The sequence below is a fragment of the Kaistia sp. MMO-174 genome (assembly GCF_037147815.1).
Taxonomy (GTDB): Bacteria; Pseudomonadota; Alphaproteobacteria; order Rhizobiales; family Kaistiaceae; genus Kaistia; species Kaistia nematophila.
In genome coordinates this window covers 454810-508945 of the sequence record NZ_JBBCUO010000002.1, presented here as the reverse complement: position 1 = coordinate 508945, position 54136 = coordinate 454810, and the positions used below count along the sequence as shown (strand labels likewise).

Sequence of the window (54136 nt, the reverse complement as noted above, 5' to 3'; positions counted from 1 at the left end):
CGCGCTGGCGCTGGAGGACCTGCTCTCTGCCTGATCCGGCATGTGCCGCCGCGCCGCCAGCGCCCGGCCCTCGACCTGGATGCGGACGGCGAGCAACAGCAGGTTGATGGCGCCAAAGACCAGAGCCACCACCGGCAGGTCGAGGATCAGTGCCAGCAGCGGCACTTCGAGCGCGACGATCAGGTAATTGGGGTGCCGCATGAACCTGTACGGCCCCTTGCGTTGCAGGGGCGCGTCGTCGAGCGTGATGATGCGGGTCGTCCAGTAGGGACCGAGGCTTGCCAGAACCCAGATCCGCAGGGCCTGCAGCAGCGCGAACACGGCGATCAGGCCCCAGTTGACCGGCGGATCCGGCGAGGTCAGCAGGGTCAGCGCCAACAGCCAGCAGGCGTGCAGCGCCACGATCAGGGGATAGTGCTCCGCCCCGACCTCACGTCCGCCGAGCTCAAGCAGGCGGCGCGTGTTGCGGTTGGCGCGCGCCAGCTCGACGAGGCGCTGCAGCGCGACGGCGATGAGCAGCCAATAGGCCCATCCCAGCATCGTGGGTCCTTCCTATGCTTCGCCGGCTTCTCCGCCGAGCGTCACCATCTGGAACGCCGCCGTGAAGCCAGGCCCCAGCGACGAAGCCAGCATATCGCCTCGCCGACCGGTCTTCAGCAGGTCTTCCAGCACGAACAGCACCGTGGGCGCCGACATGTTGCCATAGGCCGCCAGCACGCGCCGTTCCGCGTCGAGGCCGAATTTCGGATAGTCGAACACCTTCTCCAGCTCGTCCATGACCTTGGCGCCGCCCGGATGGCAGCACGGCCGGTCGATATCGGCGCGCGTCAAGCCGTGGCGGGAGAGAAAGCCGTCGAGGGCCGCCGGATAGTGTTCGGCGATGATCTGCGGGATGCTCTGCTGGAAGATCACGTCGAAGCCGTTCGCGTCGATGTTCCAGCCCATGACGTCGAGCGTGTTCGCCCAGGAATGCTCGCCGCCTATGCCGAGCGCCGGAGAGCCGGCGTCGCGCGGGTCGCTGCTGATGACCGCCGCCGCCGCGCCGTCGCCAAACAGCGCGCTGGCGACGAGGTTGCTCTTGGTCAGCCGATCATAGCGGAAGGCGAGGCTGCTCAGCTCGACAACGATGAGCAGGCAGCGGAGCCCTGCCTGCGAGCGGGTCATCTGGGTCGCGCGGGTCAGCCCCAGTACGCCACCGGCGCAACCGAGCCCGAAGATCGGCAGCCGCATCACATCCGATCGGAAGGGGATCCTGTTCATCAGCCGCGCCTCGATGCTGGGCGTCGAGATGCCGGTCGAGGAGACGAAGACGATGACGTCTATATCCTGCGGTTGCAAGTGCGCCCGCTCGAGCGCCAGGCGGGCGGCGTCATGGGCGAGGGTGGTCGCGTGCTGCTGGTAGAGCCGGGTTTTCTCCTCGAAATCGGCCGGCCCCAGGAACCACTCGACCGGCAGGCAGCTGTAGCGCGCCTCGATGGCGGCGTTATCGAACACCTGCTCCAACTGGTCGAAGAAGGGCATGCGCGAGCCGAACACCTCGCGCGCCCGTTCCTTGGCCACGGATTGCGGGATCCGATGCGGGGGCACCACCGTCACCAGCGATCGCAGCGTCGCCGCCACCGTGGGACTGCCGGCATGCGCAGTCATGGCGGCGCTCGGAAACCGGATCAGGTTCATGCCTATCTCTCCAGGTCAGGGATTCGCATCCGGCACGCGCCGCGCGCCGCGGTAGCCAACTCGGCGGCCGGTGTCGATCGGTATCGTGTCTGGACCGCACGGCCTGCAGACCGCGACTACTGGTTCCAGTCGGTCATGGCCCGGCCGTAATTGTAGTTCGAAGCCCAGCTCGGCCCCCGTGGCCAGGCTTGCTGATCGGGCGGGCCGTGCGCGCTATAGGAAAGGCAGCGCTGGAACTGGGTGTCCCAGATCTGCTGGTTGCCGCATGGCGGCATGCGCGCATGAACCGTCCTACCATGACCGCAATAGCCGAAGGCCGGAGCCGTCGCGGCCAGGCTGAGCAGGGCGACACACGAGATCGCGAGAGGGGCACGGGCTGGTACCGAGTTCATCGGCATGTCTCCGTCGGCGTGGTGCCGACGGGAGGCTAGTCCTTGCCGACGCACTATTCGATATCCGCGACGCGCCCCTCGGGTCACGAAGTGGTGACGCGCGAACCGGCGGCATCCGAGACGGCGCCGCCGGTTTCTGTGCCGGATCCCGCCTATTCGACCGGCTTGCCCGCCAACGCGGAGGCGAGTTCCTCGTATTGCTCGCATTCCGTGTTGCCGCACAGCTTCTGCACGACGACCAACTCGGCCTGGGCCAATTCCGTGCGACCGGCGCTGGCATAGCCTTCACCCAGATATTCATGGGTATTCACATTGTTGGGATCGATCGCCAGCGCCTGCTTGTAGAAGTCGATGCCGACATCGGTATCGCCCTTCTTGCGGTGGCTGTAGCCGATATAGGTCAGCACGACGGCGTCGTGCTTGTCCTGCACGGCGTCGAGGACGTCGAGGGCGTTGTCGTAATAGCCGGCCAGCGCCAGCTGACGGCCCTGTTGCAGCAGTTGCTTGTCATCGAGGCCGCTATGCTGCGCCTTGACGCAACGCTGCAGGTTCATGTTGTAGACCATGCCGCGCTTGCAGACCTGGTTGGACGGCATGAAATGGCTGCTGCCACCGCCGCCGCTGCTGCTTCCACTGCTGCTGCCGCCACCTCCGCCTCCGCCGCTGCTACCCCCACCACCACCGCCCCCGCCGCCGCCGCCACCACCTCCGCCTCCTCCACCTCCTCCACTGGAGGCGAGGGCGGCGCCGGTCGAGGCCAGCAGGCCGATGAAGGCGAGCGTCAGCACGGAACGCGTTGTCTTTTCGAACATGGTTGTCATCGGACCCTCCGACTGGTTTCCTCTCGCCCGTGAGACGAGAGTCGCGGCAAGAACAGCAGGGGCGGGAGCCCTATTCGGTAGCCCATGTCGAGAACGGATCACGATGCTGTGAAGGCGGACCTCGCGCTTCATCTCGAAGCGCTCTGGCGCTATGGGCTCGTCCTGTCGCGCAACCGCGATACTGCCGAAGATCTGGTCCAGGCTACTTGCGTGCGCGCACTGGAGCGGTCGCACCAGTTCCTTCCCGGCACGCGGCTCGACCGCTGGCTGTTCGCCATCCAGCGTTCGATCTGGATCAATGAGCTGCGCTCCCAGCGCGTCCGCCAGGGCGCCGGGATCGTCGATGCCGAGATCGCGCTGGTCGTCGACGGTCGTCACGAGATCGAGACGAATATTCTTGCCTCCCAAGTGTTAAGGGAGATCGGAAAGCTGGCCGAGGCGCAGCGGGAGACCGTGCTGCTCGTCTATGCCGAAGGGTTCTCCTACCGCGAGGCGGCCGAATTCCTGGGTGTTCCGATCGGCACGGTGATGAGCCGGCTCGCGACGGTCCGCGAGCGGCTCGGCGGATTGTCGGACGCGACGGAGCGGCGCGAGGAGACAGAACGAGGCGGCGATGACGGACACTAGTCATCCGGACGATGCGAGGCTGATCGCCTATCTCGACGGCGCGCTGTCGGTCGAGGAGCGGGACAAGCTGGCGGCGCGGCTTGCGAGCGACCAGCCGCTCCTGGCCCGGCTGGAGCGGATCGAGCGGGGCGGGCGTTTGATCGCGCCGGCCTTTGCCGCCCTTGGCGCCGACGCCCCGCGCGCGCGGCTCGAAGCGCGGCTTGCCGCCGCGATCGCGTCCGACGAGACCCGACTCGTGCTCGAACGGCCGCGCGCCCGCAGCTGGAGCCTACCGAAATGGCAGCCTCGGCTCGTCGCGGCTGCGCTCGCCCTGTTCGTGCTCGGCGGGGTGGTCGGCATGTCGCTCAGCGGCCGGGTCGATCGAGACGCGGCCGTGACCGAGGCCGCGGCAGAGGGCTGGCGGCAGGCGGTGGCGGAATACTGGTCGTTGACGACGGCGGACACGCTGGCCCTGACGCCGACGCCCGAGCGCGCGGCGGCAGAACTCCAGGCCGCGTCGGCCAAGCTCGGCGTCGACCTGTCATCCGTGCCGGACGCGTTTCCGGGACTGTCGTTCCGCGGCGCGCAGCTCTTCGATTTCCATGGCCGCCCGCTGGTGCAGATCGCCTATCTCGATCCGCAGCACGGGCCGATCGCCTATTGCGTGATCGCCGACCCCGACCAGAGGGAGAGGGCGCCGACCACGGAGGAACTCGACGGATTCACCGTAGTTCACTGGGCTTCGGGCGGACAGGCGCGGCTCCTGATCGGCCGCGCGCCGGCGGAGCGCCTGCAGGCGCTCGCCCAGAAGGTCACCGGCTGATAGGGCGAGGGGCCCGGCGCCGCAAGGCCCCCCAGCCAATCAGACGACCACGCCGTGCAGGTCGTAGGCGTCCGCGCTCTCGACCTTGGCCGTATAGATTTCGCCGACGCGCATCGGACGGCGCGACGTCAGGTGGATCGCGCCATCGATCTCCGGCGCGTCCCAGACCGTGCGGCCCTTGGCGGTCAGGCCCGTCGTCTCGTCGATGATGACTGGGATGCGGCGGCCGACCTTCTTGGCGAGGCGCTTGGCGCTGATTTCCTGCTGCCGCTTCATGAAGCGGTGCCAGCGGATTTCCTTGACCTCTTCCGGAACCGGATTGGCCAGCTCGTTCGCCGGCGCGCCCTCGACCGGTTCGAACTTGAAGCAGCCGACGCGGTCGAGCTTCACCTCGTCCAGCCATTCGAGCAGGAATTCGAAATCCTCGTCCGTCTCGCCGGGGAAGCCGACGATGAAGGTCGAGCGCACGGCGAGGTCCGGGCAGATCTCGCGCCACTTATGGATGCGGTCGGCCGTCTTCACCTGGTTGCCCGGACGGCGCATCGCCTTCAGGACGTTCGGGCTCGCATGCTGGAACGGGATGTCGATATAGGGAAGGATCTTGCCCTCGGCCATCAGCTCGACGACCTGGTCGACATGCGGGTAGGGGTAGACATAGTGCATGCGCACCCAGGCGCCGAGCTCGCCGAGCGCCTGCGACAGGTCGAGGAACTTCGCGCGCACCTCGCGGTCGCGCCACTTGCTGGCCTCGTACTTGATGTCGACGCCATAGGCGCTCGTATCCTGCGAGATGACGAGCAGCTCCTTGACGCCGGCCTTCACCAGGCGCTCGGCCTCGCGCAGCACGTCGCCGGCCGGGCGGCTGACGAGGTCGCCGCGCAGTTTCGGGATGATGCAGAAGGAGCAGCGGTTGTTGCAGCCCTCGGAAATCTTCAGATAGGCGTAGTGGCGCGGGGTCAGCTTGATGCCCTGCGGCGGCACCAGGTCGACGAACGGGTCGTGCGCCGGCGGCACGGCGGTGTGCACCGCGCCGAGCACGCTCTCATATTGCTGCGGACCGGTGATCGCCAGCACGTTGGGGAACGCCTCGCGGATCTGCTCGGGCTCGGCGCCCATGCAGCCGGTGACGATCACCTTGCCGTTCTCCTTCATCGCCGTGCCGATCGCTTCGAGCGATTCCGCCTTGGCGCTGTCGAGGAAGCCGCAGGTGTTGACGATGACGACATCGGCGCCGTCATGATGGCGCGAGAGCTCGTAACCCTCGGCGCGCAGATGGGTCAGGATCCGCTCGGAATCGACCAGGGCCTTGGGGCAGCCGAGGCTGACAAAGGAAATGCGCGGCGCTTCGCTGTTCATGCGGGCATGTCTCGGTCGTGGTTGGTCGGTGGCTGGTCCGGTGCGACAGGCGTCAGGCGCGCCGCGCCAGGGGCGCGGACAGGGTCGACGGGACGGGCTACCTTTTCATTGTTCTATTTCTGGTCGCCTAGATGTCGGAGAGGCCCCGGTCTGTCAATTGAATCCTTGGCGGGGCCTGTGAAACCTTGGCGCGGCTTGCGGCTGCTTGTCACGCGGGGCTTGTGGGGCAGGGGGCTACCGCCTAGCTGAGAGGCATTCGGACGCAGCGGAGTGGATCATGACCGGCGAGACCAGCGGATTTGGGGTGGCCATTCCCGGCGTCGATGAAGCGTCGATCAAGACCCTCGTGCACACCTTCTACGACCGCGTCCGCCGCGACAGCTTGATCGGCCCGATCTTCGAGGCCCAGGTCGATGACTGGCCCGAGCATCTCGACAAGCTCTGCGCCTTCTGGTCGAACGTCGTGCTCAGAACCGGCCGCTACCAGGGCCGGCCGATGCAGAAGCATCTGCGCCTGCCGATCGAGGCGGCGCATTTCGACCGCTGGCTGGCGCTCTTCCGCGCCACGGCGAGCGAAATCATGCCGCCTGATGGCGCCGCCATCTTCATCGATCGCGCCAACCGCATCGCCGACAGCTTCGAGCTCGGCATTGGCAGCGTGCGGGGCGAATTCCGCGCGCCGCGCCATGCCTTCAAGATGCCGCGTCCGGGCTAGAACCCTTCCGTGTTTCATGGGGGCACGGAGGGGTTCCGGTTCTTTGTCTGGCCGCGTCTTCTTCACGCGAGCCGGTATCCACTTTGCTCGAGACGCTCTCGATCGGCGATTGCAGCCGTCGCCATACGCCCTATAGTGGTCAGGAAAACTGACAACTTGTGACGCCAAGGAATTCGTCCCGCATGTCCCTGCTTTTTGAGCCGCTTCAGGCCGGCGCGCTTCACCTGCCTAATCGCATTGTCATGGCTCCCCTGACGCGCAGCCGGGCAGGGGCCGAGCGCGTCCCGAACAAGCTGATGGCCGAATATTACGCGCAGCGCGCCAATGCCGGCCTCATCATCAGCGAGGCGACCAGCGTCAGCGCGCAGGGCGTGGGCTATCTAGGCACGCCCGGCATCTGGTCCGACGCCCAGGTTGAAGGCTGGCGGCAGGTCACCGATGCCGTTCACGCCGCCGGAGGGCGGATGGTGTCTCAGCTCTGGCATGTGGGCCGCATTTCGGATCCCGAACTGCTCGGCGGCGATCTGCCGGTCGCGCCCTCGGCCATCCGAATCCCCGGCCATGTCAGCCTGCTGCGTCCGATCCGTCCCTATGTCGTGCCGCGCGCTCTGGAGACGAGCGAGATCCCCGGCATCATCGAGGATTTCCGTCGCGGCGCCGAGAACGCCAAGCGAGCCGGCTTCGACGGCGTCGACGTGCATGGCGCCAATGGCTACCTGCTCGACCAGTTCCTGCAGGACAGCAGCAACCATCGCACCGACCAGTATGGCGGTTCGATCGAGAACCGCACCCGGCTCATGCTGGAGATCGTGGACGCGGCGATATCGGTCTGGGGACCGGATCGCGTCGCCGCCCATATCCGGCCGCGCGGCGACGACCATGCCATGGGCGACAGCAACCCGCGCGCCCTGTTCACCTATCTGGCGGAACAGCTGAAGCGGCGGGGCATCGCCTTCCTGTTCGTGATCGAGCGCGAGGAGCCGGACAGCCTCCTTGCCGAGATCAAGCGGGCCTTTGGCGGCGTCGTCATCGCCAATGAGCGGATGAGCAAGGCCGACGCCGAGCGTCTGATCCGGGAAGGCTCGGCCGACGCCGTCGCCTTCGGCCGCAAGTACATCGCGTCGCCCGACCTCGCCAAGCGCTTCGCCATCGACGCGCCGCTGAACGAACCGGATGCCTCGACCTTCTACACGCCGGGCGCCAGGGGCTACACCGACTATCCGGCGCTCGAGGCGGCCGAGTAGGGCCGGCGGGGCGCGGGACACGAACGTCCATATGCGGCGGCGAGGGCAGGGCGACGATCCGGCCCTCGCCAATCGCAGCGGGCCCTATTCCAGGACCAGCCGTTCCTCGAAATGGTTCATGTCCTCGAAGCTGCAGAAGGCCGGCGGCCGCAGTTCGAGGATCGGCGCCTCGCGCGCGAGCAGGCCGAGGCAGTCGTCGAACAGCGCTTCCCACGCCGAAAGCCGATCCTCGGCCAGCCAGTCGATCATGTAGGCGAGAGTGACGTGGAAGACGTAGTCGTCATGGTCGGGGTGGCGGTAGCCGAACGCCTCGGCGAAGGCGTCACGCCACGCCCGCATCCGTCGTTCGTCCTCGTCGGTGGCGCCGGCGACGGTCAGTCCGGTCGGAACGACGTCGATCACACGGACCTGGAACGGTCCGGCGCCGTGAAAATCCTTCAGCTTGTCCCGATAGTGAGCCGTCATGACGTCGATGTCGGTGTCGAGCGGCATGTCGGACGGCCAGAACGGCAAGCTGCGGCGATATTCGATGATGCCCTGGAACAGCGTCATGTGGAGGCTGGATACAGGCGTGAACGCCAGGCGGCCGGCATCGGGCTCAGCCTGCATGCGGCGGCGGACTTCCACGATCGCCTGCTGCGACGGCGATCCCTCGACCAGATGGCAGACGACGGTATTGCCGGGTTCGGACAGGAAGGTGCCGCTCCGGTCGTAACGACGGCCCAGATGCCGGGGCGGCTCTGTCTGCGTCGCGGCCGAATAGCGGTTGAGCCGGCTGTCTGAGAGAATCGATGTCATGATGCAGGGGACCGTGCGGTTTGCGGGAATGTGGCAGCTATCCCGGAGACGATGAAGCGCACATGACGGGGCAGGGACTTGGTCCCCGCCCGACCGAGCCGATCCGCAGCACGGCACTGCCCTGGATTGAATCTCTCCTTCGGAACGCCAGTTGAAACCGTGCGCCTGCCCTGGGACCGCGTCGCGATCCGCTGCGGGTCGATTTGGCCATTCTCCGGAAGGACCGCACCGTGAACAACAACGCTGCATCCGGCATGAAGATCACCGTCACGAAGGACGGGCCGTATCTGGTTCGTGGGCGGGTTCCGTTGAGCCGACAGGCCATCGGCGCCAACGCGGCGGGCGATTCCGTCGAGTGGGTCGAGATCGAAACGATCGAGCCGGCGACGGTGGCCTACAAGCTCTGCCGCTGCGGCCGTTCGGCGACCAAGCCGTTCTGTGACGACACCCACACGCGCATCGGCTTCGTCGGCGACGAGACGGCCGCCAGACGGTCCTACGCAGTTATGGCGCAGGAGATCGACGGACCGGCGCTGGCGCTCACCGACGCCGAGTCGCTCTGTGCTTTCGCGCGCTTCTGCGATCGCGACGGCAAAGTCTGGAACACAGTGTCAGAGGCGAGGCTAGAACCCGAGCGCGCCGCCTTCGTCCGGCAGGTCGGCCAATGTCCTTCCGGCCGGCTGGTCGCCTGGGACTACGGGACGCGCCAACCGGTCGAGCCCGAACTGCCGCCCTCAATCGTGATCGTCGAGGACCCGCAGAAGGGCGTCGCCGGGCCGCTCTGGGTGCGAGGCGGCATTCCCGTCGAAGCTGCTGACGGCACGCCTTACGAGACCCGGAACCGGATGACGTTGTGCCGCTGCGGCCAATCGGCCAACAAGCCGTTCTGCGACGGGACACATGCCTCGATTGGCTTCAAGGATCGCTGACCTGCCGCCATCGCAGCGGCAGAGGAGGGCGCAGGAACCGGGCAGGGCGCTCGCCTCCCGCCTCGCCCTGGAATATCGGAGCCAGCGTTGATCCGCCCTGCCCGATCGAATAAAACGACGTCATATCAATGATATGGAGGAGAATGCAGCATCCGCCCATGAAGCGTCTTGCTGCCGTCACAGGGCTGCCATATCCCGCGTCTCAACCAGCAGGAGGCCGGGATGGCACAGATCATTTTTCTCCACGGCGCATCCAGCTCCGGCAAGTCGACCATCGCCAAGGCGCTGCAGGACCGGATCGAGATGCCGTTCTGGCATATCTCGATCGATCATCTGCGCGACGCCGGCGTGCTGCCGACGCGACGCTTCAAGAGCGGCGAGTTTCGCTGGGCCGACGCCCGGTCGGCCTTCTTCGACGGCTTCCACGGCTCCCTGAAGGCCTATGCGGACGCCGGCAACAACCTGATCCTCGAGCACATCCTCGACAAGGAAAACTGGCTGGAGATGTTGGCGAGGCTGCTTGCGCAGCACGACGTGTTCTTCGCCGGCGTCCATTGTCCGCTGGGGCTTCTGGTCGAGAGAGAGGCGGCGCGCGGCGACCGGCCGATTGGCAGCGCCCGTCAGGATTACGAGACCATCCATGTCGGCAAGGCATACGACATCGAGCTGAACTCGACGGACAGCGTCGACGCCAATGTCGAGGCCTTGCTCACCGCCTGGCGTAGCGACCGCCGCGTATCGAGCTTCACCCGACAGCGGGGCTGACGCGGGCCTGCGGCAACACGGTCACGACGACGACGCGCTCAACGCTCCAGCCGCTCCGGTGTCACAGAGAGCGTACCGCCGTTCTGCGAAGGGCTCTATGGCGGTTGAGGGGACTTCGATGTCGTGCAACGTCCCAGCTCCACTCCAACATCCTCAATTCGCATAAGATATATTATGGAACTATATCGGATACCCGGGCTGGCTGGGGATTGAGCTGCGGCCTGACGGGTCTAGCCGATCTGCCGCCCGCAAACCTTGAGCGTGATGCGTCGCCTGCCGGCTACGGTGTCGGCGACGTCGATGGCGTTTCATCCGCCGAGGCCCAGCGCGGCGGCGTCACCAGCTTGGTCACGGTCTTGTCGCTCCAGCGCATCAGGTTGTCGACCAGCCGGCCGCTCTGCGTGACAACGCTCGTAGCCGCTGACTTGGCCAGGCCGCCGACGGTCGATGCCTCGCGCTCGATCAGCATCGGCTCATCTTGCGGAATGGTCATCGGCGGCTCTATGGCAGCCGGCATGGGCTGCGGACCAACAGCTTGCATCGTGCCGTGCGGCGGCATCACCCGCGCCTCACCAGGGCTCGCAGAGGCTGCCAGCGCCTTGTTGACGGTCGTCTCCCACGAGACGCACTCATCGGCCTCGCAGCGAGGCTTGGCCGGACCGGTCTTGGCTTCGGTGACCCTGGCTTCAGCCGGCTTGCTCAGCGGCTTGGGCGGAATGGCGGCCACCTTTGTCTCGGCCTGCGGCGTGGTGGTGTCGGGCGATACTTCGGCCGTCGGCAGCGGATCGGCGTCCAGGATCGGCGCGGCCGCCGTGTCGGATGCGCCTTCCTCGGGCAACACATACATCTGCGCGGTCGCCGGCGCGCTCGACGCCGGCAATTGCGACCGGGTCAGCATGGCGTTCGCGACGAAGCCGGCGCAAAGCACGGCGGCGAGCGAGGCCGATCCCAGCAGCACCAGACGCGGCACGCGCGGAAACGTCTTCTCGGAAAGCTCGTCGTTGATATCCATGGCGGTTCCTCTGCTCAGCGGAGCGATGGACGCATTAGGCCCCTGATTCCCGGCCTCAATGGGGCCGCTTTCGGGCGAAGCCGCGACCCCGGCGCGCTGATTTGGCGGCATTCGGCCATTTTCGCCTCGAATTTGGGCGTTTCGGCTCCCGATTTGACACCCCAATTCGTCAATCTTATCATAATACCATTGATCGAGACGGTCATCGCAGAATGGAGGAGGGCAGTCCCCTGCCCTTGGGCCAAACGGCGCCGCGTCCTGACGTTGCGCCGACGCCCGACTGCGTCTTGTCGTGCTGGAATTGGAGGAAATTCCTTGATCTACAGTACCCATCCGCGCCCGCAGATGGAGCGCAGCCAGTGGCAGCTGCTCGATGGCGCCTGGCAGTTCGCCTATGACGATGCCGCGCAATGGCAGCGGCCGGATCAGCCGGATTTCCCGCTCACGATCAACGTGCCCTACGTGCCGGAATCGCCGCGCAGCGGCATTCGGGACGAGGGTTTTCACCCGGTTGTCTGGTACCGCCGGACGGTTGAACTGCCCGAGGGCCTAGCGCCGGATGACGCGCACGACCTGATCCTGCATTTCGGCGCCATCGACTATATCAGCGACATCTGGATCGACGGCCAGCACGCCGCCTCCCATACAGGCGGCCACACGCCCGTCCCCATCGCGCTCGGCGCCCTGATCAAGGGGCGGTCGTTCGAGATCGTCGTGCGCGCCGAGGACGACCCGGCCGACATGCACAAGCCGCGCGGCAAGCAGGACTGGCTCGCGGCTCCGCATGGCATCTGGTATCCGCGTACGACCGGCATCTGGCAGAGCGTCTGGATCGAGCGCGTCGGCAAAAGCCATGTCGACCGCCTGCACTGGACGGCCGATTTCGCCCGCTTCGAGATCCGCCTCGATGCGCGCGTCGCGCGGCCGTCCGGATGCCGGCTCAAGGTCAAGCTTTCACTCGCGGGGCGGGTGCTGGTCGAGGACGAATATGCGCTGACCGGCAAGGACACCCGCCGCGTGCTCGCCCTCCCCGACCCCGGCATCGATGACGCGCGCGCCGAATATGTCTGGTCGCCGGAGCATCCGCAGTTGATCGACGCCGAAGTGGCGGTGATCGACGCCGCCGGCAATGTCGTCGATGCGGTCAAGAGCTACACGGCGATGCGCGGCGTCTCGACCGCGAATGGCCGTTTCGTCATGAACGGCCGTTCCTATTTCCTCCGCCTGGTGCTCGACCAGGGCTACTGGCGCGAAGGCATCATGACGGCCAGCGACGAGGAACTCCGCCGCGACGTCGAACTGACGAAGCAACTGGGCTTCAACGGCGCCCGCAAGCACCAGAAGATCGAGAACCCGCGCTATCTCTACTGGGCCGACGTGCTCGGTCTGCTGGTCTGGGAGGAGATGCCGAGCGCATACTCCTTCTCGACCGAGGCAATCACGCGCCTTTCGGCCGAGTGGCAGGAAGCGATCGAGCGCGACTATTCGCATCCCTGCATCGTCGCCTGGGTGCCGTTCAACGAGTCCTGGGGCATTCCCGAGCTGCCCCACGACGCGCGCCAGCGCAGCTACCAGCAGGCGCTGTACCATCTCACCAAGTCCCTCGATCCGTCGCGGCCGGTGAGCGGCAATGACGGCTGGGAGCAGATGGCGACCGACATCTTCGCCGTGCACGACTACCACCATAGCGGCGACGTACTCGATGGCCGTTATCGCTCGGAGACGGTCTTCCGCGACACGCTGACGACCTTCCGCTCGGCGGGCCGCGCCCTTGCTCTCGAGGGCCATGCCTGGGCGGGCCAGCCGGTCATGCTGACGGAGTTTGGCGGTATCGCCTTCTTCATGGGCCAGGAAGCCGGCTGGGGCTACAGCCAGGCGAAGGACGCCGACGACTTCCTCGTCCGCTATGCCGACGTGCTGCGCCCGACGACGGAATCGACCCTGCTCGCGGGCTATTGCTACACGCAGCTGACCGACACCTATCAGGAACAGAACGGAGTCCTGACGATGGAGCGCAAGCCCAAGGCCGACATCGCCCGCATCCGCGCCGCCAATCTCGGCGTTCCGGTCGAACGGCTGCCGCAGGATCCCTTGGGCTACAACGCCCGCTGGCTTGCCCGGCACGGGAAAGCCAAGGCCTGATCACCGGCCTTCGAGGTGAAAACAACGAGGCCGCGGACGAGACATCGCCGCGGCCTCAATTATTTCGGGAGCTATAAAACGGATCAGGATCCGCCAATAATTAATTGATATATATTATAAAAATGCGCTTACGAGGAATCGGAACGGCCGCACCGATCGACCCTGCGGCCGTGGAAGAGCAGGGCAGTTCACCTCCCCCGCCCTGCCCGCTACGCCTCGGAGTCCTTGCGGCCAAGCTGCGTCTTTTCGAATAGCAGCACGACGATGAGCGCGAAGCCGAATGGAATGAGCAGGTAGAGCAGCCGGAAGACGATCAGCGCGGCCAGAACGTCGTTGGGATTGAGCTCAGGGAGCGCCGCCAGGAAGGTCACCTCCAGCACGCCAAGACCGCCGGGCGCATGCGACAGAAGCGCGAGCGTGAACGAGGCGAGGAACACGCCGAGAATGACGAGATAGCCGGGATTTCCGGCTGCCGGCAGTGCGAAATAAATGATCGCGGCAGCGGCGGCGAGTTCCAGCGGCCCTGCCAGCATCTGGCGCGTGACGATCGGCAAGCGCGGATATTGCAGCGTAAAGCGCTTGAACTGCCATGGCGGGAAGTGCCGCCAGGAACCGAGGGCATAGAGCCCGACCATGGCGAGCAGGATGATGCCGGCGCTGAAGGACACCCAGTCCGGCACGTCCACCAGCCGGCGGACGATATGCGGCTCGATCGTCAGCACGAAGCCACCCATCAGCACGGTGCCGAGCGCGAAGGTGAAGGAGCAGAAGACGATGAGGAGGCCGATTTCCTGGGCCGTCAGGCCGCGCGTCGAATAGGCCCGGTAGCGCACCACGGCGCCGGAGATCACAGATGCGCCGATATTATGCGACAGCGCATAGGTCGTGAACGAGCAGAGCGAGATGAAGAGCCAGGAGACTTTCTTGCCGAGATGCTGGATGGCGATCCGGTCGTACCAGGCGAGCGCGGCATAGGCGACGAGGGTGGCGCAGATCGCCAGAGCCCAGTTTCCGAGCGTTATCGCGGCGAGACTGTCCGCCACTTCAGCGAACGAGATGCGACGAAACTCGCGGTAGAGGATGTAGATCGATACGGCGACTGCGCCGATCCCGAAGACGGACCAAGCCGCGTTTCGGCTCTTCATTAAGCAGTATCCCCTTTCCCGGGCGCCGGTTCCCGATGGTCCGCCGCTGTTATGATTCCGAGATTGGCATGTCCTTTTCGGTCGGGCCAGTGCGACGAATACGGCATCCCATGGTTAATGCCGCTCAGAGGCCGAGCGAGAATACCATTCCGTCGTAGGCCGGCTCGACGTCGCCAGGGATGCGCGCCGCAAGGGCCGCGTAGTCGAGATCGCCATGCATGTGGGTCAGGATCGTCTTGCGCGGCCGCAGGCGCTCGTGCCAGGCGAGCGTGTCGTCGACGCTGAAATGGCTCGGATGCGGCCGCCAGCGCAACGCATCGACCATCCAGAGCTGCATCTCGGCGAAATGCGGCAGGCTTTCGTCGGGGATGGCGCTGATATCGCTCGAATAGACGAAGCCGCCGATCCGGAAGCCGAGGCTGTCGATGTCGCCATGAATCTGGCGGATCGGCAGGATGTCGACCTTGCCTCCCGGACCGTCGATCGAAAAGCCCTGCCCTGCCTCGATCCGCGTCCGGCCGAGGATCGGCGGATAGCTGCCGCCGGCCGGCGTCCGGAAACAATAGCCGAACGCCTCCTCCAGCCGCTCCTGCGTGAAATCGTCGGAATAGACGGGCACCAGGCGGTGGGTATCGAGCCAGAACGACCGAAGGTCGTCGATGCCGTGCGTATGGTCGGCATGCGGATGGGTGAAGAGCACGGCGTCGACGCGATCGACGCGCGCGTCGAGCAGCTGGTTGCGCACGTCGGGGCCGGCATCGACGAGGATCCGCGTCGGATAGGGGTGATCGCCACGGAAGGCGTCGATGAGGATCGAGGATCGGGTGCGCCGGTTCTTCGGGTTGGACGGGTCGCACGCGCCCCAGTCATTGCCGATGCGCGGCACGCCGGGCGATGCGCCGCAGCCGAGCACCGTGATCCGCAGCCGATCGGCCCGGACAGCCCCTGCCCCGCCCTCAGCCATGCGGCACCGCCGTGGGGCCTGCCAGCGCGTCGCGCGGCACCTTGGTGAAGAGACGCATGAAGTTCTCCGTCGTCGCTTCGGCGATCGTCTCCGCCGACACGCCCTTGACCTCGGCCAGCACGGCGGCGGTGTCGCGCACATAGGCCGGCTCGTTGCGCTGGCCGCGATGCGGCACGGGGGCGAGATAGGGCGCGTCGGTCTCCACCAGCAGGCGGTCCATCGGCACGAAGCCGGCGACATCGCGAATCGACTGCGCGCTCTTGAAGGTCAGGATGCCGGAGAAGGAGACGTAGAGGCCGAGCTCCAGGCCGACCTTCGCCAGCTCCGCACCGGACGAGAAGCAGTGCAGGATGGCGGGGAAGGCCCCCTTCCCCATCTCGTCGCGCAGGATCGCGATCATGTCGGCGTCGGCGTCGCGGGCATGGATCACCAGCGGCAGCTGCGTGATGCGGGCGGCGGCGATATGACGGCGCAGCCCCTGCGCCTGCAGCAGCTTGTGCTCGGCGCCGTAGAAATAGTCGAGCCCGGCCTCGCCGATCGCAACCACCTTCGGATGGGCCGACAGCGCGACCAGTTCGTCGGTCGTGATGTCCGGCTCCTCATGCGCGCTGTTCGGATGGGTGCCGACCGAGCAGTAGACTTCGTCATGCGCCTCGGCGAGGGCGCGGATCCTGTCGAACTGGCGGACGCGGGTCGAGATGGTGACCATGAGGCCGATCCCGGCGTCCCGGGCGCGCTGCATCAGCGCCTCGCGATCGGTATCGAAGTCGGCGAAATCGAGATGACAGTGGCTATCGACCAGCATTCTGTTCAACGGTTCGGATGAGTGCGTCATGGATGGTGTCATGGCCGCAATATGGGGTGCTTCGTGCGCAGTCAGTAGCGGCTAACAGCCACGCTGTCGACCATTGTGGACAGTGGCGAGATCGCACCACTACAGTGCCGCAAGTGACCGCAGGCGGCCGGGGATTCGTACTTGCAACTCAGCCAACGCACTTTCTATGCGATCCTTCCAAGGCGCCTCAAGGAAGAGGCCCTCGTGCGCAAGCTGGCCGCCCGCCTGCCAGCCATGCAGGGTGCTCCCTCGTCGCTGGTGCTGACGCAGTCCGCCGAGACCGCCCGCCATCGCTACCAGATCGACTTCGAACGGATCGGGACGCAGCTGCATGTCTCGCTCGACCTCGATCTGATGGCGCGCGACCCGCACCAGTTCGAGATGGTCTGGCGGCGACTGCCGCCCCTGATCCACATCATGGCCCGCACGGCGCCTGGCGTGACGTCGGCGACAGCGAACATTTCGGACGGCGGCGGCAACATCGCCAACGAACTGGCCTATTGCTCCGACGAGCCCCAATCGCTGCTGGTGCCCGATCCCGGCTTCATGAAGCCCGAGATCTACCAGGCCTTCCGCCGGCTGGCCGAGAACCGGCCGGGCCAGTGGGCGGCGCGCAGCGACATGCTGCTCTGGCGGGGCGCCATTTCCGGCCATGGCGACACCACGACCGAAGCGATGGACATCGACGATCCCAACCTGAAGCAGCGCGTGCGGCTCTGCCTGGCGCTCAGGGGGCTCGACGACGTCGATGTGCGCCTGATCGTGCCCGAGCGCGACCGCGCCGCGCATCCGGCGCGGCAGGCGATGGAGGCGCACGGCATCCTCGGTAGCTACGTGCCTCCGGCGCGCTGGATCGACGTCAAGTTCGCGCTCGACATCGATGGCCCGACCAACAGCTGGGGCAATCTCTATACGCGGATGCTGCTCGGCTGCTGCGTGCTGAAAGTCGCGTCGCCTTCCGGCTTCCGGCAATGGTTCTACGACGAGTTCGTGCCGTGGACGCACTACATACCGGTCGCGGCGGATCTGTCCGATATCGTCGAGAAGGTCGAGTGGTGCCGGGCGCACGACCAGGCCTGCCGCGAGATCGCGGCGGCAGGACAGGACTTCGCCCTGCGGCGCACGCGTGAATCGGAAACCATCGCCACCGTGCAGCGGATCAACGACCGCCTGGCGCCGGGTTAGGTCTGGCAAAGGGACCGGCTGGAAAGAAGAAAGCCCCTCACCCCAACCCTCTCCCGCAAGCGGTAGAGGGGGCGCGCCGCACCCAGTCCTTCGAGAAGAGCGGCTCCGACATTGCAACCACTCCAGCCCAAAAGCCCTCGCCCGCTTGCGGGAGAGGGTCGGGTGAGGGTCTTCCTTGAATGTGGTGGGGTTGGAGGCCGATTCCGGAAGGAAGATCCGGGCTGAACCCTGTGGCTCGGCCCGGGAATGTTCTTACGCCGACTTTTCGGCCTCTTCCGCCTCGACATAGCGCGGGAACACGCCGGCCGGGGTGGGCAGGGTCGAACCGGGCGCGAGCCGACCGGCGGCCCCCAGAGATGGGAAACTGCGGCCGGCTTCCGGGATCGCCAGCAGGTCGAGCAGCTTCGCGGACGAACCCGGCATGGCCGGCTGCGACAGGATGGCGATCTGGCGGATCACCTCGGCCGTGACGTAGAGCACGGTCGCGGCGCGGTCCGGATCGGTCTTGCGCAGCTGCCACGGCGCCTGGTTGGCGAAATAGCGGTTCGCCTCGGCGACGACGCCCCAGACCGCGTTCAGCGCCTGATGGATCTGCTGCCCGTCCATGGCGGCGCGGCAGATCGGCAGCAGGCCATCGGCGGCGGCGAGAATTTCTTCGTCCGCGGGCGTGAAGGAACCCGGCTGCGGAACGACGCCGCCAAGGTTCTTGCCGATCATCGACAGCGAGCGCTGCGCGAGGTTGCCGAGATCGTTCGCGAGATCCGCGTTGATCCGGTTGATGATCGCCTCGTGGCTGTAGTTGCCGTCCTGGCCGAAGGGAACCTCGCGCAGGAAGAAGAAGCGGACCGGATCGACGCCGTAGTGCTCGATCAGCGCGAACGGATCGATGACGTTGCCGAGCGACTTCGACATCTTCTCGCCGCGGTTGAACAGGAACCCGTGCGCGAAGACGCGCTTGGGCGGCTGCAGGCCGGCCGAGAACAGGAACGCCGGCCAATAGACCGAGTGGAAGCGCACGATGTCCTTGCCGATGACATGCACGTCGGCCGGCCAGTAGCGCTCGAAGGACTCGCTCTTGTCGTCCGGAAAGCCGACCGCCGTGATGTAGTTGGTCAGGGCGTCGACCCAGACATACATCACGTGCTTCGGGTCGCCGGGAACCGGGATGCCCCAGTCGAAGGTCGTGCGCGAGATCGAAAGATCCTTCAGCCCGCCCTTGACGAAGCTGACCACCTCGTTGCGGCGCTCGTCGGGGCCGATGAAATCGCGATTGGCCTCGTAATGCGCGAGCAGCCGATCCTCGTAGGCGGAGAGGCGGAAGAAATAGCTCTCCTCCTCGACCCAGTCGACGACGGTTCCCTGCGGTCCGTAGCGCAGCCCATCGGCCCGAACCTCGGTCTCCGACTCGGCGTAATAGGCCTCGTCGCGCACCGAATACCAGCCGGCATAGGCATCCTTGTAGATGTCGCCATTGGCTTCCATGCGACGCCAGATCTCTTCCGAGGCGCGGTAATGGCGCGGCTCGGTGGTCCGGATGAAGTCGTCATTGGAGCAGTTCAGCGCCTCGGCCATGGCCTGGAAGCGCGGCACGTTGCGATCGGCCAACTCGCGGGCCGTGATGCCGTCGCGCGCCGCCGTCTGCACCATCTTGATGCCGTGCTCGTCCGTTCCCGTCAGGAAGAAGACGTCGTAGCCGTCCAGCCGCTTGAAACGGGCGAGCGTATCGGTCGCCAGCATCTCGTAGGCATGGCCGATATGCGGAACACCGTTCGGATAGGAAATCGCTGTCGTGATGTAGAATTTCGGCGCTGTCACCGCTGTCTCGCTTTTCTTTCAACGCAACCAATAGTCTGTGCGCCAGCTTGGGGCCGGCCGTTCGACAGCTTCACATTCGGGTCGCGCGAGCGAGGATGTTCATGGTCGTGAGCACAAACTGTTTGCGGTCGAGATTGAGCGCCTCGACCTCGGCCGAAGACTGTCGCAGCTTTTCCCACACCTCCGCCCAAGTCGCAAGCGGCGTCGCCGCAACGCTTTCGGGTATCGGAGAGCCGTCAGGCTCCGGCAGCGCGCGGGCGCGCCGGTTCAGCCAGGCGAAGACGAGATCGACGAAATTGGCGAAAGCCTCGTCGGCGCCGCGCTGGGCGACCAGGTCGCCAAGGGCATGGGCCGCCTGCCCGTCCAACTGCGGAAAGCGCGCCACGACCCGCGAGAAGGCGCGCCCGATCGCCGCCGCGTCCTCGTCCAGGAAGCCGATGGCGCGGCGCAGGCTCCCCTGCCCGGCCTCGGCGGCGAAACGCCTGATGTCGGCCTCGGCGTCGGAATGCGCCTGCAGCGCCGTCTCGATCGCCGGCACCGTCAGGAGCGGCAGGTCGAGCCGACGGCAGCGCGAGCGGATGGTCGGCAGCAGCCGGCCCGGCGCATGCGAGATCACCAGGAAGAGCGAGCGCTTCGGCGGCTCCTCCAGGATCTTCAGCAGCGCGTTGGCGGCGTTGGGGTTCATGTCGTCGGCCGAGTCGACGATGGCGATCCGCCAGCCCGCCTCGCCCGCCGTCGAGCCGAAGAACGGGATCGTGCGCCGGATCTCGTCGATCGTCAGGCTGGCCTTGAAGCGCTTGCCCTGCTCGTCCCAGGGGCGCGACAGGGTCAGGATGTTGGGATGCGAACGCGCGGCGATCTTGGCGGCCGCGGGCGAACCCGCCGGCACGGCGAGCGTGGCGGCATCCGGCGCCCGCGCGGGGTCGGGATAGGTCAGCGCGAAGCGGGCGAAACGATAGGCGAGCGTCGCCTTGCCGATGCCGCGCGGCCCGCCGATCATCCAGGCATGGTGCATGCGCCCGCCGCGATAGGCCTCGACCATCAGCCGCTCGACGGCGGGGTCGCCATGCCACTCCATCTGCTCTTCCGGCAGGGGCCAGCCCTCGATGGCATCGGGGCGCGTCATGTCCGGGACAGCCATGCGACTAGCTCACGCTTTCTTGGATTCGCTGCCGGACGCCCTGCCAGATGGCCTCGGCGACGGCGTCCTGGGTCTGGTTGGCGTCGATGACGAGGCAGCGATCCGGCTCGACGGCGGCAATCGCCAGGAACAACGCGCGCCGGCGCTCGTGCCGCTCCACCGTCTCCTTCTCGAAGCGGTCCGGCGGGCCTTCCTCGCCGCTCCGCCGCCGCGCCGCGCGCTCGAGGCCGATCTCGACCGGCAGGTCGAGCACCAGCGTCAGGTCGGGCCGCAGGCCGCCGATGGCGATCTTCTCGAGGCTGTCGAGCAATCCCGCATCGACGCCGTCGGAGCCCTGATAGGCGCGGGTCGAATCGATGAAGCGGTCGCACAGCACCCAGTCGCCGCGTTCGAGCGCGGGACGGATCAGCCGGTCGACATGATCGGCCCGCGCCGCGGCGAACAGCATCGTCTCGGCCTCGGGTCCGAGCGGCTCGGCCGCGCCGGACAGGATGAAGGCGCGGATCTGCTCGGCGAGCTCGGTGCCGCCCGGCTCGCGCGTCAGCACGACCGAATGCCCCGTATCGCGCAGGCGCTCGGCCAGGCGACGGATCTGGGTGGATTTTCCCGACCCCTCCCCGCCCTCGAATGTGATGAACCGACCCGGCAAGCGCGTCATAACTTCCCGCGTCATAACTTCCATTGTGGCAGCCACCCGATCAGCAGTTGCTGGACGGCATCGAGGGCGCGCTGATCCATCGACCCCTTGGCGACCGCGGCGGTCGTGTACAGGGGCTTCTCGAGGATCTGGGCGTCGCCGACCCAGACCCGGACAACGCCGACCTCTGTGCCCTGCTGGACGGGCGCAAGCAAGGGGCCCGTATAGACGATCCGGGCGCGAATGCGGTCGCGGTTGCCACGCATCAACAGAATGTCGAGCGGCTCGCGCGTGGCGAGCCCGACGGAGCCCGTGGCGCCGCCATAGACCCGCGCATCGCCGACCGCTTCGCCGCGGTCGAAGAAGCGCAGCCTCTCAAAGGCGGCATTGCCCCAGTCGAGCAGCTTGCGCGCCTCCTCTGCCCGCTCCTTGTCGGAGGCCAGCCCGCTGACGACGACGATCATGCGATGGCCGTCGCGAACCGCCGACGCCGTCAGGCCATAGCCCGATTCCTTGGTGAAGCCGGTCGACAGGCCATCTGCGCCGAGGCCGGCAGCGAGCAGCGGATTGCGGTTGCGCTGGTAGATCTTGTTCCAGGTGAAATCGGGCTCGGAATAGATCTTGTAGAGGTCCGGATAGGTGCGGATCAGGTAGTCGGCGATCTTGTAGAGATCCCGCGCCGTCACCTTCTGTTCGGGATCCGGCAGTCCGGAGACATTGGTGAATTGCGAACCGGTCAGGCCGATTTCCTTGGCCTTGCGGTTCATCATGTCGACGAAACTGCCTTCCGAGCCGGCGATCCCCTCCGCCAGGATGATGCAGGCGTCATTGCCCGCCTGCACGATCGCGCCGCGCAGCAGGTCGGAGACCGCGATCGACGAATTCAGCTTGGCGAACATGGTGGCGCTGCCCGATGGCGCGCCACCGGTCCGCCAGGCGTATTCGCTGACGGGAAAGCTATCCTCGAGATGGATCTTGCCGGCGTGGATGGCGTCAAACACCACGGCCATCGTCATCATCTTCGCCATGGCGGCCGGCTGGAACGGCGCGTCCGGCTCCTTGCTGTAGAGGATGGTGCCGGAATCGACGTCCACAAGCAGCGCGCTCGTCGCCTTGCCCTCATACGGGGCGGCAAACGCAGTACGCGGCAAAAGAACCGCGACCAGGGCCATCAGAATGGCCGGCACGAGGAGAAAGCGCAGCGAGGGCCGGTGAAGAGACATCACGAAACGCCGGGCGCCAAAACCACAAGGAAGGCGGCCGGCGGCCGCCCTCTTCTGGTTAACAGGCCCGACGCCTCGCGATCAATGCCGAACCTGGTCAGCGGGTGACCAGGTAGGCGCCGGGAAGACCCGCCGACCGTACCGAGCGGACGGCTTCCTCGCCATTCAAGGTGCGATCGGCGACGACGAGGCGAACCGATTGCATCGTCTTGCCACCGACCGAGATGCTGGTCGCCGTGACGCGGCCGAGATCGGCGAAACGACCGGCCAAGGCCTCGGCGTTGGACGTGTTCGAGAAGACGCCGAGCTGGATCACCGGCGCATCGGCGCCGCGATCCGCAGCGGCGCGCTGCACGGCCGCGTCGAGTGCTGCCTGAAGCTTGTCCTGGCTTCGTGCGCCGGACGCCATCTCGGCAGCCGCCAACTGCGCCGGCGAGACTGTTGCATCGGCCGCATAGGAGGAACGGGCCGAACGCGGGACCGGCGGCGCATAATCATCCGACGACCACGACGCCGGAACCGGCTCGGCATCCGAATAGCCGACCGGGCTGCTGACCGTATAGGTGCCGAGGCTGCGCTCGCCGTAATTGCTGCCGGCCGGGACCGGAGCCGGCGCAGCTTCCGCGACGACGCGGGGCGCGGGCTGGGCCTCGTAATAGGCGACGGCCGGATCGAAAGCCGTGCCGCCATAGTAATCGGGACGGGCGCGCGGGACCGGAGCCAGCGCCGCCATGACGATGGTCGGATCGGCGCTCGGCGCGCGCAGCGCCGGCTTGGGCGCCATCGCCAGCATGGTGTCGCCGGAAACGCTGCTGCCTGGGCCGCGATAGGACGCCAGCAGCATGGCCTGGTCGTGGCCTTCCATGCGGGCCGGGCCGATATATTCGACCTTCACCTTGGCGGTGCCGTGATGCTTCATGTCGAGCACTTCGGCCGTGCGAGACGACAGGTCCATCACGCGGTCGCTGGCATAGGGGCCGCGATCGTTGACGCGAACGGTGATCGAGCGGCCGTTGCGCAGATTGGTGACGCGCGCGTAGCTTGGCAGCGGCATGGTCGGATGAGCGGCGGAGAAGCCGTCCATGTCATAGACCTCGCCATTCGCGGTATAGCGCCCATGGAAGGCGGAGCCGTACCAGGAGGCGTAGCCGACGGCGGTGTAGCGCTTGTTCTCGAACGGCTTGTAGACGCGGCCCTTCACCGTATAGGCCTTGCCGACCATGTAACGCCCGCCGCCCTGCGGCACGGGCTGGCCGTATTCGACCACGCGCGGGCTGGCTTTGACGCCATATTCCTTCTCGGAGAAGTATTCCTTGCTGCGCTTGGTCGGCTTGGAGGGGGCCGTGGCGCAGGAAGCCAGGAGAGCGGCAGCGGCGACGGCGGTCGCAGCCTTCAGCATCACCCTGCCCTGCGGTGCATCCGGGCCCAAAAGACCCAGAATGTATTTCTTGGAAATCCCCATCTCACCTATCCGATAGCAGCAACTGTGGTCCTTGTCGATTGGACCGACCGTTGCCGACGCCTTTCGGGTCCAGACCGGCGCGCGTGGGCACGAGATTCCAGTCAAGACATACGAGCGCATTCAGCCGGTTTCGCCTTTCCGGCTGGTTAATCAACCGTGGCCAAATTGCGTCAATTGCGGGGTGCGGCAGCGGCGCGCGCAAGAAGGTTAAGCAATTCTCTCCAGGCCGCGGCGCGCCGGGCATCATCCACATCTCGATGGCAGGTTCCGCTTGCAATCGGCGGCCGGGTTCCGCATTGATCCCCGGCCCGGACGGGTGGCCGAGTGGTTTAAGGCAGCGGTCTTGAAAACCGCCGAGGGTGCAAGCCCTCCGTGGGTTCGAATCCCACCCCGTCCGCCAACCCCGCCGATTTCCCTCTGTGACCCGATATTGCCGCCGATCACTGCACGCCACCAGTCGGCATGCAAACCCGCCGATTCTACGCTACAGCCCGATAAATCTTGAATATCAGGCGTCAGCTTCCGACCTCATTTCAGCCGTTGAAGATGGGATATCGAAACTCCGATAGCAACTATCGCTCGCGCAATGCCGGGCGGCATCTCCAACTGTCCAAAATATTGGTTATTACTGTCTCCAGTGGCAATGTGGTGTCCACCTCGAGGTCATATCTGCAATAGTGATGTGTCTTAAGGTGGTAGCGTGCTTCGCCGATTTGACGGTTGCCTCGCTCTTTCTCGCGCCTCTCTATTTCGGCCAATGGCGCATGAACACCTACCCAGAAAACATCATAGGGGGCGAGGATAGCTTGCAACTGGGTCCACCAGGCGGCTTCCTCGACAATGTGCTCCACAAGTAGGTTATTGCCTGCTTCTGCGAACGCAGCAATCGACCGGTGGAAGCCATCAAAGAATCTCGCGCGCTCGTCAGAATGCACAAAATGCTTGTTAGCTCTGAACCCGGCATCAGCGAGTTGATCCGAAGCGTAATAGCAGAACGGATCTGTGATCGATGCGCGCAAGGCTTTTGCGAGAGTAGACTTTCCAGCGCTGGAAGTGCCGTTCAAAATGATAATTTGATTGGATGACATAGGTGTTCTTCCATTTTGGCGACATTCTCTTCCAAAATCAGTCGGTCCGTAAACCATCCTATTGCAGCCGCTCGCTCATGCCTCAATTCAGGAGGGCTATATGGGCGACGTCAGGCTCGGCAAGCCTCGAATTCCGCCAGAACGTTCATCGCCTCGACGATTCGAAGCACGTCTTCTTCGTGAAGCGCCCGCTTCGGGCCGCGCATCACAATGCCCCAATTGGCACCGTGATCGCGTGTGAGCCGCAAAGCGCCGAGAAGCGGTTTGATCGGGGCCGCCCTGGCGTTTTTCAGGTAGTCCACATCGACGCGATATGGATTGAAGTCCATCGCTTGTTCGAAGCGGTACGGCTCGTCCGAGGTGACACGACCGATTGTCGTGAATGCCTGCACCGGTACGCCTTCACCCATGCCTTCGCGCGGAGAGTAATAGACGATCCAGTCGCCTTTCTTGAGAGACTTCACGGCGATGTGCTTGCCATGCCCAAGTTGGGCAAAGCCGCCGTCACGGCCTCCGCGCGCGTGCTGCGCCGATGCGACACCCATCCAGAACGTCATGAGCAGATCCTTCCGGAGCCGGTTGGGTGAGGCTGCGCGAGGCCACGGACCGTCTGTTCAACCACCTGTCGATAACTCGCCGTCGGGCGGTCGATCAGTGCGCTGAGTTGACGATCATTGTCCTCCAACGCCCCCTTGGAAGCCGCGACATCGGAGTCCGCGATGAGTTCGGCCGTGCTCTCGGGGAGACCCATGCCGACAAGTGCATTCTTGAAGGCAGCGCCGGGCATATCCTTATAGGCGATGGGCTTGCCGGCCGACGTTGCGATCGCGTCGGCAAGATCGGCAAGGCTGTAGCTCTGATCGCCCGCCAGCTCGTAGATGCGACCCGCCTGATTCTCGGTCGAGAGAACGACGGCCGCCGCCTCGGCAAAGTCGGCGCGGGTGGCGGTCGAGAACCGACCTTCGCCCGCACTGCCGATCACTGCCCCGTACCGAAGCGCCGGGGACACCGATGCCATGTGGTTCTCCATGTACCACCCGTGCCGCAGCAGCACGACCGGAAGGCCGGACGCCTTCAGGAGCGCCTCGGTCCGTCGGTGATCTTCGCCGAGCCCGAGCACCGACGTGTCGGCGTGAAGCAGGCTCGTATAGGCGAACAAGCGGACGTCCGAGGCCTTCGCGGCCTCAATGACATTCCGGTGCTGGCCGACGCGGTCGTGATCCGCGCTCGACGATATCAGCAACAGCCTGTCGATGCCCGTGAACGCCGTCAGGAGGGTGTCGGGCCGCGAATAATCAGCGATACGGAGTTCGATCCCCTCTGCGGCGATCTGCCTGGCAACGTCATGGTCGACGGACCGAACGCCCGCAACGATGCTGCTCGCCGGAACTCTCTTGAGAAGCTCGCTGACAACGAGGCGGCCTAGCTCGCCCGTCGAGCCGGTGATGAACAGCCGGGGCGCATCGGCATTTTTCATGTCGTTTTCCTCGGTCGTCAATTCAGGACTTCACGACAGTATGGGCCGTGATGGAGTAGCCGAAGGGATCGCGGAACGCGAAGTAGCGGCCGAACGGCCCGTCTTTCGGGGCGAACTCGATTTCGACGCCTTGATTGACGAGGTGGTCGTGGAGCGCGTCGGCATCGTCGCAGCCGAACCAGATGGCAATTCCCCAACCCAGCTTGTCGGTCGCCCGCAGGTTCACAACCGGTGTGCGGACGGCGAAAGGAACCGGCTTGGTGTCGAACACGACCGCTCCCGGCGGGCTCGTTCGCGCAGGCTGGAGCCCGACAACACCGGTGTAGAAGGTGCGCGCGACTTCAATGTCTTCGACTTGAATGCCAATGAAATCGGGTCCGATCAGATGCGGCATGACGGGGCTTCCTTTGATTGCCGGATTTGATAATATCAGTGGGCTTATATTGTATAAGGGCCCTGATATGTCAATGCGAGTTTGCTGATGGACGACCCCTATGCGACGATCGGCTTCGCGCTGAAGCAGGCCCAGCAGGCGCTCCGGACGCGCATGGATGCGGAGCTGCGACAGATCGGCCTGACCACGCCGCAATACGCGGTGCTCGCCTACTTGAAGGTCGAACCTGGAGCATCCAACGCCGCGCTTGCGCGCCAGGCCCTCGTCACGCCGCAGACGATGCAGGCTATTCTCGTCACGCTCGAGAAGTCGGGTTTCATCAGGCGCACGCCCCATCCGGAGCACGGCCGCGTTCAGAAGACCGAGTTGACGCCTACGGGGGATCAGGCTCTGGAGGCGGCCTCTGCAATCGTTGCCGATGCCGAGAGGCGCCTCGTCGATGCCGCGGCGCCGCTCGATCCTGAGCTTGTCGCAACCATGCTGATGCGGCTGGCAAATGCCCTCCGATAGCGGCGGCTTTCGCGATTGGTGAGCAGGAGGACGGACGCCGCCTTGGCGACATCCTTGAACCTGGCCGCAGGGCGCCATGCCGCTCCGGGCCGGTTCAGACCTGCCCCCGGACCAGAGCGCCAGGTCGCGGAGGTCGCCCGCCTTGGGATGATCAGCCGCCCACCCCATCCGGCAGGGGAAGGCCATGCAGGTCGAAGATGCGGGCTTCCGTTCCGAAATGTCGGGGCAGCCGCTCGGCCTCGAGCGTCAGAATCGTGGCGCGAGGGTCGGAGACGCCGGGCTCAGGCGGTCGATGTCCGGCACGTCGACGCAGTCCGCGTCGACGTTGGGAAGGTTCGGCAGTATCAGGAATTCGTCTCCACGACGCTCGCCACCCTGCGGCCGCGCTCGTACCAGTTGCGGGAGCGGTTCACGATCCAGACGACGGAGAGCATGACCGGCACTTCGATCAGCACCCCGACGACGGTCGCGAGCGCCGCGCCGGACCGGAAGCCGAACAGGCTTATCGCGGCCGCCACGGCGAGCTCGAAGAAGTTGGAAGCCCCGATCAGCGCGGACGGCCCGGCCACGCAATGGCGTTCGCCGGCGACGCGGTTCAGCAGATAGGCGAGCCCGGCGTTGAAATAGACCTGGATCAGGATCGGCACGGCGAGCAGCGCGATCACCATAGGCTGCGCGATGATCTGCTCGCCCAGGAAGCCGAAAAGCAACACCAGAGTCGCCAGCAGGGCGCTGAGCGAGGCAGGTCCCAGCCGCGCCAGAAGCCGGTCGAGCGCGGCCTGGCCACCGGACGCCAGCAGGCGGCGGCGAACGACCTGGGCGAGGACGACCGGCATCACGATATAGAGCGCCACCGAGAGAGCGAGCGTTCCCCAGGGCACGGTGATGGCCGAGAGGCCGAGCAGCAGGCCGACGATCGGCGCGAAGGCCAGCACCATGATGGCGTCGTTGAGCGCAACCTGGCTCAGGGTGAAATGCGGCTCTCCCCGCGTCAGGTTCGACCAGACAAAGACCATCGCCGTACAGGGTGCCGCCGCCAGGATGATGAGGCCGGCAATATAGCTGTCGATCTGGTCCGCCGGCAGAAGAGGCCGGAACAGCCAGCCGATGAACAGCCACCCAAGCAGCGCCATGGAGAACGGCTTGACCGCCCAGTTGACGAACAGGGTCACGCCGATGCCGCGCCAGTGGCGGCCGACTTCGCCGAGCGCCGCGAAGTCGATCCGAAGCAGCATCGGTATGATCATCAGCCAGATGAGCGCCGCGACGGGAAGATTGACGTTGGCGATCTCGATCGCGCCGATGGCATGAAAGAAGCCCGGCATGACGTGGCCGAGAGCGATACCGGCCAAGATGCAGAGAGCGACCCAGATCGTGAGATAGCGTTCAAACGTGGACATGCGCCGCCCTCATGCCGTCGCTACGCGGCGACCTTCGGCGTCGATGACGCGCTCGCCGTCTTCCTTGATGAACTCGCCTTGCTGGGGCGGCAGCAGGTCGAGGACGGCTTCCGACGGACGGCAGAGCCTGACGCCTTTCGGGCTGACGACGATCGGCCGGTTGATCAGGATCGGATGCGCCATCATCGCGTCGACAAGCTGCTCGTCGGTGAGCGCCGGATCGGCCAGGCCGAACTCCGCATAAGGGGTGCCCTTCTCGCGCAGCAGCGCGCGGACGGGGATCCCCATCCGCGCGACAAGCTGAATCAGGAGCGCGCGGGATGGCGGCGTCTGCAGATATTCGATGACATGCGGCTCGACGCCCGCGTTGCGGATCATCGCCAGGGTGTTGCGCGAGGTGCCGCAGTCCGGATTGTGGTAGATGATGACGTCCATCGACTTGCCTCACAGGGAGCGGTTTGGGGAACGGGGAGCGCCCTGACCGGGCTGGCAGCAGGCCGATAACGCGGCGACCGCCGGATTGCAGACGTCGGGATGACCCTGGCAGCAATCGCGCATGAGGAATTCGACGAGGGCCGAAAGCGCGGGATAGGCGGCGCTGTAGATGATCGAGCGCCCTTCGCGCCGGGATACGGCGAGGCCGGCTTGCTCGAGATGGCCGAGGTGAAAGGACATGCGCGATGAGGATGCTCCGTCCATCGCCTCGCCGATGGCGCCCGCCGACAGCCCTTCGGGCCCGGCTGACACGAGGAGACGTACAATTCGCAACCGCGTCTCCTGTGAGAGCGCTGCAAAGGCGTCGAGGGCTCGCTGCTCGTTCATAGTAATCTCAATATCTCAAGAATCGTTGATATATTAATCTCGCAAACCCGACCGGATTGCCAGCCCCCCTCGGCTGCCAGGGCGAGCGCGCTGTGTAGAAGCCACGGGACAACTAGGCAGGTGGCTGGGTCGCCGGTACATCTCGACCGCCGGAAGCCGTTCAGGCCACTGCTCCAATTGCGTCGGATGCAAGACTTGCGGGACGGCGGTATTCGCGCATACCAAGGTGGCACCGCTATCGGTCAGTCCGTGTGCCTAGCCAGAGCCATACCGGTCGACCCAGACATCGAGGTCGATCACGATGACGCCAAACCTCTTTATCCTTGGCGCCGGCAAGTGCGGCACGACCTCGCTCTATCACCTTCTGGAACGGCACCCCGACATCAAGGTCAGCGAGATCAAGGAGCCCAGCTTCTTCTGCAGCCACTTCCAGGTGGTGAGCAATCCCGTCACTTATTTCGGGCTCTTTGCCTCCGACCGGAAATATCGCGTCGATGCCTCGCATGTCTATTTCTCGAATCCGGAGACAGCCCCTCTTCTCGCCAGTTTGTTCCCGGACGCGAAGTTCCTCCTCATACTGCGGCAACCGCAAGCCCGCGCGCACTCGCTCTACCAACACATGCGCCGGGCGCCGCATGCCGACGGCCGCTCGCAGGAGTTGGTGGAGAGCTTTCACGAGGCGCTGGAACTGGAGGCCGAGCGCTTCGCTTCCCGGGATTTCCACGCCACCTGCCGGCAATATTTCTGGAATTTCATGTATATGCGCTCGTCCCTTTATGACGGACAGCTGAAGCGCTACCTCGACCTTTATCCGCGCGAACGCTTCCTGGTAATGAGCCTCGCCGAACTCCAGCAGAATCCGAGGCGGATTCTGGGCTCGATCGGCGACTTTCTGGAGATCGACTCGGCCGGGTTCGGCGACGACATCCCCTTCGTCAATGTCGCGCCGGCCTATGACCGCTTCGCCCCGGAGAGCGCAGCGTTGATGGACTCGTTATTCGAAGGTCTGACGGATCGGGTCGACCGTCTCGTTGGTCGTCCGCTGGACTGGTCGATTTAGCCTGCCCGCCTCCCATCCTTCCTCGTTTCCAAAGCCTCCAAAATTAACCCGGGTAATATTGATCGAATAATTATACCCGGGTATAACGTGGCAAACACAGACGCCGAGCACGCCGCCGCAGGATCGGGAAAGAGCCAGATGAACACCGCCACAGCCAATGGAATCGAACTCGCCTGGGACAGCTTCGGCGAATCCGCTGACGTGCCGATCCTGCTGGTCGCGGGCCTCGGAACGCAACGGATCCGCTGGATGGAGCCGTTCTGCTCGGAACTGACATGCCTCGGCTATCGCGTCATCCGTTTCGACAATCGCGACACGGGCGGCTCGACCCATTTCGATGCCTATGCGCCTCCGGACTTCGGCAGGCTGGCGGCGGAACTGATGGCCGGGCAACGACCGGATGTGCCCTATACGCTCGACGACATGGCGGCCGACGCCATCGCCCTGCTGGACAGCCTCGGCATCGAGCGGGCACACGTCGTGGGACGATCCATGGGTGGCATGATCGCGCAGGTCATGGCGAGCGAGCAACCTTCCCGGGTGCTCTCCCTCACCTCGATCATGTCGAGTACCGGCAACCCGGCGCTTCCGCAGGCAACGCCCGAGACCTTGGCGATGATGATGCGCCCGTCGCCCGATCCGGCGGCCGATCCGGAGGGCTTTCTCGCGCAGCGCATCGCCTTTGCGCGCCATATCGCCGGTCGCGGCTATCCTTTCGACGAGGCGGCCCAGCGCGGACTGCTGACGGAAGAAGTCCGGCGGGGCTATGCGCCCAACGGCGCGGCGCGGCAAATTGCGGCCATGGCGGTCGCGGGCGATCGGCGCGAGCGACTGGCGACGATCACGGCGCCAACGCTCGTCATCCATGGCGTCGAGGATCCGTTGATCCCGCTCGCCTGCGGCGCGGATACGGCGGCCTCGATCCCGAACGCGGCCTACATGCCCATCGATGGCATGGGGCATGACCTACCGCCGGAGCTCTACCGGGCGGTCGCGAGGGCGATCGACGGCGTCGCCCGGCGGGCCCAGAGCTTTCCTGACAAGGGAGTTCAGGCTGGCACGTAGGTCAGCCGGATCACGCCGTCGCCGACCGCCTCGTTCGCCACGAGGCGGAGCCGCGGCCGGGGGCCGGCGAACAGCGGCTTGCCGCCGCCGACCACGACGGGGTGGAGGTAGAGGCGATAAGCGTCGATCAGACCAATCTGGCCCAGGCTGTGGGCGAGATCCGGCCCGCCGACCTGTATTTCCCCGTCGAGCTCAATCTTCAAGCGGTGCAGCGTCGCCTCGACGTTTTCGGCGACCAGGGTTGCGTTGGGGCCAACGGATCGTAGCGAGCGCGACACGACCCATTTTGGCTGGGCCCGCCACGCGGCGGCGAAATCGCGTTCCGCCGCGTCCCATTCGGGATGGGCCTCGTCCCAGTAGCGCATGACCTCGTAGAGCCGGCGACCGTAGATGCTGCCCACCTGGCCCTGCGCCTGCTCGATGAAATGACGGAACAGCGTCGGGCCGGGCGCAAACGCCATGTGGTCGACATAGCCGTCGAGCGACTGGTTCATTCCAAAGACGAACTTCGCCATGCTGCAACCCTCCGTCCTCGGGCGAGGATAGCCTGAACCAGCCACCGGCAGAAGCATAGAGCCGCCAACCGCGCCGCCTTGCCGGTCAGCGGTAGAAGGCCGAAGGTGCGATGCCGAAATGCCGGCGGAACATGGCGGCGAAGGCGCTCTGGCTGGCATAGCCGCAATCGAGCGCGACATCGATCATTCGCCTGCCCTGGGCGATCAGGCTCAAGGCCTGCAGCAGGCGCGCTTGCTGTCGCCATTGCGCGAAGCTCATGCCGGTTTCGCGGGTGAACAGGCGGTGGATCGTCTTCGCGCTCACCCCCAGCCGGCGCGCCCATTCGTCGGCCGTTGCCGTATCGGCCGGATCATCCATCATCGTCCGGCAAACCCGCGCCAGCCTCGGGTCGCGCGGCAGCGGCAAATGCAGCGGCAGCACGCGCGACACCCGCAATTCGTCGACGAGCAGTTGCAGCAGGCGTTCGTCACGGCCGCCGGCCGGGTAGTCGAGCGGGATCCTCGCCGCCGCCACGATCAGTTCGCGCAGCAAAGGCGACACCTCGACGACGCAGGTGCGCTCGGGAAGGTTCGGCACAACGCCATCATCGATGAAGACGGTGCGGATCTTGACCTCGCCGATCATGCGGACCTCGTGCTCCAGGCCGCGCTCCAGCCAGAGAGCCCGGCTTGGCGGCACCACCCACGATCCGCTCGGCGAGCGCACGATCATCACGCCGGCAATCGCATGCAGCAACTGGCCGCGCGGATGGGCGTGCAGACCGGTCGAGGTGCCGTCCGGATAGTTGACCTCCATCGCGGCCATGGCGCGGTCGGTATCGTGATAGTCCAGATGGCGGGCGGTGAGGTCGTGCGGCATGTCCCAAACTCGACAGTTCATGTCAGCATAGCGCGATACGAACCATCGGTGAACCGTTAGCGTGGCCAGACAGTTCCACCGCACCCGGTTCGCCGCATGAAAAGCTCCCCCTACAGCAGAACAGCGTTTCTCTATCCGTTCTCGGCCGTCGCGCTCTGGTCGGGCAATGTCATCGTCTCGCGTATGTCGGCCCACACGATCGGGCCGGAGGCGATCACCTTCTATCGCCTTCTATTCGCTGTGCTCCTGATGAGCGGCTTCGTCGCGCTTCCCGCCTGGCGAAACAAGGCCGCCATCTGGCCGCATCTCGGCCAGTTCGCGATCCTTGGCTTTCTGGCGATGTGCCTGTTCCAGAGCCTGTCCTATCTCGCCGCCGAAACGACGACGGCGACCAACATGGCCGTGTTCACGGCGCTGACGCCGCTTCTGACCGTCGCCCTCAGCGCCGTCCTGCTGAAGGACACGCCAACGATCGGCATGGTCGGTGGCGGCCTGCTGTCGCTGCTGGGGCTGATCTATCTGGTGAGCGGCGGCTCGCCGGCCGCGCTGCTTCGCGACGGCCTCCATCTCGGCGATCCGCTAATGTTCGCCGCCGCGCTCGTCTACGCGCTCTACGGCGTCCTGCTGAAGCGCTGGAATCTGCCGGTCACCGGCTGGCAATCGACCTACATGCAGGCCCTCTGCGCGCTGGTCATCATGTTCCCGGCGTTCCTGGCGACCCCGGCGCCGCTGCGGGCGCTGAACCGCGAGACCTTGCCGCTGATCGCCTATGCGGGAGGCCTCGCTTCCGTCGTGCTGCCATTCCTCTGGATCCGCGGCGTGCAGATCCTGGGGCCGAGCCGGTGTGCCGCGTTCATGAACCTGTTGCCGGTGATGACGGCGCTCGGCGCGATCCTGATGCTCGGTGAACCGGTGCGCCTCCACCACATCATCGGCGGCGGCGCCGCCCTGGCCGGGGTCGCCTGCGCCGAGATCTTCCGCCGGCCGCTCCGCATCGCGCCGGCAACTCTTCCCAAGACCGTTCACTGAAGAGGAGATCGGCATGACCGATCAGCAACATCTCGACCTCCTGCGCCGAATCGCCGAAGCGCTGGAGCGGCTGGCGCCGCCTGTCGCCGCGTCCGGCCTCGAGACCTTCGTCGAAGGCTATCTCTGGCTCGGCCAGGACGGCCGGCTGAAACCCATACGCCGGATCACCCGGGTCGATCTCGAATTGCTCAAGGGCATCGAGCCGCAGCGCGAGGCGCTCCTCGACAATACGCGCCGCTTTATGCGCGGACGCCGGGCCAACAATGCACTGTTGTGGGGCGCGCGCGGCACGGGAAAATCTTCGCTGGTCAAGGCGGTGCATGCCACAGTCTGCGGCGAGATAGCGGATCGGAATGCCCTCGCGCTGGTCGAGATCCAGCGCGAGGATCTCGCCAGCCTGCCCGACCTGCTGACACTGCTGGAAAGCGCACCGAGCCGTCGGTTCATCGTGCTTTGCGACGACCTCTCTTTCGATGCCGGAGACGCCGCCTACAAGTCGCTGAAAGCGGTGCTCGACGGCAGCCTGGCCGGGCGGCCGCAAAACGTCCTCTTCTACGCGACATCGAACCGGCGACATCTCCTGGCTCGCGACATGATCGAGAACGAGCAGGCGACGGCCATCCATCCCGGCGAGGCGGTCGAGGAGAAGGTCTCGTTGTCGGATCGCTTCGGCCTGCGCCTCGGCTTCCATAACCAGGATCAGGAGGGCTACCTCGAAATGGTGCTGGCCTATGCCGACCACTACGGCCTGCCCTTCGCCGCCGAGGATCTGAAACGCGATGCGCTCCATTGGGCGATGCAGCGCGGCAGCCGTTCGGGCCGGGCCGCCTGGCAATTCATCCAGAGTCTTCCCGATCCGATCGGTGTGTGATCGACGCGGCGCCCGTCCCAGTCTGGCCGGCATCGAGGCACCCAACCGCCTTTGGGATCAACGGGTTTCTCCCGCCAGTCTCTTGACCGGATATAGGCCGCCGCCTACAGCTGCGGACCAGCTTTCGGCGCCGGTTCGCGCGCCGGAATCTGGCCGCAGCGTTGCCAAAGGCCCGCGTTCTCGATGGTTCGCGGCCCAATCCCAGGGAGCCGGTCCTGAGCCGTTCCGACGAATTCAAGGCTGCCCTGCTCGCCGAGGGTGTCGATCTCGCCATGATCGAGGCGGCGGCCGGGCTGCCGCCGGTGAAGGTCAGCAGCCCCGAGGAAATCGCCGCCCGGCGGGCCGAGCGGCGCGAGCGCATTGCGCGCGAAAAAGCGGACGGAAAGCGCAAGGCCGACGGATCGAAGGTCGATCCATCGGCGGCAAAGAAGCCTAAAGCGCGCTAGCGCCCGCGCAGCGTCTCGACATTCGTCGGGCCGAGATACCAGTCCCGCGCCTGCACCTCCTCGAAGACGACCCAGACGTCGCTGTCGCCGAGGCCCGTGGCCTCCTTGATGGCCTCGGTCACCTTGGCGGCGATCGCGGCCTTCTTGCCGGCGGGATCGCTGGCGATGACTTCCTTGACGATGCGGATATTGACGAACGGCATTCCACCCTCCCTTGGCGGCGACATTGCCAGGCGGCGCGGCGTCGTTGGATGCGCCACGTCCGGCTGCACGCAGTCTGCAATCCTTCCGCGTCCGGCGCCAGTACGCGACGACAAAGACCTGATCGAATGCGGTAGCGTCAGGCACCGCCTACGTCCTATGGCGGTCGATGCCGTCGACATGGCTGAATCGAAGGTTCGGCTACCCGCGCCCTATCGTGCTCGAGCCGAGGCCTCCGGCCCTCCGGCTTCATCCCGCGCCCCAGATACGCGCAGCACGATGAGGGTCCACGCCCATGTCGATCGGCAGCATTCCGTTTGCGTTTGCCTTCCTGCTTTCCGCGACGCTGGTCGCCCTGTTTTGCCGGCTCGCTCCGTGGTTCGGACTGGTCGATGCGCCGACCGCCCGCAAGCGGCATCAGGGACGCGTCCCCGTATGTGGGGGGATCGCCATGTTCGTCGCCCTGCTCGCGGCGACGGCGGTGCGCGAGCGCTTCCCTTCAGTCGTCCCGCAAGCCTCGACACTGGGCTCCAGCTCCTGGCCGCTGATCGGGGTGTTGGGTGTACTGGTCGCGATCGGCATCGCGGACGACCGGTGGGAGTTGGGAGCGGCGGTGAAGCTCGCGCTTCAGCTGGCGGTGGCCGGCATGTTGCTGGCAGTGGCGGCGCCTGCCCCCCATGGCGGCATGCTGGACCTGCCCGGACTCATGCCGGCGGGCGGATGGCTGGCGGTACCTGTCACGCTTTTCTTCGTTGTCGGCATCATCAATGCCTTCAACATGATCGATGGACTCGATGGGCTGGCGGGCGGCATGGCGGCGGTGGCGCTTGCTGGCCTTGCCCTGGCGGGCACGCTTTCCGGTCACGCCCGGCTCGTTGACGACAGCCTGCTGCTGCTCTCCGTCGTGCTGGGATTCCTGGTCTTCAATCTCCGCCGCCCCGGCTTGCCGCGCGCCCTCGCCTTCATGGGCGATGCCGGCAGCATGATGCTGGGATGCGCGGTGGCGGCGATGGTCGTGGAGCTGTCCACGAAGCCGATCGCGGATCGGACCGGCGCGGCGATGTTTCCCGCGTTGCTCTGGCTGGTCGCCATTCCGCTCATCGACACGCTGAGCCTGATGGTTCGACGCCCGCTCGCAGGGCGCAGTCCGATGGCGGCGGATCGTCGGCATCTGCATCATCTGCTGCTGGACGCCGGAGCAACGCCCTCGCAGGCGACAGCGCTGCTGATCGCGATCGCCGCGCTTCTCGGCACCGTCGGCATCGCCGGCATCGTCACGCAGATGTCGGCCGTCTTGCTGCTGGGCGGCCTCACCATACCCCTGCTGGCCCACACGGCATTCGCGTGGTCCTGCGGATACCGTCAGCGGCGGCGCGTGCCGCAGACGGCCCTAGCGATTTCGTCCGAGCCGGCAGAGTAGCCCGCCGCGCCGAAATCCCGCCGGCGCCCGAACCGTCGGCGCCTCCGGCGCCTGCAGCAACGCCAGCCAATCCGCGATGCCCCGGGAACGCAGGTGATCACGTTCGAACACATCGCGCGCGCGATGGCCCATGGCTTCGCAGAGCGGCCTGTGACGACCGAGTTCGGCTATGCGGGAAGCGAGATCGGCACTGTCGCCGATCGCGACCGCATGGCCCAGATCCCGGGACCGCAGCAGAGTCGCCACCTCGCCATCCCCAGCTCCGATGAACAGGGCCGGCCTACCCGCGGCCAGAATGCCGTAGAGCTTGCTCGGAACGACATAGGGCTCCAGCGCCGGAAGCAGCGACACCAGATGAACGTCGGCGGCGGAAAGGCTCTCCGCCAGTCTTTCCCTTGGTTGCAGTGGACGCAACAGGATATTGTCCAGCTTGCGGCGCCGGATCTCGTCCTCGACGCGCTGGCGGCCGAAGCCGCCGCCGATCAAGAGAAAGCGGATGTCCGGCGCGTCCCGCAGCCGTTCGGCCGCGTCCAGCAACGTGGCGAATTCATGCGCGCGCCCGAAATTGCCTGAGTATCCAACGACGAAGCAATCCCGAAGGCCCCACTCCGTCCGGAGGGGATTGCCCGCCGGTGCGACAGGCCGGATCTCGTCCTCCTCGGACCAGTAGGGCACGATGGCGATCATGTTCTCCTCGATGCCCCGCCCCCGAAGCCCGCGCGCCATGGCGACGGTGGGCACGACGTTCAGGACGGCTCGACGGAGCGACCAGTCTCGCACGGCCAACATGACCCGGCCCGGCAACCCTCGCCGGCCGATCATCCCGAGTTCGATGGCGACTTCCGGAAAGATGTCGTGCAGCCAGTTCACCAGTGGCGCCCGCCGCAGCGCGCAGGCCATCGCAAGCGACACCGACAGCAGCGGTGGATCCGTGCAGGCAATGACGATGTCCCCATGGCGAAGATGCGCCAGGCACCATGTCGCCGCGCCCGCATGGAAGCTCGCATAGTCCGAAGCCCGGCCCGCCAGGCGCTGTCGGCCGAAATGCGAGGTGGCGATCCGGTGCACCTCGACGCCATCGACAGTCTCGCGCGGCATCAGGACCGTCGCGGGGTCGTCATGGTGGTATCGGCCCGTGACGACCGAAACCTCGATGCCGGTCTGCGCCAATCCGAACGCGAGGCTGGAGACCATGCGGCTGGTGGCCGATTCATCGGGATGGAAATAGCGATTGACGAATATGACGCGCATTCGGGATCGACGCCTCCGCTATTGACGTCTCCAGCGTTTCGCGCGGCATCGCGAGCATCAAGACGGCGGATCGCGCCGCCGGATCCCCATCGGATCGAGGCATGTCGCTCGGAGGGTCAGGAGGGGGCCTGCAGCTCGCCCTGTCCTCGCCCGTTCGGCGGATGGTGGATGGTTCACGCAGCCCGGATTGGTAGGGCGGCCGCGACCGGCTCACTTCGTATAGTCGCTGAAACGGAAACGGACGGAGCGGCAATATGGGTGCGAAGAAGGCACTGATCGTCGGCGTAACCGGCCAGGACGGGGCGTATCTGGCCGAACTCCTGCTCGACAAGGGCTATGAGGTGCATGGCATCAAGCGCCGCTCCTCGTCCTTCAACACGCAGCGGATCGACCATCTCTACCAGGATCCGCATGGCGCCGAACCGCTCCGCTTCCACCTGCACTATGGCGAACTGACGGACGCCACCAATCTCTGCCGGCTCATCCACGAGATCCAGCCCGACGAGATCTACAATCTCGGGGCGCAAAGCCATGTGCAGGTTTCTTTCGAGACGCCGGAATACACGGCCAACGCGGATGCGCTTGGCGCCCTGCGCCTGCTCGAGGCAATGCGGATTGCCGGGATTGCCGAGCGTTGCCGCTTCTATCAGGCTTCGACGTCGGAGCTGTTCGGCGGCAGCCTGGAAGCGCCCCAGCGCGAGACGACCCCCTTCGCGCCGCGCAGCCCCTATGCCGCTGCCAAGCTCTATGCCTACTGGATCACGGTCAACTACCGCGAGGCCTATGGCATCCACGCCTCCAACGGCATCCTGTTCAATCATGAGAGCCCGCTGCGCGGCGAAACCTTCGTGACCCGTAAGATCACGCGCGGCGTCGCGGCGATCGCGCATGGCCTGCAGCGGACAATCCATCTCGGCAATCTCGACGCCCGGCGCGACTGGGGCCACGCCCGCGACTATGTCGAAGGCATGTGGCGGATCGTGCAGCAGCCGAAGGCGGATGATTTCGTATTGGCGACGGGCGAAACGCACACCGTGCGGGAGTTCGTCGAGCGCGCCTTCGGCGAGATCGGCCGCGATATCGACTGGTGCGGCAAGGGCGTCGCCGAAAAGGGGCGCGACGCGCGCAGCGGCGCAACGCTGATCGAGATAGACCCGCGCTATTTCCGGCCGACCGAGGTCGACCTACTGCTGGGGGACCCCAGCAAGGCCCGCCAGCAGCTCGGCTGGACGCACAAGGCATCCTTCCAGGACCTGATCGCCGATATGGTGCAATCGGATCTGCGCACCGTCCAGAGAGAGGTCGGGCGAAATGACCGTCATGCCTGACACCGATCGATTCGACCTCACCGGCAAACGGATCTGGGTCGCGGGGCATCGCGGCATGGTAGGCTCGGCGCTGGTGCGTCGGCTCCGGCGCGAGCCCTGCGACGTGCTCACCGTCGCCAGCGACGAACTGGACCTGCGGCGCCAATCGGCGACGGAGGCCTGGATCGACGCGAATGGGCCCGACGCGATCGTCGTCGCGGCGGCACGGGTCGGCGGCATCATCGCCAATGCGACCCACCCGGCCGGATTCATCTACGACAACCTCGCCATCGCCACCAATATCATCGAGGGCGCAAGGCGCGCCGGCGTCGAGAAGCTGCTCTATCTCGGATCCAGCTGCATGTATCCGCGCGAGGCCACCCAGCCGATGCGCGAGACGGTGCTGCTTTCCGGTCCGCTCGAGCCGACCAACGAGCCCTATGCGATCGCCAAGATCGCCGGCCTGAAGCTGGCCGAGAGCTATCACCGCGAGCATGGCTGCCGCTTCATCACTGTCGTGCCGCCGAACCTCTATGGCCCGAACGACAATTATCATCCCGAGAGTTCGCATGTGCTCGCCGCGCTGATCCGCAGGTTCCATCTGGCGAAGATCGATGGCGCGCCGAGCGTGACGATCTGGGGCACGGGCCTGCCAACGCGCGAGTTCCTGCATGTCGATGATCTCGCGGATGCCTGCGTGCTGCTGCTGCGCCGCTATGAGGACCCGGAACTCATCAATGTCGGTTCCGGCGAGGAGATTTCGATCCGCGATCTCGCGTCCCTGATCGCAGACATTGTCGGCTACGCCGGGGCGATCGAAACCGACCTGACCAAGCCGGACGGGACCCCGCGCAAACTGATGGACAGCAGCCGGATGGCTTCGTTTGGCTGGCGACCGTCGATCGGCCTGATCCCCGGCATCGAGGCGAGCTACCGCGCCTGGCTGGGCGGATAACGCGTCTGCGCTAACGCCCTGGCGAGCCTGCCGAGACTTCGCTCGGCGGGCTCTGCTTTTGCGCCGATATCAGAGCGGAGCCAGACGCCGCCCTGGCAGCTGATGCCCAATATCCTGTTGCAGATCCTCCGCTCTCGCAACAAGAAGAGCCATAGTCACTCACCGCACCGGCGAGACCGCCTTATTCAGAGTGGGACGGTAATCTTGCGCAGGTCGCGGAACAGTGCGCGATAGAAACCACCCTGTCCTAGAACAAACAAGATCATCACGCCGTAGACGGCGAGCATGAAACTGCCGCTCACCAGCAGTTCGAGCAAGGGGGATTTGTCGGCCATCGTATAGCGATCGACCAGGATCCCGAGCGTACCGGCGACGAGGCTTGCGAGGATCGGTCGCGCGATCGAGGGCAGCAGGTCGCGGACACCGACCGGCGTGCCCCTGACGCACCAGACAAGATGGGGTACGAACCAAAGCGCCATCGCGATGGAATAGGCCGCCGCTACGCCGCGTGGTCCATAGGGCAGGCCGATGATGCAGGCGGTGATGACGATCGGCGCGATGACCAGCGCGGTGCGCAGGCTGCGTCCCTGCCGGCAGGTGGCGAACAGCAGCCAGCCAAAGGGGTTGATCAGGCTGAAGATCAGGACGGTCGGCGTCATCAGGCGGAAGATCGCCGCGGCCTCCAGCCATTTCGGTCCGAACAGGAGCAGGAAGATCTGGTCGGAGAAGAAGCCCAGGAAGAGGGTGAGGGGCACCGTGATAGAAACGACCAGCGAGTAGCCGTGGACGAAATAGTGGCGGAGACGGACAGGATCGTCCTGCAGCCGCGCCAGAGCCGAGAAGGCGACGCCGCCAAAGGCGCTATTGAGATTGTCGATCGGCACGGAGATCAGCTGATAGGCGCGACTGTAGTTACCAAGCGCGTCGGCGCCCCAGAAGCGGCCGAGCAGGATCTTCTCGAGATTGTAGCCGACATAGGTGACGAGCGTGTTGAGGGTGATCGTCCCGCCCACGCGGAGCAGCGGAAGGATATTGGCCAGGCGGCCGGGTCTCCCCGGCAGCCAGCCGGTCGCCGCCCAGAGGCCCGACGCGGTGACGAGCTGCGTGACGATCGCCGCCCCGACCAGCGCCCAATAGCGGAACCCGGCGAGCGCGAGCGTGACGCCGGCGATCAGGCCGAGCAGTTGCGCCGCGGATTCGACGATGGTGAGCGTCGCATAGCGCATCTCGCGCTGCAGGATCGCCAGATGCTGGACGCCGGCGGCGCTGAAGATAAATCCGGGCGCGAGCAGGATGGTCAGCCAGAAGAGCTTCGGCTCGCCATAGAAGCGCACGAGGACCGGAGCGAGAAGACAGCAGAAGATGGCGAAGACGACGCCGATCAACAGGTTGACCCAGAACAGCGTCGAGACCTGGCGTCGCGTGATCGAGCGGGCCTGAACCGTTGCAGAGGAGAGGCCCGCCGAAGCGAACATGCCGAGCAGGCCGGTGATCGCTGTCGCCATCGCCACGAGACCGAACTCGCCGGGATCGAGCAGTCGCGCCAGCACCACCATGAAGACCAGCCGCATCAGCGCGCCGACGCCCTGCCCCAACGCCTTGGCAAGGCCGCTGCGTATCGTTTTCTGCCGCAGGTCCCGCATGCGCGCTTCTCCTTGGCCGGACTGGCCCATCTTCAAGAGCTCAGCCTAGCGGAGCGCTGCGCTGCCCTCCCCTTGCCCAAGGGTGCGAGAATGGCCGACGACCCTACACCCTGAGACCGGCCGCGATCGCCCCGTTCACAGCGCTCCTGGCCAAACGCCTTAGTCTCCCTGCACGGAAGGACAGGAAGGCGCCTCCGGCCCAACGTCCTAGCCTGATCGGGCCATTGGAACGGCGGCGAACCGCCCGCCAACGCAGGCGCGGCCAGGCATCAGGGAGGGCACGGCATGAAGGTTCTGGTCACAGGCCATCGCGGCTATATCGGCTCGGTCATGACTCCCATGCTGCTTCGCGCTGGCCATACCGTGGTCGGCTGCGACAGCGACCTTTACGCCGAGTGCACCTTCCCGGCCGGTGGCCCGCTCGCCGACATCGTCGCGACGCAAGGAGATGTCCGCGATATCCAGCGCGAGGCGCTGGTCGGCTTCGACGCCGTGATCCACCTCGCGGCCCTGTCCAACGATCCGCTCGGCGAGCTCGATCCGGACGTCACCTATGACGTCAACCACCGCGCCAGCGTGCGGCTGGCGGAGCTCGCGAAATCGGCGGGTGTCCGGCGTTTCCTGTTCGCCTCATCCTGCAGCAATTACGGACAGGCCGGGGATGACATGGTCAGCGAAACATCGGAACTTCGCCCCGTCACCGCCTATGGAAAATCCAAGGTCATGGCGGAGCGGGACATCGCGCGACTGGCCGACGAGACGTTCTGCCCCGTCTATTTCCGCCCCGCGACCGCCTATGGCCTCTCGCCGCGCCTCCGGCTCGACATCGTACTCAACAATCTCGTGGCCGGCGCCGCGACACGGGGCGAGATCCACCTGCAATCGGACGGCACCCCCTGGCGGCCCATAGTGCATGTCGAGGACATCGGCCGCGCCTTCCTCGCCGGGCTCGCCGCGCCGGAGGACGTCGTCCACAATCAGGCCTTCAATGTGGGGCAGACCGAAGAAAACTATCGCATCCGCGACATCGCGCGGATCGTCGCCGAGATCGTACCCGGCTGCGAGTGGAACGTGGCGCCGGAGGCAGGACCCGATCCCCGATCCTATCGCGTCTCCTTCGAGAAGATCGTCAGGCTGCTGCCAGGATACCGGCCGCGATGGGACGCGCCCAAGGGCGTCGAACAGCTCTATGCCGCCTATCGTGCCGCCGCGCTCACCACGGAAGCCTTCCTCGGGCCACGTTATCAGCGCATCGGTCAGATCGGGAAGCTGATGGCGGCAGGACAGCTCGACGCCAGCCTGCGTCGCCGCGAGCCTGCGCGACCATCCAGGCTGGTGCAGGTGACATGAAGTCGGCCGTCGCCGAAGGCGGGGCCGGCAGCGCCCCGTGCGCCCCGTCGCGCGAAGCCGACATTGGCGACAAGATCTACCAGCTGGTGAAGGACATCTTCCCCTTCTGCCGATCCGTAGCTGGCGAAGGCGTCCGAGAGACGCTGCGCCGGCTAAAGCAGGAGATCGACCTCGTCATTCGAGAGGTGCCGTCCGGCACGGAGGTCTATGACTGGACCATCCCTCGCGAATGGACCATCCGCGACGCCTTCATCCGCAACGCGTCCGGCGATAAAGTGCTCGACTTCAGGGCATGCAATCTTCACGTCCTGAATCACAGCGCGCCGATCCATGCGCGCATGCCGCTGAGAGAACTGCGCGACCACATATTCACCCTCCCCGACCAGCCGGACCGAATCCCCTATCGCAAGTCGGCCTATGCCGAGAGCTGGGGGTTCTGCATGGCGCATCGTCAGCTCATGGCGCTACCGGATGGGGACTATGAGGCGGTGATCGATTCAAGCCTGGAAGACGGCAGCCTCTCCTATGGCGAATACCTGCATGTCGGTGCGAGCGACGAGGAGGTGCTGCTTTCGTCCCATATCTGCCATCCCTCGCTCGCCAACGACAATTGCTCCGGCCTGGCCCTGCTGACCTTGCTGGCGAGGCATCTGGCCGGCCAACGGACGCGCTACAGCTACCGATTCATCTTTGCACCGGGCACGATCGGGGCGCTCGCCTGGCTTGCTCGCAACGAAGCGAACACCAAGCGCATCCGGCACGGTCTCGTCGTCTCATGCGTCGGCGATGGCGGCGGGCCGACCTACAAGAAAAGCCGGCGCGGCAGCGCCTTCGTCGATCGGGCCGCCGGCCACGTCCTCCGTCATGCCTCGCCCGGATCGGCAATCCTTGATTTCAGCCCCTACGGCTATGACGAGCGCCAGTTTTGCTCGCCCGGCTTCAACCTGCCGGTAGGGTTGTTTCAGCGCAGCCTGTTCGGGACCTTCCCCGAATATCACACCTCGGCCGACAATCTGGATTTCGTGCAGCCGGAGCATCTCGCCTCGTCCTATTCGATGATCCAGGCCATCCTCTGCGTGATCGAGAACAATTTCACGCCGGTCGGAACCCTGCTGAAGGGTGAAAGGCAACTCGGCCGGCATGGGCTCTATGTCGGCGGCGATGGCTCCCCGGCAACGCAATCCGCCAACATGGCGATGTTGTGGACCCTCAACCTAGCGGACGGAAATCACACCCTGCTCGATATTGCCGAGCGCGCGGACATGCCGTTCGCTGAACTGCTGTCGGTCGCGCGTCGCCTGCAAACGCATGGCCTGCTGGAACCGTAGATCCCGATAGCGATCAGACTGGGAAGCGATAGTCCGGCCAGCCTTTGTCCCTGGCCGAGATCGCCGCGACCGGCAACGGCCAAGAAATGCCGAATGCCGGATCGTTGTGCCGACAGCCGCTAGCGGCTTTCGGCTCGTAGGGCGTGGAGATCATGTAGCCGACCTCGACATCGTCGCAGAGCGTCTGGAAGCCATGAGCAAACCCTTCCGGCACATAGAGCTGATCGCGGTTGTCGGACGAAAGCTCAAATGCCTGCCAGCGTCCAAAGGTCGACGACGTCTCGCGGAGATCGACGATGACGTCCCAGATCCGGCCGCGCAGGCATCGCACCAGCTTGATCTCTCCATGCGGCGCATTCTGGAAGTGCATGCCGCGCAACGTCCCCTTTGATGCCGACCACGACTGGCTGTGCTGGGCAAAACTCGCATGAAGGCCCGCTGCCTCGAATTCCCGGACGCAGAAGCTTCGTTCGAACCGCCCCCTTTCGTCCTCGATCGGGTCGGATTCGATCCGGTATGCATCGCCAAGCAGTGTCGGCAGGAAGCGCATCAGAGCTTTCCCATCTGCCGGATTCGATCTTCCGGTTCCGACTCGGGCCGCGGGCCGCCCCAGGCTTCGTCGAGCACAGCGGCGATACGGCCAACCGGTTGCTCCATGCGCAACAGGTGATCGAACGGAGGCAATAACGCCGTTTCCCACGATCGACGCACTGCGTATCGCAGAAGACGAATGGCGTTGGCGTGTTCGCCACGGCAGGCATGGCTGAGCCCAGACCAATAGGACCGGCCAACCAGCGCCCTCGCCGCCCAGCGTCGCAACCGCGCGCTATCCGGCAGATCTGCGCCTTCATTGGCGAAGAAGGAGGCGAATGCAGCCTGACAATTGAGGATGTCGCGGCTGCGGTCGGCTCGGATTGCCGCAGACCGGGCGTTGCCGTGAACCCGCAATAGCGCCAATGTCGACCGCGTTTCGGCAATGGAGCCTTCCAGCGCAGCTACCCGCATCCAGAATTCGAAATCATCCGTATGCTGCAGCGTGGGGCGGTAATGGCCGACGCGCTTCATGCTCGCGGTTCGCACGACAGCGGCGCAACTGCAGATGCAGCACGCTCCGGTGCGGCAGAAGCGCTCGAGCAGCTTGCGGGCCGGAAACAGGGACCAGCGACCGGGCGCAGGATCTTCAGGGCGAGGCGATCCCGCCGGCCGCAGGGCAGCAGAACGGCCGAAGGCGAGATGAACCTCCGGGTTTTGCTCAAGAACCGGCAGGCAGCGCATCAGCGCCCCCGGAGCGAGCATGTCATCCGCGCAAAGGAGAAGGAAACTTTCGGCCTCCGCCCAGTCGATCGCCTCGTTGAAGGAGGCCTGATGACCGAGATTGGAGCGGTGACGCACGAAACGGACGCGCTCATCTTCGGACGCCAGTTGCTGCGCCACTTCTGCGCTGTTGTCCGTGGATGCATTGTCGATGATGAGCACGCGCAGCTGGGGAGCGCCCTGCCCAAGAACGCTCTCCACGCAATCGCGCAGGAAGCGGCCATATTGGTAGTTGGGGATGGCGACATCGATGCTGGTCATGTGCGGCCGTTCACCTGTCCGATAGAACCGAACGTTCCCGAACCATTGATCCGCACGCGGCAGAAGAACGAAACCAGCGCAAACGGCGGAGGCCGTCCGACTTCAGGGTAGAAGCACCCAAGCGCCCTGCCCGATTGAACGATAGGTTCGCTTTTGTCCCGCCGGGCCTCATCCGAAAGGACAGGGGCGCCTGTCACTTCCGTTCATCTTCTGTTCTCCGAGCTCTCCGGTCACGCTCTTCCTGCTGCGATTCAGTTCAAGGCGGTTGTGAGCGGTGAGCGCAAGCGCATCCAGGGGAGATCAGAACGATGACGGCGCGATTCGATGTATCCGCCACGCATGAGCTTGAGGCGCGTCGTCATCGCTGCCGCCTCTGCGGCTCCGATCTTCGGGACGTCTTCGTCGACCTCGGCATGTCGCCGCTTTGCGAGAGCTTTTTGTCCGCAGACGAGTGCGATGGCATGGAGCCCTATTTCCCGCTTCGTCCCCTCGTCTGTGCGAAGTGCTTTCTGGTCCAGGTTCCGGAATATGTCCGGCCGACGGAGATCTTCAGCGACTACGCCTATTTCTCTTCCTATTCGCAGAGCTGGGTCGCCCATGCCGAACGCTATTGCGCGGCGATCACCCGGCGCCTGGGGCTCGACGCGCAGAGTTCGGTCATCGAAGTCGCCAGCAATGACGGCTACCTGCTCCAGCACTTCAAGCCGCTGGGCGTTCCCGTACTTGGGATCGAACCGGCCGCGAACGTCGCCGAGGCAGCCATTCGCAGGGGCATCGAAACCCGAATCGAGTTCTTCGGTTCCGCCCTCGCCCATCGGCTGGTGAACGAGGGCCGGGCGGCCGACCTGATCATCGGCAACAACGTCCTGGCACAGGTGCCGGACCTGCACGATTTCGTCGCCGGCCTGCGTATCCTCCTGAAGCCGGAGGGCGTCGTAACGCTCGAGTTTCCGCATCTCCAGCGCCTGATGGCGGAGGTGCAGTTCGACACGATCTATCACGAGCACTTCTCGTATTTTTCGTTTCTCGCCATTCGGAATCTGGCCGCGCGCCACGACCTGAAGATCATCGACGTCGAGACTCTGCCGACGCATGGCGGTTCGCTGCGGGTCTATCTCGCCCGGGCAGAGTCGCGCTGGCCGCAGGAGCCCTCGGTCGCGTGTCTCCTCGCCGACGAACATCAGGCGGGGCTCGACGACATGGCTACCTATAGCGCCTTCGCCGGGCGCGTGAAGCGGACCAAGCGCGACCTGCTCGCCCTGCTGATCGAGCTGCGCAACGCCGGCAAAACCATCTGTGGCTATGGCGCCCCCGGCAAGGGCAACACGCTGCTCAACTATTGCGGCATCGGGCCGGACTTCCTGGATTTCACCGTCGACCGCAACCCGCACAAACACGGCCGCTTCACGCCGGGCAGGCACATACCGATCCTGCCTGTTGCAGCGATCGACATCGCCCGGCCTGACTATCTGCTGCTCCTGCCCTGGAACCTGCAGACGGAGATCAGGGCCCAGATGCGGCACATCGCCAGTTGGGGCGGCCGTTTCATCGTGCCGATCCCGACGCCGCGCATCATCCATGCAGAGGAGTGCATGCCATGAAGGTCGTCCTGTTCTGCGGCGGGTTGGGCACACGGATCCGCGAATATCCGGAGAGCATCCCGAAGCCGATGATCCCGATCGGCAACCAGCCGATTCTCTGGCACCTGATGGACTACTACAGCCAATATGGACACAGCGATTTCATCCTCTGCACCGGCTACAAGGCCAATGTCATCAAGGACTTCTTCCTGAACTACCGTCCGCAGGCCTATGCCGATTGCGTCGTCTCCGCCTATGGCACGAAGGTCGAGCTTTTGGGCGAGCCGGAACAGGACTGGCGCATCGCGCTGATCGACACCGGCATCTGGCGCAATATCGGCGAACGGCTGCTGGCGGTACGAGAGCATGTCCGCGACGAGGAGATCTTCCTCGCCAACTATAGCGACGGGCTCAGCGACGTCGATCTCGACGACATGATCCGAACGTTCCGCTCCAGCGGCAAGCTTGCCTGCTTCCTGGCCGTTCGCCCGCATCTCAGCTTCCATTTCGCGGATATCACGCCGGATGGAACGATGAAGGGCTTCCGCACCGCGGATCGCTCGGATCTCTGGATCAATGGCGGCTTCTTCCTGTTCCGGCCGGAGATCTTCGAGTTCATCCGGTCGGGCGAGGAACTGGTCCAGGAGCCCTTCGCCCGGCTGATCGAGGCGAATGCGCTGATGGCCTACAAGCATGAAGGGTTCTGGCGCGCGATGGATACGCTCAAGGACCGGCAGGTGCTGGAGGACCTGGTCGAGGCCGGCACTATGCCCTGGCGGCTCGCCGGCGCCCATGCGGGCCCCTCGCCCGTGACGCTGGCCAGATCATGAAGCCGCTGCCGTTTGCGCGTCCCGGGGAAACGCTCTCCGTGCTTTGCCTCGGCGCCCATGCCGACGATATCGAGATCGGCGCCGGCGGGCTGCTGATGCAATGGCTCAAATGTGGCGTTCGGCTCGAGGTGCTGTGGTGCGTGCTCAGCGCTGCCGGCGCTAGGGCTGCCGAAGCGGAACAATCCGCTCGTGCCCTGCTGGCCGAGGCCTGCCTGAAGGACGTGAAACTCGCCCGGTTCGAGGACGGCTTCTTTCCCCAGCAGGAAGCAACGCTGAAACGCTGGATGGAGGACCTCAAGGCCGGCCCCGTTCCGGACGTGATCCTGACACATCGCCGCGACGACGCGCACCAGGACCACCGTGCCGTCTCGCGTTTGACCTGGAACACGTTTCGCGACCACACGATCCTCGAATACGAGATCCCGAAATGGGATGGCGATCTCGGCCGTCCCAATCTCTACGCGCCGTTCGGCGAGGATATCCTGGCGCGAAAGATCGAGCTGCTGCTGTCGCATTTCGCCTCGCAGCGTTCGAAGGACTGGTTCGACGCCGAGACGTTTCGCGGCCTGGCGCGCCTGCGCGGCATGGAGTGCCGATCCCCCGGCCGTTATGCGGAGGCGTTCGTGCTGCGCAAGGCCTGCCTCGCATGAACTGACCGGATGGGTGCCGCACCTGCCCGAACGCAGCAATCGATCCCGCCGCCCGGCGGCGGCAGATTTCCCTTGGGAGTTCTGAACCCAGCGAGGAGGAACCGATGAAGCTCGCCTTTTTCGGCTATCCGCATCTTGGCGGCACCTTCACCGTCTTCCGACACCTGCGAGACGGCCTTGCCGCCTCGGGATCCGGCATTGCCGTAGAATGGCTCGGGATCGGACCGGATGCGCACGCAGTCCTGCAAGATCACGACTGGCGGTCGGAATGGTCGACGGGGCACGCAGCCGGCTCGCTGAATGACGACGAGCCGGTTCAGGCCGAGGCGATGATTTCGCACCTGGTACGCGAAGGCTTCGACGGCGTCGTGGTCAATGTCCATGCAGATCGCGTGCAGACCAATCTCGCGCGCTACCTGCCGCGCTCGATATTGCGCCTCATGATCGTGCACAACATCACGCCGGCCACCTATTCTGCGGCCGTAGCCATCCGCGACCATGTCCATGCAACGGTCTGCGTCTCCGACCGGATTCGCGATGATCTCATGGAGAAGCATGGCTTTCGCCCCAGCGCCATCCACAGGATCCACAACGCCGTCGAACTTCCGCCGCCTGCGCCGGCGCGACGTCGCGCCGCGAGCCAGCCGCTGCATCTGCTTTCGCTTGGCCGGGTCGAGGATCAGGCCAAGGGCGTGCTGTGGCTGCCGGAAATCCTCGCCCGCCTGCCAGACGACGTCAGCCTCACCGTCGCCGGCGACGGCCCGGATCTCGAACGACTTCGCCGCGCTTCGACATCGCTCGGCCAACGCATCCGCTTTCTGGGCCGGGTCTCGCCCACGGATGTGCCGGCGTTGATGGCGAGCCACGACGTTCTCATCGCCCCGTCCCGGTTCGAAGGCTTCATGATCACGCTTGCCGAAGCCATGGCAGCAGGCTGCGTGCCCGTCGCCTCGCGCATTGGCGGCGTGACCGACACGGTCGTCGAAGATGGCGTCACTGGCCTGCTCTTCCCGGTCGGAGACATCGCGGCGGCAGCAGAGGCGATCCGGCGGCTCCGCGGGGATCCCGTGCTCTGGCAAGTCATGTCGCGCGACGGGCCGAGCGCGATGCGGGCGCGCTTCAGCATCGATCGAATGGCGCGTGACTATGAAGCGCTGCTCGCTTGCCTCGACCGCGAGCCGCCCAGCATCGCGGCGCCGCTTGCGCTCGATAAATGGCGGCTGCCGCGTGGCCTGCGCGGCGGGCTGCGCTCGCATCTGCCGACGCCGATCAAGAACTGGCTGCGAGGGATCCGGGAGCGCGCGGCATGAACCGGCAGACATCCATAGACCCAGCAACGGCGTCCCCGGTCCAGCCTGCAGGCGCGGCTGGACCGGCGAACGACAACGTCTCGGTGCTCATCCTGACGCTGAATGAGGAGGTCAACCTCGCCGCTTGCCTCGCCTCGGTCGGCTGGAGCGACGACATCGTCGTGCTCGACTCGTTCAGCCAGGACCGGACCGTCGAGATCGCGAAATCGTTCGGCGCGCGTGTCTATCAGCGCCATTTCGACAGCGAGCCGGCGCAGCGAAGCCATGGCTTGCGGGAAATCGCCTACAAGCACCCCCTTGTCTATCTGCCCGACGCAGACGAGATCACGCCGCCCGCGCTCCGCGACGAGATCCTCGCCGTCGCGCGCGCGCCGAACCGTACCGAGGTCGCCTTTCACGTCCGTTCCCGGACCATGTTCATGGGCCGCTGGCTGCGGTGGAGCGGCCTTTATCCGACCTGGTTCGTTCGCCTGGTCGAGCCGCACCGCGTCCGCTTCGAGCGCGAGATCAATCTTCGAACCGTCGCGGACGGACCGGAAGGAAAGCTCGACGGCCACTTGTTGCACTACACCTTCAACAAGGGTTTGAACGCCTGGCTCGAGAAGCACAATCGCTACTCATGGCACGAAGCGCGCGAGTCGCTCCGAAGCCTCGAGACGGAGCGCGTCGATTGGCTGGCCGCCTTGATCGGAAGCGGTGCCGCGCGGCGAAGAGCGCTGAAGACGCTCTCCTTCCGGCTGCCGTGCCGGCCGCTGCTGCGCTTCCTGTACATGTATGTCCTGCGCGGCGGCTTCCTCGATGGCCGGGCCGGCTTCGTCTATTGCGGCCTGCTCATGACCTACGAGACCATGATCGTCAGCAAGATGATCGAGATCCGGCGCCGCGAACGGGGGCTTCCGCTGTGAACGCCGGCAGACGCTTTCTGGTCCGGGAGGCGAGCCCATGGGCATGCCACTGATCTGGATCCTGGTCGCCATATCGGTCGCGCTGGTCGTATTCGGGCTGCGTCGTCCGGAGGGCGTCTATGAATACCCGTTCCTGGCCGGGGCGACCTTTCTCGGCTTCATCGCGCCGCAGTTTCCAGCCCTGGTCGACGACCCGTTCCTGCCCGTCGGCGCCATGGTCCGCACGATCCTTTTTACCATCCTCTGCGTGAGTGCCTGCGGCTTCGGCTGGCGCGTCACCCTGCCGCGAGCGGCGCGGCCGCCATGGCAATTCGAGGAGCGACGACTTTTGGTCGCCGCGGCAGTTTTCTCCGTCATCGGCGGCTATTTCTACGTCAAGGTTTCCCACCTGCCGCCCGAAATCAAATACTCGATTTTCACCGGCATGCCGGTCGTCTATCTGTTCTTCGCCAAGCTGCTCAATTACGGCTTCGCGATCGCCCTTGTCTGCGGCGCGCGCCGGATGAGCCTCGCGGCGCTCACCATCATCGGATTCGACACGCTGTTCTACGCCGAGCGAATCCTGATTCTCGGCCGGCGCAGCGAAGCGGTCGAGTTCTTCTTCCTCATCGTGCTGGCCTGGTGGTTCCAGAAGCGGCGCACGCCACCCCGGCTATTGACGGCAGGCTTCGTGCTGTTTGGCGCCCTCGCCCTGCACAGCGCCGGAGACTATCGCGCCATCACCACCGAGCGGGACGAGGCCGGATGGTCCGACCTTCTGAAGATCGACCTTGTCGAGAACTTCGCCGAGGTGCTGGAACAGGGTGGACCGGAGGTGCGCAACGCCGTTCTCCGTATCGGACAGGTCCGCGACACGCATGCCTATGATCTCGGCCTGTTTCACTGGAATACGCTGGTGTTCAACTATGTGCCCGCGCAACTGGTAGGAGTGGAGATCAAGGAACGGCTGACCGTCAGCCTGGACGGCCAACTCGGCCGCGACTACGAGCCGCCCGTCGGCTCGACCGAAACAGGCCTCTCCGACGCCTTCGCCTCCTTTGCCTATCTTGGCGCGCTCAAGTTTTTCCTGATCGGATTTGCAATGAGGCGCATCTACGACGCCGCCATGGCCGGCAGCACGGTCTGGCAGGTCGTCTATCCGCTGATGCTGGCGCCGGCGATGCTGTCGATCACCCATCACACGCAATGGCCGCCTTCGGCCTTCCTGCACATAGCTCTGTTCCTGCTGCCCGCACTTGCCTTCGCCCGCGTCCGGCAGCACGCCACTTTCAGGGCCCAAGCCCCCGTCGCGATGGTGCCGTCATGACCGATGCCAGCCCGGCCGGCTTTCCCCGCGTCGCTATCCTGTTCCATCGCTTCGGCCCCTACCATATGAGCCGGCTAAGCGCGGCCTCGCGCCATATGTCTGTCATCGGCGTCGAATTCAGCGGCACCGATCGGACCTATGAATGGGATGATGTCGCAGAGAGCGGTCTCTTTCCGCGCGTCGTCGTCTCGCCGGACATCGAGCGCGAGAGCATCCCCGCGCTCGTCGGCAAGATCGCCGCGACGCTGGAACGCGCGGCTCCGGATGCCGTCGCGATAGCCGGCTGGTCGCATCCGGCGGCGCTGGCTGCGCTGCTCTGGTGCGCGCGAACCGGCGTCCCCGCCATCCTGATGTCCGACAGCGCCGAGATCGACGAGATCCGAAAACCCTGGCGCGAGGCGATCAAGCGGCGGGTGATACGGCTCTTCAGCGCCGGGCTTGTCGCCGGGGTGCCTCATCGGCGCTATCTCACGGCGCTCGGCATGGACGACACGCGAATTCGGGAGGGCTTCGACGTTGTCGACAATGACTACTTTGCTCGCAGCGCCGCCAACGCACGTGCTGATGCGGTAGCCGTGAGGGCGGAGCTTGGCCTGAACCGCCCCTTTTTCCTTGCCTCCTGCCGCTTCGTCGCCAAGAAGAACCTGTTCAACCTGCTCGCAGCCTATCGGCACTATCGCGCTGGAGCGGGGCCAGCGGCCTGGGATCTCGTCCTGCTCGGCGGCGGTCCGCTGGCGCCGAGCCTGCGCTCGACGATCGAGGCCGAGGGTCTTCGCACGAGCGTCCATTTGCCGGGATTTCGCCAATATGCGGAACTCCACCGCTACTATGGCCTCGCTGGAGCCTTCATCCTCGCGAGCACTTCGGAGCAATGGGGGCTGGTCGTCAACGAGGCGATGGCGGCCGGTCTGCCAGTGCTGGTCTCGGATCGATGCGGTTGCAGCGAAGACCTCGTCCGCCCCGGATTCAACGGCTATCGTTTCGATCCGTTCGACCCGATCGAACTGGGTGAGCAGATGTGCAAGATCGCATTTGACGGCTGCGATCGGCACGCGATGGCGCAGGCCGGGCAGGTCCTGATCGCGGACTGGTCGCCGGACCGCTTTGGCCGCGAGCTACGGGCGCTGGTGGATCTTGCCCTTGCCTCGCCCCATGTGCCGGACCGCATTGGACGCTGGCTCGCCGGCGCGCTGCTCTGCCGTCGCGAGCGGACGGACGGCTGAGTCGTGCATCTCCTGCCATGCGGATTCTATGCCGTCTTGGCGAGGATGCGCCGCAGCAGGTCATGCCAGGCCTTGCCAT

At 65.5% G+C, this 54136-nt stretch carries 57 protein-coding genes and 1 tRNA gene (3 of these 58 only partly in view); 28 read left to right on the top strand and 30 right to left on the bottom strand.

Translation table 11 applies throughout. From position 1 onward, the window contains the following. Positions 1–34, top strand: partial view of an ArgE/DapE family deacylase gene (locus tag WFK98_RS08350; protein WP_336799900.1) — the end only. It extends 1184 nt beyond the left edge of the window; only the last 34 of its 1218 coding nucleotides appear in the window; the start codon falls outside the window, past its left edge; its stop codon occupies positions 32–34. Here WFK98_RS08350 and WFK98_RS08345 read toward each other — a convergent pair. The 4 genes from WFK98_RS08345 to WFK98_RS08330 form a co-directional block, all read right to left on the bottom strand. Further along, positions 1–540 carry the 5' portion of an isoprenylcysteine carboxyl methyltransferase family protein gene (locus WFK98_RS08345; protein WP_266337550.1) on the bottom strand. 36 nt of this gene lie to the left of the window's left edge, so only the first 540 of its 576 coding nucleotides appear in the window; the start codon lies at positions 538–540; its stop codon lies beyond the left edge, outside the window. The two genes, WFK98_RS08350 and WFK98_RS08345, sit on opposite strands and share 70 nt — an antisense overlap. A 12-nt stretch (positions 541–552) precedes the next feature. After that, the gene (locus WFK98_RS08340; protein WP_336799899.1) at positions 553–1677 is read right to left on the bottom strand and encodes a type III polyketide synthase; all 1125 of its coding nucleotides are present in this window, start codon (positions 1675–1677) and stop codon (positions 553–555) included. A gap of 116 nt (positions 1678–1793) precedes the next feature. Then, positions 1794–2069: a hypothetical protein gene (locus WFK98_RS08335; protein ID WP_336799898.1), complete on the bottom strand. Its 276-nt coding sequence runs from the start codon at positions 2067–2069 to the stop codon at positions 1794–1796. Positions 2070–2221: 152 nt separating this feature from the next. Further along, complete coding sequence (locus WFK98_RS08330; protein WP_336799897.1) at positions 2222–2890, bottom strand: tetratricopeptide repeat protein; 669 nt, start codon at positions 2888–2890, stop codon at positions 2222–2224. Between the two features lie 84 nt (positions 2891–2974). Here WFK98_RS08330 and WFK98_RS08325 point away from each other — a divergent pair, with 84 nt between their 5' ends. Further along, positions 2975–3517 carry an RNA polymerase sigma factor gene (locus tag WFK98_RS08325; RefSeq protein ID WP_266337546.1) on the top strand — a complete coding sequence of 181 codons (543 nt, stop codon included), beginning with the start codon at positions 2975–2977 and terminating at the stop codon, positions 3515–3517. Next, the gene (locus WFK98_RS08320) at positions 3504–4319 is read left to right on the top strand and encodes a hypothetical protein (RefSeq protein ID WP_336799896.1); all 816 of its coding nucleotides are present in this window, start codon (positions 3504–3506) and stop codon (positions 4317–4319) included. The genes WFK98_RS08325 and WFK98_RS08320 overlap by 14 nt, the downstream gene beginning before the upstream one ends. Positions 4320–4358: 39 nt before the next feature. Here the strand turns inward: WFK98_RS08320 and rimO are convergent, their stop codons facing one another. Next, positions 4359–5675 (bottom strand): 30S ribosomal protein S12 methylthiotransferase RimO, encoded by a 1317-nt coding sequence (gene rimO, locus WFK98_RS08315; protein ID WP_336799895.1) that lies wholly within the window; start codon positions 5673–5675, stop codon positions 4359–4361. 277 nt (positions 5676–5952) lie between these two features. Here rimO and WFK98_RS08310 point away from each other — a divergent pair, with 277 nt between their 5' ends. Beyond that, positions 5953–6390, top strand: coding sequence for a group III truncated hemoglobin (locus tag WFK98_RS08310; RefSeq protein ID WP_336799894.1), 438 nt, complete (start codon positions 5953–5955; stop codon positions 6388–6390). Between the two features lie 182 nt (positions 6391–6572). After that, positions 6573–7634, top strand: a complete 1062-nt coding sequence (locus WFK98_RS08305) for an alkene reductase (protein WP_266337542.1) — start codon at positions 6573–6575, stop codon at positions 7632–7634. An 84-nt stretch (positions 7635–7718) separates the two neighbouring features. Here the strand turns inward: WFK98_RS08305 and WFK98_RS08300 are convergent, their stop codons facing one another. After that, positions 7719–8432: a DUF1868 domain-containing protein gene (locus WFK98_RS08300; protein ID WP_336799893.1), complete on the bottom strand. Its 714-nt coding sequence runs from the start codon at positions 8430–8432 to the stop codon at positions 7719–7721. 230 nt (positions 8433–8662) lie between these two features. Between WFK98_RS08300 and WFK98_RS08295 the strand changes: the two genes are divergently transcribed. Further along, positions 8663–9361 carry a CDGSH iron-sulfur domain-containing protein gene (locus WFK98_RS08295; protein WP_266337540.1) on the top strand — a complete coding sequence of 233 codons (699 nt, stop codon included), beginning with the start codon at positions 8663–8665 and terminating at the stop codon, positions 9359–9361. A 222-nt stretch (positions 9362–9583) separates the two neighbouring features. Continuing rightward, a complete protein-coding gene (locus tag WFK98_RS08290; RefSeq protein WP_336799892.1) occupies positions 9584–10126 on the top strand; it encodes a chloramphenicol phosphotransferase CPT family protein in 543 nt (180 codons plus the stop codon). A gap of 280 nt (positions 10127–10406) precedes the next feature. Here the strand turns inward: WFK98_RS08290 and WFK98_RS08285 are convergent, their stop codons facing one another. Then, on the bottom strand, positions 10407–11249 hold the full coding sequence (locus WFK98_RS08285) for a hypothetical protein (RefSeq protein WP_336799891.1): 843 nt from the start codon (positions 11247–11249) through the stop codon (positions 10407–10409). Positions 11250–11453: 204 nt separating this feature from the next. Between WFK98_RS08285 and WFK98_RS08280 the strand changes: the two genes are divergently transcribed. After that, the gene (locus WFK98_RS08280; protein ID WP_336799890.1) at positions 11454–13280 is read left to right on the top strand and encodes a glycoside hydrolase family 2 protein; all 1827 of its coding nucleotides are present in this window, start codon (positions 11454–11456) and stop codon (positions 13278–13280) included. A gap of 209 nt (positions 13281–13489) precedes the next feature. Here the strand turns inward: WFK98_RS08280 and WFK98_RS08275 are convergent, their stop codons facing one another. The 3 genes from WFK98_RS08275 to WFK98_RS08265 form a co-directional block, all read right to left on the bottom strand. Further along, positions 13490–14425 (bottom strand): lysylphosphatidylglycerol synthase transmembrane domain-containing protein, encoded by a 936-nt coding sequence (locus WFK98_RS08275; RefSeq protein ID WP_266337536.1) that lies wholly within the window; start codon positions 14423–14425, stop codon positions 13490–13492. A 124-nt stretch (positions 14426–14549) separates the two neighbouring features. After that, positions 14550–15389 carry an MBL fold metallo-hydrolase gene (locus WFK98_RS08270; RefSeq protein WP_266337535.1) on the bottom strand — a complete coding sequence of 280 codons (840 nt, stop codon included), beginning with the start codon at positions 15387–15389 and terminating at the stop codon, positions 14550–14552. Beyond that, positions 15382–16194, bottom strand: a complete 813-nt coding sequence (locus tag WFK98_RS08265; RefSeq protein WP_336800319.1) for a TatD family hydrolase — start codon at positions 16192–16194, stop codon at positions 15382–15384. Before WFK98_RS08265 ends, WFK98_RS08270 begins: the two co-directional genes overlap by 8 nt. Positions 16195–16428: 234 nt before the next feature. Between WFK98_RS08265 and WFK98_RS08260 the strand changes: the two genes are divergently transcribed. Then, positions 16429–17409 (top strand): glycosyl transferase family 90, encoded by a 981-nt coding sequence (locus tag WFK98_RS08260; RefSeq protein WP_266337533.1) that lies wholly within the window; start codon positions 16429–16431, stop codon positions 17407–17409. Between the two features lie 252 nt (positions 17410–17661). On the opposite strand, the gene metG is transcribed toward WFK98_RS08260, so the two are convergent. The 5 genes from metG to WFK98_RS27350 form a co-directional block, all read right to left on the bottom strand. Then, complete coding sequence (metG, locus tag WFK98_RS08255) at positions 17662–19224, bottom strand: methionine--tRNA ligase (protein ID WP_336799889.1); 1563 nt, start codon at positions 19222–19224, stop codon at positions 17662–17664. 70 nt (positions 19225–19294) lie between these two features. Next, positions 19295–20365 carry a DNA polymerase III subunit delta' gene (locus WFK98_RS08250; protein WP_336799888.1) on the bottom strand — a complete coding sequence of 357 codons (1071 nt, stop codon included), beginning with the start codon at positions 20363–20365 and terminating at the stop codon, positions 19295–19297. Positions 20366–20369: 4 nt separating this feature from the next. Continuing rightward, positions 20370–21023 (bottom strand): dTMP kinase, encoded by a 654-nt coding sequence (tmk, locus tag WFK98_RS08245; protein WP_266337530.1) that lies wholly within the window; start codon positions 21021–21023, stop codon positions 20370–20372. Between the two features lie 11 nt (positions 21024–21034). After that, positions 21035–22225 carry a D-alanyl-D-alanine carboxypeptidase family protein gene (locus WFK98_RS08240; protein ID WP_336799887.1) on the bottom strand — a complete coding sequence of 397 codons (1191 nt, stop codon included), beginning with the start codon at positions 22223–22225 and terminating at the stop codon, positions 21035–21037. 97 nt (positions 22226–22322) lie between these two features. Continuing rightward, positions 22323–23687, bottom strand: coding sequence for a septal ring lytic transglycosylase RlpA family protein (locus WFK98_RS27350; protein WP_442907388.1), 1365 nt, complete (start codon positions 23685–23687; stop codon positions 22323–22325). Between the two features lie 310 nt (positions 23688–23997). Between WFK98_RS27350 and WFK98_RS08230 the strand changes: the two genes are divergently transcribed. Next, positions 23998–24087: transfer RNA gene (locus WFK98_RS08230), tRNA-Ser, on the top strand. A 172-nt stretch (positions 24088–24259) separates the two neighbouring features. On the opposite strand, the gene WFK98_RS08225 is transcribed toward WFK98_RS08230, so the two are convergent. From WFK98_RS08225 to WFK98_RS08210, 4 genes are all read right to left on the bottom strand, one after another. Beyond that, positions 24260–24775, bottom strand: a complete 516-nt coding sequence (locus WFK98_RS08225) for a chloramphenicol phosphotransferase CPT family protein (protein ID WP_336799886.1) — start codon at positions 24773–24775, stop codon at positions 24260–24262. 110 nt (positions 24776–24885) lie between these two features. After that, positions 24886–25332, bottom strand: coding sequence for an EVE domain-containing protein (locus tag WFK98_RS08220; protein ID WP_336799885.1), 447 nt, complete (start codon positions 25330–25332; stop codon positions 24886–24888). Then, a complete protein-coding gene (locus WFK98_RS08215; protein WP_336799884.1) occupies positions 25329–26252 on the bottom strand; it encodes an SDR family oxidoreductase in 924 nt (307 codons plus the stop codon). The genes WFK98_RS08220 and WFK98_RS08215 overlap by 4 nt, the downstream gene beginning before the upstream one ends. Positions 26253–26274: 22 nt before the next feature. Beyond that, positions 26275–26646, bottom strand: a complete 372-nt coding sequence (locus WFK98_RS08210) for a VOC family protein (RefSeq protein WP_336799883.1) — start codon at positions 26644–26646, stop codon at positions 26275–26277. 87 nt (positions 26647–26733) lie between these two features. Here WFK98_RS08210 and WFK98_RS08205 point away from each other — a divergent pair, with 87 nt between their 5' ends. Further along, positions 26734–27156 carry a MarR family winged helix-turn-helix transcriptional regulator gene (locus WFK98_RS08205; protein WP_336799882.1) on the top strand — a complete coding sequence of 141 codons (423 nt, stop codon included), beginning with the start codon at positions 26734–26736 and terminating at the stop codon, positions 27154–27156. Positions 27157–27500: 344 nt separating this feature from the next. On the opposite strand, the gene arsB is transcribed toward WFK98_RS08205, so the two are convergent. From arsB to WFK98_RS08190, 3 genes are read right to left on the bottom strand one after another with little or no spacing between them, the layout of a single operon-like run. Next, positions 27501–28556 carry an ACR3 family arsenite efflux transporter gene (gene arsB, locus WFK98_RS08200; protein WP_336799881.1) on the bottom strand — a complete coding sequence of 352 codons (1056 nt, stop codon included), beginning with the start codon at positions 28554–28556 and terminating at the stop codon, positions 27501–27503. A gap of 9 nt (positions 28557–28565) precedes the next feature. Next, positions 28566–28991: an arsenate reductase (glutaredoxin) gene (arsC, locus tag WFK98_RS08195; protein WP_336799880.1), complete on the bottom strand. Its 426-nt coding sequence runs from the start codon at positions 28989–28991 to the stop codon at positions 28566–28568. 9 nt (positions 28992–29000) lie between these two features. Beyond that, positions 29001–29378, bottom strand: coding sequence for an ArsR/SmtB family transcription factor (locus WFK98_RS08190; RefSeq protein WP_266337521.1), 378 nt, complete (start codon positions 29376–29378; stop codon positions 29001–29003). A 301-nt stretch (positions 29379–29679) separates the two neighbouring features. Between WFK98_RS08190 and WFK98_RS08185 the strand changes: the two genes are divergently transcribed. Together WFK98_RS08185 and WFK98_RS08180 are read left to right on the top strand one after the other, a co-directional pair. Continuing rightward, positions 29680–30438: a sulfotransferase domain-containing protein gene (locus tag WFK98_RS08185; RefSeq protein ID WP_336799879.1), complete on the top strand. Its 759-nt coding sequence runs from the start codon at positions 29680–29682 to the stop codon at positions 30436–30438. A 138-nt stretch (positions 30439–30576) separates the two neighbouring features. Beyond that, the gene (locus WFK98_RS08180) at positions 30577–31503 is read left to right on the top strand and encodes an alpha/beta fold hydrolase (protein ID WP_336799878.1); all 927 of its coding nucleotides are present in this window, start codon (positions 30577–30579) and stop codon (positions 31501–31503) included. Here WFK98_RS08180 and WFK98_RS08175 read toward each other — a convergent pair. Together WFK98_RS08175 and WFK98_RS08170 are read right to left on the bottom strand one after the other, a co-directional pair. Continuing rightward, a complete protein-coding gene (locus WFK98_RS08175) occupies positions 31488–32018 on the bottom strand; it encodes a dihydrofolate reductase family protein (protein WP_266337518.1) in 531 nt (176 codons plus the stop codon). The genes WFK98_RS08180 and WFK98_RS08175 overlap by 16 nt on opposite strands. 85 nt (positions 32019–32103) lie before the next feature. After that, positions 32104–32877, bottom strand: a complete 774-nt coding sequence (locus WFK98_RS08170) for an AraC family transcriptional regulator (protein WP_336799877.1) — start codon at positions 32875–32877, stop codon at positions 32104–32106. Positions 32878–32973: 96 nt separating this feature from the next. On the opposite strand from WFK98_RS08170, the gene WFK98_RS08165 reads away from it, so the two are divergent. From WFK98_RS08165 to WFK98_RS08155, 3 genes are all read left to right on the top strand, one after another. Then, positions 32974–33906, top strand: a complete 933-nt coding sequence (locus tag WFK98_RS08165; RefSeq protein WP_336799876.1) for a DMT family transporter — start codon at positions 32974–32976, stop codon at positions 33904–33906. Between the two features lie 13 nt (positions 33907–33919). Then, positions 33920–34777 carry an ATP-binding protein gene (locus tag WFK98_RS08160; protein WP_336799875.1) on the top strand — a complete coding sequence of 286 codons (858 nt, stop codon included), beginning with the start codon at positions 33920–33922 and terminating at the stop codon, positions 34775–34777. Between the two features lie 161 nt (positions 34778–34938). Beyond that, positions 34939–35223 carry a hypothetical protein gene (locus WFK98_RS08155; protein ID WP_266337514.1) on the top strand — a complete coding sequence of 95 codons (285 nt, stop codon included), beginning with the start codon at positions 34939–34941 and terminating at the stop codon, positions 35221–35223. On the opposite strand, the gene WFK98_RS08150 is transcribed toward WFK98_RS08155, so the two are convergent. Beyond that, entirely contained in the window at positions 35220–35426 is a 207-nt protein-coding gene (locus WFK98_RS08150; protein ID WP_266337513.1) for a tautomerase family protein, read from the bottom strand. The two genes, WFK98_RS08155 and WFK98_RS08150, sit on opposite strands and share 4 nt — an antisense overlap. A 293-nt stretch (positions 35427–35719) precedes the next feature. Between WFK98_RS08150 and WFK98_RS08145 the strand changes: the two genes are divergently transcribed. After that, a complete protein-coding gene (locus tag WFK98_RS08145; protein WP_336799874.1) occupies positions 35720–36844 on the top strand; it encodes an MraY family glycosyltransferase in 1125 nt (374 codons plus the stop codon). Here the strand turns inward: WFK98_RS08145 and WFK98_RS08140 are convergent. After that, positions 36815–38038, bottom strand: coding sequence for a glycosyltransferase family 4 protein (locus WFK98_RS08140; RefSeq protein ID WP_336800318.1), 1224 nt, complete (start codon positions 38036–38038; stop codon positions 36815–36817). The two genes, WFK98_RS08145 and WFK98_RS08140, sit on opposite strands and share 30 nt — an antisense overlap. A 311-nt stretch (positions 38039–38349) precedes the next feature. Between WFK98_RS08140 and gmd the strand changes: the two genes are divergently transcribed. Both gmd and WFK98_RS08130 read left to right on the top strand, forming a co-directional pair. Then, a complete protein-coding gene (gene gmd, locus WFK98_RS08135; RefSeq protein ID WP_336799873.1) occupies positions 38350–39423 on the top strand; it encodes a GDP-mannose 4,6-dehydratase in 1074 nt (357 codons plus the stop codon). Then, a complete protein-coding gene (locus WFK98_RS08130) occupies positions 39407–40357 on the top strand; it encodes a GDP-L-fucose synthase family protein (RefSeq protein ID WP_336799872.1) in 951 nt (316 codons plus the stop codon). The genes gmd and WFK98_RS08130 overlap by 17 nt, the downstream gene beginning before the upstream one ends. Before the next feature lie 185 nt (positions 40358–40542). On the opposite strand, the gene WFK98_RS08125 is transcribed toward WFK98_RS08130, so the two are convergent. Then, positions 40543–42000: a lipopolysaccharide biosynthesis protein gene (locus WFK98_RS08125; RefSeq protein WP_336799871.1), complete on the bottom strand. Its 1458-nt coding sequence runs from the start codon at positions 41998–42000 to the stop codon at positions 40543–40545. Between the two features lie 285 nt (positions 42001–42285). On the opposite strand from WFK98_RS08125, the gene WFK98_RS08120 reads away from it, so the two are divergent. Further along, on the top strand, positions 42286–43350 hold the full coding sequence (locus tag WFK98_RS08120; RefSeq protein ID WP_336799870.1) for an NAD-dependent epimerase/dehydratase family protein: 1065 nt from the start codon (positions 42286–42288) through the stop codon (positions 43348–43350). Beyond that, the gene (locus WFK98_RS08115) at positions 43347–44678 is read left to right on the top strand and encodes a DUF4910 domain-containing protein (RefSeq protein WP_336799869.1); all 1332 of its coding nucleotides are present in this window, start codon (positions 43347–43349) and stop codon (positions 44676–44678) included. Before WFK98_RS08120 ends, WFK98_RS08115 begins: the two co-directional genes overlap by 4 nt. Positions 44679–44691: 13 nt before the next feature. Here WFK98_RS08115 and rfbC read toward each other — a convergent pair whose 3' ends face one another. Beyond that, on the bottom strand, positions 44692–45228 hold the full coding sequence (rfbC, locus tag WFK98_RS08110; protein WP_336799868.1) for a dTDP-4-dehydrorhamnose 3,5-epimerase: 537 nt from the start codon (positions 45226–45228) through the stop codon (positions 44692–44694). Next, on the bottom strand, positions 45228–46253 hold the full coding sequence (locus WFK98_RS08105) for a glycosyltransferase family 2 protein (protein ID WP_336799867.1): 1026 nt from the start codon (positions 46251–46253) through the stop codon (positions 45228–45230). Before WFK98_RS08105 ends, rfbC begins: the two co-directional genes overlap by 1 nt. Positions 46254–46561: 308 nt before the next feature. Between WFK98_RS08105 and WFK98_RS08100 the strand changes: the two genes are divergently transcribed. The 7 genes from WFK98_RS08100 to WFK98_RS08070 all read left to right on the top strand — a co-directional run bounded on the left by WFK98_RS08100 (position 46562) and on the right by WFK98_RS08070 (position 54057). Continuing rightward, positions 46562–47854, top strand: a complete 1293-nt coding sequence (locus tag WFK98_RS08100) for a class I SAM-dependent methyltransferase (RefSeq protein ID WP_336799866.1) — start codon at positions 46562–46564, stop codon at positions 47852–47854. Next, complete coding sequence (locus tag WFK98_RS08095) at positions 47851–48663, top strand: sugar phosphate nucleotidyltransferase (protein ID WP_336799865.1); 813 nt, start codon at positions 47851–47853, stop codon at positions 48661–48663. The genes WFK98_RS08100 and WFK98_RS08095 overlap by 4 nt, the downstream gene beginning before the upstream one ends. Beyond that, positions 48660–49313, top strand: a complete 654-nt coding sequence (locus WFK98_RS08090) for a PIG-L deacetylase family protein (protein WP_336799864.1) — start codon at positions 48660–48662, stop codon at positions 49311–49313. The genes WFK98_RS08095 and WFK98_RS08090 overlap by 4 nt, the downstream gene beginning before the upstream one ends. A 104-nt stretch (positions 49314–49417) precedes the next feature. After that, positions 49418–50623 carry a glycosyltransferase family 4 protein gene (locus WFK98_RS08085; protein ID WP_336799863.1) on the top strand — a complete coding sequence of 402 codons (1206 nt, stop codon included), beginning with the start codon at positions 49418–49420 and terminating at the stop codon, positions 50621–50623. Next, entirely contained in the window at positions 50620–51528 is a 909-nt protein-coding gene (locus WFK98_RS08080; protein ID WP_336799862.1) for a glycosyltransferase family 2 protein, read from the top strand. Before WFK98_RS08085 ends, WFK98_RS08080 begins: the two co-directional genes overlap by 4 nt. A gap of 37 nt (positions 51529–51565) precedes the next feature. After that, positions 51566–52834: a hypothetical protein gene (locus WFK98_RS08075; RefSeq protein WP_336799861.1), complete on the top strand. Its 1269-nt coding sequence runs from the start codon at positions 51566–51568 to the stop codon at positions 52832–52834. Continuing rightward, positions 52831–54057, top strand: a complete 1227-nt coding sequence (locus WFK98_RS08070) for a glycosyltransferase (RefSeq protein WP_336800317.1) — start codon at positions 52831–52833, stop codon at positions 54055–54057. Before WFK98_RS08075 ends, WFK98_RS08070 begins: the two co-directional genes overlap by 4 nt. Before the next feature lie 26 nt (positions 54058–54083). On the opposite strand, the gene WFK98_RS08065 is transcribed toward WFK98_RS08070, so the two are convergent. Continuing rightward, on the bottom strand, positions 54084–54136 hold the 3' portion of the coding sequence (locus WFK98_RS08065) for a glycosyltransferase family 4 protein (protein ID WP_336799860.1). Its footprint extends 1168 nt past the window's final position; only the last 53 of its 1221 coding nucleotides appear in the window; its start codon lies beyond the right edge, outside the window; it ends in the stop codon at positions 54084–54086.

What these genes read in the sequence shown, in the direction of transcription:
- rfbC (WP_336799868.1), bottom strand. Translation starts at nt 45,228, where the DNA reads ATGCGCTTCCTGCCGACACTGCTTGGCGATGCATACCGGATCGAATCC.
- WFK98_RS08190 (WP_266337521.1), bottom strand. Translation starts at nt 29,378, where the DNA reads ATGAACGAGCAGCGAGCCCTCGACGCCTTTGCAGCGCTCTCACAGGAG.
- gmd (WP_336799873.1), top strand. Translation starts at nt 38,350, where the DNA reads ATGGGTGCGAAGAAGGCACTGATCGTCGGCGTAACCGGCCAGGACGGG.
- WFK98_RS08225 (WP_336799886.1), bottom strand. Translation starts at nt 24,775, where the DNA reads ATGTCATCCAATCAAATTATCATTTTGAACGGCACTTCCAGCGCTGGA.
- WFK98_RS08150 (WP_266337513.1), bottom strand. Translation starts at nt 35,426, where the DNA reads ATGCCGTTCGTCAATATCCGCATCGTCAAGGAAGTCATCGCCAGCGAT.
- WFK98_RS08090 (WP_336799864.1), top strand. Translation starts at nt 48,660, where the DNA reads ATGAAGCCGCTGCCGTTTGCGCGTCCCGGGGAAACGCTCTCCGTGCTT.
- WFK98_RS08265 (WP_336800319.1), bottom strand. Translation starts at nt 16,194, where the DNA reads ATGCTGGTCGATAGCCACTGTCATCTCGATTTCGCCGACTTCGATACC.
- WFK98_RS08120 (WP_336799870.1), top strand. Translation starts at nt 42,286, where the DNA reads ATGAAGGTTCTGGTCACAGGCCATCGCGGCTATATCGGCTCGGTCATG.
- WFK98_RS08340 (WP_336799899.1), bottom strand. Translation starts at nt 1,677, where the DNA reads ATGAACCTGATCCGGTTTCCGAGCGCCGCCATGACTGCGCATGCCGGC.
- WFK98_RS08170 (WP_336799877.1), bottom strand. Translation starts at nt 32,877, where the DNA reads ATGCCGCACGACCTCACCGCCCGCCATCTGGACTATCACGATACCGAC.
- WFK98_RS08125 (WP_336799871.1), bottom strand. Translation starts at nt 42,000, where the DNA reads ATGCGGGACCTGCGGCAGAAAACGATACGCAGCGGCCTTGCCAAGGCG.
- arsB (WP_336799881.1), bottom strand. Translation starts at nt 28,556, where the DNA reads ATGTCCACGTTTGAACGCTATCTCACGATCTGGGTCGCTCTCTGCATC.
- WFK98_RS08285 (WP_336799891.1), bottom strand. Translation starts at nt 11,249, where the DNA reads ATGCCGCCAAATCAGCGCGCCGGGGTCGCGGCTTCGCCCGAAAGCGGC.
- WFK98_RS08290 (WP_336799892.1), top strand. Translation starts at nt 9,584, where the DNA reads ATGGCACAGATCATTTTTCTCCACGGCGCATCCAGCTCCGGCAAGTCG.
- WFK98_RS08115 (WP_336799869.1), top strand. Translation starts at nt 43,347, where the DNA reads ATGAAGTCGGCCGTCGCCGAAGGCGGGGCCGGCAGCGCCCCGTGCGCC.
- WFK98_RS08165 (WP_336799876.1), top strand. Translation starts at nt 32,974, where the DNA reads ATGAAAAGCTCCCCCTACAGCAGAACAGCGTTTCTCTATCCGTTCTCG.
- WFK98_RS08310 (WP_336799894.1), top strand. Translation starts at nt 5,953, where the DNA reads ATGACCGGCGAGACCAGCGGATTTGGGGTGGCCATTCCCGGCGTCGAT.
- WFK98_RS08105 (WP_336799867.1), bottom strand. Translation starts at nt 46,253, where the DNA reads ATGACCAGCATCGATGTCGCCATCCCCAACTACCAATATGGCCGCTTC.
- WFK98_RS08305 (WP_266337542.1), top strand. Translation starts at nt 6,573, where the DNA reads ATGTCCCTGCTTTTTGAGCCGCTTCAGGCCGGCGCGCTTCACCTGCCT.
- WFK98_RS08085 (WP_336799863.1), top strand. Translation starts at nt 49,418, where the DNA reads ATGAAGCTCGCCTTTTTCGGCTATCCGCATCTTGGCGGCACCTTCACC.
- WFK98_RS08185 (WP_336799879.1), top strand. Translation starts at nt 29,680, where the DNA reads ATGACGCCAAACCTCTTTATCCTTGGCGCCGGCAAGTGCGGCACGACC.
- WFK98_RS08205 (WP_336799882.1), top strand. Translation starts at nt 26,734, where the DNA reads ATGGACGACCCCTATGCGACGATCGGCTTCGCGCTGAAGCAGGCCCAG.
- WFK98_RS08100 (WP_336799866.1), top strand. Translation starts at nt 46,562, where the DNA reads ATGACGGCGCGATTCGATGTATCCGCCACGCATGAGCTTGAGGCGCGT.
- WFK98_RS08250 (WP_336799888.1), bottom strand. Translation starts at nt 20,365, where the DNA reads ATGGCTGTCCCGGACATGACGCGCCCCGATGCCATCGAGGGCTGGCCC.
- WFK98_RS08300 (WP_336799893.1), bottom strand. Translation starts at nt 8,432, where the DNA reads ATGACATCGATTCTCTCAGACAGCCGGCTCAACCGCTATTCGGCCGCG.
- tmk (WP_266337530.1), bottom strand. Translation starts at nt 21,023, where the DNA reads ATGACGCGCTTGCCGGGTCGGTTCATCACATTCGAGGGCGGGGAGGGG.
- WFK98_RS08175 (WP_266337518.1), bottom strand. Translation starts at nt 32,018, where the DNA reads ATGGCGAAGTTCGTCTTTGGAATGAACCAGTCGCTCGACGGCTATGTC.
- WFK98_RS08210 (WP_336799883.1), bottom strand. Translation starts at nt 26,646, where the DNA reads ATGCCGCATCTGATCGGACCCGATTTCATTGGCATTCAAGTCGAAGAC.
- arsC (WP_336799880.1), bottom strand. Translation starts at nt 28,991, where the DNA reads ATGGACGTCATCATCTACCACAATCCGGACTGCGGCACCTCGCGCAAC.
- WFK98_RS08275 (WP_266337536.1), bottom strand. Translation starts at nt 14,425, where the DNA reads ATGAAGAGCCGAAACGCGGCTTGGTCCGTCTTCGGGATCGGCGCAGTC.
- WFK98_RS27350 (WP_442907388.1), bottom strand. Translation starts at nt 23,687, where the DNA reads ATGGGGATTTCCAAGAAATACATTCTGGGTCTTTTGGGCCCGGATGCA.
- WFK98_RS08130 (WP_336799872.1), top strand. Translation starts at nt 39,407, where the DNA reads ATGACCGTCATGCCTGACACCGATCGATTCGACCTCACCGGCAAACGG.
- WFK98_RS08140 (WP_336800318.1), bottom strand. Translation starts at nt 38,038, where the DNA reads ATGGTCTCCAGCCTCGCGTTCGGATTGGCGCAGACCGGCATCGAGGTT.
- WFK98_RS08215 (WP_336799884.1), bottom strand. Translation starts at nt 26,252, where the DNA reads ATGAAAAATGCCGATGCGCCCCGGCTGTTCATCACCGGCTCGACGGGC.
- WFK98_RS08220 (WP_336799885.1), bottom strand. Translation starts at nt 25,332, where the DNA reads ATGACGTTCTGGATGGGTGTCGCATCGGCGCAGCACGCGCGCGGAGGC.
- WFK98_RS08160 (WP_336799875.1), top strand. Translation starts at nt 33,920, where the DNA reads ATGACCGATCAGCAACATCTCGACCTCCTGCGCCGAATCGCCGAAGCG.
- WFK98_RS08325 (WP_266337546.1), top strand. Translation starts at nt 2,975, where the DNA reads ATGTCGAGAACGGATCACGATGCTGTGAAGGCGGACCTCGCGCTTCAT.
- WFK98_RS08070 (WP_336800317.1), top strand. Translation starts at nt 52,831, where the DNA reads ATGACCGATGCCAGCCCGGCCGGCTTTCCCCGCGTCGCTATCCTGTTC.
- WFK98_RS08240 (WP_336799887.1), bottom strand. Translation starts at nt 22,225, where the DNA reads ATGTCTCTTCACCGGCCCTCGCTGCGCTTTCTCCTCGTGCCGGCCATT.
- WFK98_RS08080 (WP_336799862.1), top strand. Translation starts at nt 50,620, where the DNA reads ATGAACCGGCAGACATCCATAGACCCAGCAACGGCGTCCCCGGTCCAG.
- WFK98_RS08075 (WP_336799861.1), top strand. Translation starts at nt 51,566, where the DNA reads ATGGGCATGCCACTGATCTGGATCCTGGTCGCCATATCGGTCGCGCTG.
- WFK98_RS08095 (WP_336799865.1), top strand. Translation starts at nt 47,851, where the DNA reads ATGAAGGTCGTCCTGTTCTGCGGCGGGTTGGGCACACGGATCCGCGAA.
- rimO (WP_336799895.1), bottom strand. Translation starts at nt 5,675, where the DNA reads ATGAACAGCGAAGCGCCGCGCATTTCCTTTGTCAGCCTCGGCTGCCCC.
- WFK98_RS08270 (WP_266337535.1), bottom strand. Translation starts at nt 15,389, where the DNA reads ATGGCTGAGGGCGGGGCAGGGGCTGTCCGGGCCGATCGGCTGCGGATC.
- WFK98_RS08145 (WP_336799874.1), top strand. Translation starts at nt 35,720, where the DNA reads ATGTCGATCGGCAGCATTCCGTTTGCGTTTGCCTTCCTGCTTTCCGCG.
- WFK98_RS08330 (WP_336799897.1), bottom strand. Translation starts at nt 2,890, where the DNA reads ATGACAACCATGTTCGAAAAGACAACGCGTTCCGTGCTGACGCTCGCC.
- WFK98_RS08335 (WP_336799898.1), bottom strand. Translation starts at nt 2,069, where the DNA reads ATGAACTCGGTACCAGCCCGTGCCCCTCTCGCGATCTCGTGTGTCGCC.
- WFK98_RS08320 (WP_336799896.1), top strand. Translation starts at nt 3,504, where the DNA reads ATGACGGACACTAGTCATCCGGACGATGCGAGGCTGATCGCCTATCTC.
- WFK98_RS08180 (WP_336799878.1), top strand. Translation starts at nt 30,577, where the DNA reads ATGAACACCGCCACAGCCAATGGAATCGAACTCGCCTGGGACAGCTTC.